Below are 57,671 nucleotides of genomic sequence, written 5' to 3'. Positions count from 1 at the left end.
AATAAAAATATAGTGCAACAACGAATCATCAGTAATAAAATTCTAATGTGACATTTATTAATTTACGCTGGCAGGGGAAACAACATCTCATCTAAATGCATAAAACGCACAAAAATGCACCACTGATTATTGTTTGGCTATCTGTGTCAAAAACTCAGATATCAGAAAAATCTCACAGCAGTAGGGTTATAAAATTTGAGTTTTTTCCTACAAGGGATGCCATTACTCTTCGTTGTAGGCTCAATTAATTAAAAGCATAACACATTGAAAACAAATGCATTTTTATCTTTAATGACCTTGGTCGTATTGGTTAAGTATTTATTGAATTGATTAACTACCTGGTTTATTGATGTTTTCATATATTTTTACATACCAATTTATACACAATGGTTCAAGGCAGCATGGTCAAAAGATAAATCTCTTACTCTTTTTACTAAAAATTTTTGTGGCTTCCCCTCTGCCAGAAAGAAGTTTCCTCTATATAAGTCAAAACTATAGAGGTCACCACCTACACAAATCGACATTCCCTTACAAACTGTATTTGTAAAATTAAAATTTTATATTTAATCAAAAATAAATACCTATGGACTATGGCAAATCCCCCCTTCTGTGCTAACAAACATCCTCCGTGCAGCCGCAGGAACTTACGCCACGAAAAATTAAAACAACCGGGATTATTCTGAAATTTCATTAATATTTATTTTCAGTTGAATTTTTTTTATAAAGATTTTTAATTGAGGATAAAAAAATTGTTTTGAGAGATGCAGCCTTAGTTATACCAGTTAAATAAAATTACAGTTTATTCATATAAATCAATCTATTATATTAAGTTAACAATGATACCTCTGACTTTAAGACCCTATAGTTTACTCGGGTTAGCATTGCAGAGAACTTGAACAGACTGAGGGAAATGCACCGAATACCACTAAAACTCCGCCTACCACTCATAATCGACAATTACAAACCATTTTTAACCACTAAAAATGGCATGTTGAATACATAGATTGCTATTGATAATCCTGCATTCATCAGGGGGTTATTAGTACATTAATAGGCATTCCGGCCATAGAATGGCCTGTATACGTAAACCTGGACCTCGACCATATTAGGACTAAGTAATGAGCCTACGAACCCGTCCTTCTTCTCGCTTACTTATTCTAAACAACAGCGGCGCTGTACTGTTGTTTCGCTTCTCTCATCGTGATGATGCTCTTGCAGGAAGAGCTTTCGCATGCAGGCTGGAGTGAGAACGAAAAGCACGTGATAAGCGAGCAGAAATGGTGGTCACAGGCAGAACTGCTTGAAACAAACGAGGTGATATTCCCGGAAGGGTTAGCGGCATTATTGGCACATATTGAGAGCGGTGGAGAATCAGGCGGGCATTAAAACAAAAGTGGGCAACGTTTGAGTTTGCCCACCAGAGAACTATTTCTTCTTATTCAGCATCGACTTTAAATCCGCGAACGGGTTGTACTTCGCTTCGCCGACATCTTTTTGCGCATCTTCACCAGCAACCACGGTTGAACCGTATTGGTCGGCCTCAGTGTATTTCGAGTGCTCGTGATCGTGGCAATACAGGCACAGCAGCTCCCAGTTGCTGCCGTCTTCCGGGTTGTTGGTGTGGTCGTGATCCATATGGTGGACGGTCAGCTCACGTAGATTCGAATAGACGAACTCGCGAGAACAGCGCCCACACACCCATGGGAAGAGTTTCAGTGCTTTTTCACGGTAGCCGCTTTCCAGCCGCGTGTAGTTTTTCGGGATAAGTGCCATGGTAGATACCTGGTAGAAAATATAGAGTTATAACTAGTTTATATCCCCTCTTTGTCAATCCCCAAACGCTTCATGCGCGAAAGCAGCGTAGTGCGCTTCAACCCCAGGCGTTGAGCCGCGCCGCGCGGGCCTGCAACCACACCATTGGTTTCTTTCAACACGCGCAAAATCCTCTGGGCTTCATCTTCACCCTCGCGAATTTCTTCGCAAGACAGCAACTGCATCGGTTTTTCTTCCGGCTGGTTGTAATCCATTTCTGGCAAAGAAAGATGCAGTACGTTGCCGCGTGTTAGCAACACCGCACGCTCAATCACGTTTTCCAGCTCACGTACGTTACCCGGCCAATCCATACGGCTTAGGGCGCGCAGGGTTTCAGCCGGAATGCTGTCGATGTTGCGGTTCATACGATGGGCGATTTTAAAGGTGAAGGATTTCACCAGTAACGGAATATCTTCCGGACGTTCGCGCAGCGGGGGCAGCATTATCGGGAACACGTTCAAGCGGTAATAGAGATCGCTACGGAATTCACGCTCGGTCACCATCTCTTTGAGATTGCGGTTAGTGGCCGCAATTAAGCGCACATCCACCTGCTGAACTTTGTTGCTACCGAGGCGTTCAAACTCCTGCTCCTGTAGCACACGCAGCAGTTTGGGTTGCAGCTCCAGCGGCATATCACCCACTTCATCAAGAAACAGTGAGCTTTTATCCGCCAGTTCAAAACGCCCGATGCGCTGGGTGTTCGCTCCGGTAAACGCACCGCGTTCATGGCCGAACAGGTCGCTTTCCAGTAATCCGGCAGGCATCGCCGCGCAGTTAATTTTCACCATGCGGCGGTTGTTGCGCTCACTCAAGTTGTGAATTGCGCGTGCAATAAGCTCTTTACCGGTGCCGGTTTCACCGAGGATCAGCACCGTACTGTCGCTTTTTGCCACCATCTCGACTTGTTTAAGCACGTTCGACATCACGTCGCTGCGGCCAATAATCTCGCCAAAATCACTGGCAACATTATTGATTTGCTCGGTGAGATAGAGGTTTTCATTGACCAGGTTTTCTTTCAGGCGGTTAATTTCCTGATACGCCAGCGCGTTATCCACCGCAATGGCAATACGTTCCGCAATCTGGCGTAATAATTTGAGGTTTGCCGGGGTAAATACACCCGCTTCACATTGTGCCAGTTTCAGCACGCCCAGCATGTTATTGCCAAAGGTGAGCGGCAGCAGGCACAACGTCTGAATTTGGTTGCCCCACATTTCAAACAACATACGTTCATAGGGTGCGAGTTGGTCACCGTGGTGCAGATTTAGCAGCAGCATCTCCCCGCTTTTAAATACCCGTTCAGAAAGCGTACCCGCATGTGCCACATCGCTTTGATCGTGAATGGGTGATTGCTCTTTTACAAAATGGGTAGAGTGAACGGTAAGACGGTCTTTGCGGTTTCCGCGCAGCACAATGCTGATGGAATCTATCGAGAAATAGTGATGGATTTCGTTGGCAATTTCACTGACCAGTTCATCGAGATCGAGCTTTGACAGCACCGCATTGGTCACAGCCACCAGAATGCGGAAGTCATCGCGCTCGCGGCACAAAAGGTTGTAGTCCTGATTAGAGCTCAGGCGATTCTGGATTTGCTCAGCCACCAACCCTACAACCTGCACCAGCGTGTGCAGACGGTCTAGCTCTTTGTCAGTCCAGGTCACGTCGGAATTACGGATAAACTCACAACCGCCAAAGATCTTGCCTTCGGCCGCCAGCGGCAGTAGGCAATAGCGACCAAATGGCGCGTAAAGTTCAAGGTTCATCACCTGCGGCCAGGTGTCTTTGAATTCTTCCTGGCTGCAAATCAGCGCTTCCGGACGCGATAAAACCCGGCGCACCGGGCCATTCGCCAGCACCATCTCGTCTTCGTAATGCAAACCTTTGCCGTGTTTATCCATACCATAAAACCCCACACGCTGATGCAGCGGGTGGTAAAGCAGCACATTAGCCCGATCTGCCAGCGCGCCCTGCTTTACAATTTGCGTCAGACAGTAAGCGAGAGCCGGAAGATCAGGCTGCTGTAACAGGGTACGCGTAATATCAAATAGACCCTGCTGCCCGAGATCGCTCATCGGTGTGTATGGCATTTTGCTTATCCAAAAAAGAGACCCGGTGAATCACCGGGTAAGGAATGTATTTGTCATATGAATAGCGTCAAAGTGTAGCCCGAGCAGCGTGGAACGTTCCTGCCTCAGGTCAACAAATGCGCGGCAGTGGCTCAGAGTGCGGCAAATCTAACGACCGTTTTACACCATAAAGCCCGGCAACTCGCACGCCTTTACGCTCGACAACATCGCCAATAATAGCCGCACTTTTACCTAATGGATGCGCCTGCAACGCTGCAAGCACCGCGTCGGCAGCATCGCGCTGTACTGCGAGAACCAATTTTCCTTCGTTGGCAAAATTAAGCGCATCAAGACCAAGCAATTCACAAACGCCACGCACCGCCGGATTCAGCGGCAGCTGGCTTTCCGTCACTTCCATACCGCAACCGCACGATGCCGCGAACTCATGCAGCACCGCATTTACCCCGCCACGCGTCGCATCACGCAGCGCTTTGACACCGGTAATCTTCAGCAATGGCGCAATTAATGGGGCCAGCACCGCGCAGTCACTGACCAGTGCACCTTCCAGACCCAGTGATTCTCGCAGGTTAAGGATAGTCGCACCGTGGTCACCCAGCGTTCCGCTGACGATTAACACATCGCCAGCACTAATTTGTTGCGCGCCCCAATTCAAACCCGCAGGAATCGCACCAATCCCCGCCGTGTTGATAAACAGTTTGTCCGCTGCCCCTCGCTGCACTACTTTAGTATCACCAGTCACCACCGTGACCCCAGCCGCTTTTGCGGTAGCCGCCATACTAGTGACAACGCGTTCTAACGTTTCAAGCGGCAAGCCTTCTTCAAGGATAAATCCGCACGATAACCAACGCGGCGTCGCACCACTGACTGCAACATCGTTCGCAGTTCCGCAAATGGCTAACTTGCCGATATCACCACCGGGGAAAAATAGTGGGTCGATAACGTAGCTGTCTGTTGAGAATGCTAAGCGGTCGCCGCTGGCGGTGAGTTCAGCCAGCGGTAATCGTGCCTGGTCTTCTTGCACTGCCAGCCATGGATTATCAAACGCTTGCACAAACAAATCTGCTACCAACTGTTGCATCGCCTGGCCGCCACTGCCGTGGGCTAATTCTATCGTTTTCATGCTTCGCTCTCCTGACCACGATATTGATACCAGGCGGCACAAGCCCCTTCGGAAGACACCATTAATGCGCCAAAGGCATTTTGCGGATTACAGGCTTTACCAAACATCGGGCACTGATGCGGTTTACAACGCCCGGTGAGCACATCACCGCAGCGTGCCAGCGGGTCGTCGTACACCTGCTGCGGTGCCGGTTTGAAATGATCTTCGGCATCATACTGGCGATAGTCATCGGTGAGCTGCACGCCAGAATCGCTGATGGTGCCAAGCCCACGCCATTCAGCATCGCCGCGCACGGCAAAGACTTCTGCAATGGCCTGCTGCGCAAGGTTATTGCCTGCGTCCGGCACCACACGTTTGTATTGGTTTTCGACAAGACTGTGTTGATGGATTTTTTGCTCCACCAGCATTACCACGCCCTGCAATAAATCCAGCGGTTCAAAGCCTGCCACCACCAGCGGGCGCTGATGGTGGGTAGCGATAAAATTATAGGCTGCTGTGCCAATCACCATGCTGACATGGCCTGGTGCCAGGAAAGCATCAATGCCGTTATCAGGCTGCTCCAGCAAACTGCGCAGCGTTGGGATCAACGTAATGTGCTGACAGAAAAAGTAAAAATTCTTGATGTTCTGCGCTTTCGCCTGTTGCAGCATGATGGCTGTTGTCGGCATTGTCGTTTCGAAACCGAGGCCGAAAAAGACCACTTTGCTATCCGGATTTTGGTTCGCCAGCGCCAGTGCGTCCATCGGTGAGTAAACCACTCGCACATCGGCACCCCGTGCTTTGGCCTGCATCAGCGAGCCATTTTTGCCCGGCACACGCATGGCATCACCGAAGGTGCAAAAGATAACATCTGTATGGCTGGCAATTTCGATACAGGCGTCGATGCGCCCCATCGGCAACACGCACACCGGGCAACCAGGGCCGTGTATAAACTCAATATTTTCCGGCAAAAGTTGATCGAGCCCGAATTTGAAAATCGCATGGGTGTGGCCGCCACAGACTTCCATAATGCGCAGCGGGCGTTCCGCTGTATAAGTCAGTTTTGGAGCACGTTCGCGCAGCACATCAATAAGCTGCATGACTTTTTCCGGTGCGCGGTATTCATCGACAAAATGCATCATCCGCGCTCCTCCCCATACAGCAGGCCACCGACATCGGGTTCCACTTCAAACATGTTTTGCAGTGCGTCTAACGTGTCGCGTGCTTCGGCTTCATCAATAATGCTCATGGCAAAACCAACGTGAACCAGCACCCATTGGCCAATTTGCGCATTTTCTACCAGCATCAGGTTTACATCACGCTTGATGCCGCAAACATCCACTTTGGCGCTGCCGTCTGGCAGTTTTTCAACTATTTGACCAGGAATGCCTATGCACATCGCTGCGTCTCCAACCAGTTCAACCATTCATCCATGCCTTCGCCGCTGGTTGCAGAAACCAGCAGGATTTCAATATCCGGATTCACCTGGCGGGCATAATCGAGGCATTTTTCTACGTCGAACTGCAAATACGGCAGCAGGTCGATTTTGTTGAGCAGCATTAATGAAGAAGCGGCAAACATATGCGGATATTTCAGCGGTTTGTCTTCGCCTTCAGTCACGGAAAGCACCGCCACTTTATGGCGTTCACCCAAGTCAAAACTCGCCGGGCAAACCAGGTTGCCGACGTTTTCGATAAACAGAATACCGTTGCGGTCCAACGGCAAACGCTGCATGGCATCGCGGATCATCTGCGCGTCAAGGTGACAACCTTTACCGGTATTAACCTGAATCGCTGGCGTACCGGTGGCACGAATACGTGCGGCATCGTTCACGGTTTGCTGGTCGCCTTCAATCACGGCGCAAGGCATTCGCCCATGCAGGCGTTTTAAGCTTTCGGTCAGCAACGTAGTTTTACCAGAGCCCGGGCTTGAAACCAGGTTCAGCACCAGTTGTTCCTGTTTGGCGAACTGTTCACGGTTATACACTGCAAGCTGGTTGTTTTTATCCAGCACGTTGAGTTCGATTTCCAGCATACGGCGCTGAGTCATACCCGGTGCGTGAGTGCCCGCAGCACCGTGACCATAATGCAGATCGCCTTGTTCATCAGCGGTTGGAGCAAATTTCACCCCGGTGATTTGCATTGTTCCCCGCGCGGCTGGCGCGAAAGGTGCGCTGCGAAAACCGGAATGCGGGTTACGTTCGTCGCCTTCTATATACACGTTGCCTTCAGCGCAACCACAAGTACTACACATGATTCGTCTCCTCTACTTCCAGACGCTTAATCTGCACGCCATCATCTGCCACGATGCGTAAATTGCTGCCTTCACACAGCGGGCAACGCCGCACCAACTGAGTTAATAAGGTGATGTGTTGCTGGCAGTCGTAGCACCAGCACTCCGCTTCTTGTTGATGGATATGAAGCTGGCAGCCTTCGGCCAGTGTGTCGCGGCACACTAATTCGAAACAGAACTCCAGTGCGCTTTGCTCAACACATGAGAAAGCGCCCACTTCCAGCCAGACACCGGTCACGCGTGTAGCGCCATGTTGGCGAGCTTGAGCTTCAATGAGTTCCAGTGCGCGTTGGCAGAGGGTGATTTCGTGCATAGTGCCTCCGGGGATATCTGGAAGAGGTAATGCAAGGATGATGCCAGTTAGTAATCCAGGGTGGGTGACGCCATCAATGTCAAAGATGACGAAATGACATGTCATTACTGTGGCTTTTTATGCTTTATTAATACAAAACTAAATACTTTCAATTAGATACAATATTGGCACGAAAAGTGCTCTGTACTCGCAACAGCAGAAACAGAGTGATTTCATAATGAACATATGGGAATTGAGCGAAAAAGCCGAATACATTGCCGACAAGCACCAGCGCTTGCTCGCGCAGTGGCAACACTACTGCAATACCCTGATTCAGGGCATTACCCTTTCTAAAGCGAAACTGCATCACGCCGTAGGATGCAATCCTGATGATTCCCTGCGCTTCTTCTTGTTCGACCATTTCGTCATCCACGTAACGCTGGCAGAAGGCTTCAACAGTCACACCATCGAGTACTACGTTGAGAAACGTAATGGTGAAGATAGGGTGTTGATTGCAAAAGCAATCATTGATGACGAAGGCCGTGTGGACAGTAGCATCAGCAACCGTAACCGCGAAAACGTGCTTGAGCATTACCTCGAAAAAATTCACCCGGTATACGAAAGCCTGTACAGCGCAGTCCACACCGATACACCTGTATCAATGGGGCTGTTGCAACAAAGCGCCCAGGCCTGATAGCCATGTTGGGTGTCGAAAACTGTCGAAACGGCAGACTTCGGCACAGTTTCGTCAAAAATGATGACAACGATGAATTACCCTAAATAATTCGAATTACAGGAAGGCGGCAAGGGAGCGAGTCCCCCGGAGCTTACTTAAGTAAGTGACTGGGGTGAGTGATTGCAGCCAACACACCTGTAAATCGAAGTATGACGGGCAATCTAAGGAAGACCTGGTGAATCGCTTTATTATCGCCGACTCCAAACTTTGTATGGGTTGCCATACCTGTGAGGCGGCCTGCTCCGAAACGCACCGCCTGCATGGCCTGCAGTCCATGCCGCGCCTGAAAGTCATGCGTGATGCTAATGATTCCGCGCCGCAGATGTGCCACCACTGCGAAGATGCGCCTTGCGCGGGCGTTTGCCCAGCCAATGCCATTACCCGCATCGATGGAGCCGTACAACTCAACGAGAGTCTGTGCGTAAGCTGCAAACTATGCGGCATCGCCTGCCCATTTGGTTCTATTGAATTCTCCGGCAGCCGCCCGATTCATATCCCTGCTAATGCCAACAGCCCGAAAGCGCCCCCTGCGCCACCTGCACCTGCACGTGTTAGTTCGCTGCTCGACTGGGTACCAGGCGTTCGCGCCATCGCCGTGAAGTGCGATTTGTGCAGCTTCGATGAAGATGGCCCAGCGTGTGTACGCACCTGCCCAACGAAAGCGCTGCGTGTGGTTGATAACAACGACATGGCTAAATCCAGCAAACGTAAACGTGAATTGACCCTGAGCACAACGCTTGGCGATCTCACCTTGTTTACCCGGCCTGAGGTGAAAAAATGAGTGCTTTTATCCTGATTCATTGGGCAATGATGGGCTTTCTGCTAAGCGCAGTACTGGCAGGTATCACGGCATTTAATAAACCACTGAGTGGTTTTATTGCCGGGATTGGTGGGGCAATCAGTTCGGTACTGGTGCTGATGGCAGGCTACCAGGCGCTAACCGGCTTTAGCGGCATGGCGCAAATTTGGCATCTGCATCTCCAGCTCAATGCTTTTAACGGCGTATGGCTGGTGACGCTCGGCCTGCCGGGTCTGTTTATCTCTCTGTTTAATATCGACTGGCATCGTCATGAAGCCGTAAAAGCCAATGGTCTGCTGGTGAACCTGGTGATGGCAGCAGCGGTTGCGGCACTGGTTGCTGATAACCTCGGTATGTTGGTGGCGCTGGCTGAAATCGTCGCTTTGAGCGGCTACTTCCTGACGGGCTGCCAGAAGTCCGGACAGTTATGGTTTGCGCTGGGCCGCCTCGGCACCGTGCTACTGGCTGTTGCCTGTTGGTTATTGTGGAACCAGTACGGCACGCTGAGTTATGCCGAATTACACCTGCTCACCAATGGCACACCGATTAGCTCTGTTGTCTGGCTGCTGAGTCTGCTCGGTTTCGGTTTGCTCGCAGGTATTATTCCGCTGCACGGTTGGGTGCCTCAGGCACATGCCAACGCTTCTGCTCCGGCAGCCGCGCTGTTTTCCGCTGTAGTGCTGAAAATTGGTCTGTACGGCATCATGAGCTTCTCGCTTATCAGCAACGCAATGCCGTTGTGGTGGGGCGTTCTGGTTGTCGTTCTGGGGATGATTACTGCGTTTATTGGCGGCCTGTACGCGCTGATGGAACATAACATCAACCGCCTGCTGGCTTACCACTCCCTGGAAAACATCGGCATTATTCTGCTCGGCCTGGGCGTTGGCCTGATGGGCCTGGCGCTGAACGAATCCACGCTGATTGCGCTGGGCATGATCGGTGGCCTGTATCATCTGTTTAACCATAGCGTGTTCAAAACTACGCTGTTCCTCGGCGCAGGTGCGGTGTGGTTCCGCACCGGTCATCTGGACATTGAAAAGCTGGGTGGGATTGGCAAGCGTATGCCGCTGATTTCTATCGCCATGCTGGTTGGTTTGATGGCGATGGCAGCACTGCCGCCGCTAAACGGCTTTGCAGGCGAATGGGTTATTTACCAGTCGTTCTTCCATCTTGGCACCTTGCCGCTGTTTATCGCTCGCTTCCTGGGGCCATTGCTGGCCGTTGGTCTGGCAATCACTGGCGCGCTGGCTGTGATGTGTATGGCAAAAGTGTATGGCGTCACGTTCCTGGGTGCGCCTCGCACACCTGAAGCTGAAAACGCAACGTCTGCACCGTGGTTGATGAATCTGAGTGTGGTAGCACTCGCAGCATGTTGTGTGATTGCGGGCGTCGCCGCACCCTGGCTGATTCCCCTGTTGCAGAACGCAATTCCTCTGCCGTTGCAAACGGCTAACACCACCGTTTCACAACCGATGATCACCCTACTGCTGATTGCCAGTCCGCTGCTGCCATTCATTTTGATGGTGATTTTCCGTGGCGAACGTCTGCCAAACCGCACACGCGGTTCGGCCTGGGTCTGCGGTTACGACCATGAACAAGCGATGGTTATTACTGCGGGCGGCTTTGCGCAGCCTGTGAAAGCGGCGTTCGCGCCACTGCTGAAACTGCGCAAAACCCTTAACCCAGTGAAATGGATACCGGGCTGGCAGTGCGACCGCCTCGCCGGTACGTTCCATCGCCTGGCAATTTGCGAACTGGCTGTGTTGCTGGTTGCGGTTTGCGCTTAAGGAACCTGAGATGAATACCCTTTTCTTTCCCCTGATTCAGGCGCTGGTGTTGTTTGCCGCGGCGCCGCTGTTGTCCGGTATTACCCGCGTCACTCGCGCCCGTATGCACAACCGCCGTGGGCCTGGCGTGTTGCAGGAATACCGTGACTTATTCAAATTACTGGGCCGCCAGAGTGTGGCTCCGGCCGCATCCGGCTGGGTGTTTCGCCTGATGCCTTTTGTGATGGTCGGCGTAATGCTGACGATTGCAACAGCGCTACCGGTGGTCACGCTCTATTCGCCGCTGCCGTCGCTGGGTGATTTGATAACGCTCATCTACCTGTTCGCCATTGCCCGTTTCTTCTTTGCGATTGCAGGGCTGGACACTGGTAGTCCGTTTACCGCCATCGGTGCGAGCCGGGAAGCCATGTTGGGCGTATTAGTTGAACCGATTCTAATTCTGGGCCTGTGGGTTGCAGCACAAGTGGCTGGCAGCACACACATCAGCAATATCGCTTTCACAATCTACCACTGGCCAACCGCTCAGAGTTTAACGCTGATTCTGGCATTCGCCGCCTGTGCATTCGCCACGTTTATCGAAATGGGCAAACTGCCATTCGACCTCGCAGAAGCCGAGCAGGAATTGCAGGAAGGCCCGTTGACCGAATACAGCGGCGCGGGTTTTGCAGTGTTGAAATGGGGGATTTCCCTCAAGCAACTGGTTGTGCTGCAAATGTTCGTCGGCGTGTTCCTGCCATGGGGCCAGATGAGCGAATTTAGCTGGGGCGGCTTAGGTTTAGCGCTGATTCTGGCGGCAGTAAAACTGGTGCTTGGCGTGCTGATTATCGCACTGTTTGAGAACAGCATGGCGCGCTTGCGGATGCTGGAAACCTCAACGGTTACCTGGGCCGGTTTTGGCTTTGCCTTTTTAGCCTTCGTCTCCTTGCTGGCGGCGTGATTTAAGAGAATTTATCTATGTCTGAAGAAAAGATTGGTCAACATTATATCGCCGCACTGCATAAGCAATTTCCTCATGCCGTTATCGACGAAGCCTGGCAGACCAAAGACCAAATCACCGTCAACGTGAAGCTCAATATGCTGCCAGAAGTGGTGGAGTGGCTTTACTACCAGCAAGGTGGCTGGTTATCCGTATTGTTCGGTAACGATGAGCGCCAACTGTGCGGCAACTACGCCGTTTATTACGTGCTTTCCATGGAAAGCGGCGTGAAATGCTGGATTACCGTACGCGTTGAAGTCGATGCTGATAAACCAGAATTCCCGTCCGTCACACCACGCGTGCCTGCCGCCGTTTGGGGTGAGCGTGAAGTGCGGGACATGTACGGCCTGCAACCTGTCGGTCTGCCAGATGAACGCCGTTTAGTACTCCCCGATGATTGGCCTGATGACCTGTATCCGCTGCGTAAAGACAGCATGGATTATCGCCAGCGCCCGGCCCCCACCAGCGATCAGGAAACTTACGAGTTCATCAACGAACTGGGCAGCAAGAAGAACAACGTGGTGCCGATTGGCCCGCTGCACGTTACCAGTGATGAACCAGGCCACTTCCGCCTGTTCGTGGATGGCGAAAACATTATTGATGCCGACTACCGCCTGTTCTACGTCCACCGTGGCATGGAAAAACTGGCTGAAACTCGCATGGGTTACAACGAAGTCACCTTCTTGTCTGACCGCGTTTGCGGCATCTGTGGCTTCGCCCACAGCACCGCGTATACCACGTCGGTTGAGAACGCGATGGGCATCGTGGTGCCTGAACGCGCCCAGATGATCCGCGCGATTTTGTTGGAAGTTGAACGTCTGCACAGCCATCTGCTGAACCTCGGCCTGGCCTGCCACTTTGTGGGCTTTGACTCCGGTTTTATGCAGTTCTTCCGCGTGCGTGAGATGTCCATGAAAATGGCGGAAATTCTCACCGGCGCGCGTAAGACTTACGGCTTGAATTTGATCGGCGGGATTCGTCGCGATCTGCTGAAAGACGACATGATCCAGACTCGCCAGCTTGCACAGCAAATGCGCCGCGAAGTGAAAGACCTGGTCGATATTCTGATGAGCACGCCAAACATCGAGCAGCGTACCGTTGGTATTGGTCGTCTCGACCCGCAAATCGCCCGCGATTTCAGTAACGTCGGCCCAATGGTTCGCGCCAGCGGTCACGCCCGCGACACCCGTACCGATCACCCGTTTGTCGGTTACGGTTTGTTGCCAATGGAAGTTCACAGCGAAACAGGCTGTGATGTGCTGTCACGCCTGAAAGTGCGTATCAACGAAGTTTATACCGCGCTGAACATGATTGACTTCGGCCTGGATAACTTGCCTGGTGGCCCGCTTGCGGTCGACGGTTTCACCTACATTCCAAATCGTTTTGCGCTCGGTTTCTCTGAAGCACCGCGTGGCGATGATATTCACTGGTCAATGACCGGCGACAACCAGAAATTGTACCGCTGGCGCTGCCGTGCGGCGACCTACGCCAACTGGCCGACACTGCGCTACATGCTGCGTGGCAACACCGTTTCTGATGCGCCATTGATCATCGGCAGCCTTGATCCTTGCTACTCCTGTACCGACCGCATGACGGTGGTTGATGTACGCAAGCGCAAAACGAAAGTGGTGCCTTACAAAGAGTTGGAGCGCTACAGCATTGAACGCACGAATTCGCCGCTGAAATAAGCCGGAGTCATCATGTTTAATTTCATCAAAAAAGCCATTAAAGGCGGCGTGGCCACTGAGTCGTACCCGCTACAACCGATTGCTGTGGATCCTAATTTCCGTGGCAAACCGGAACACAATCCGCAGCAATGCATCGGTTGTGCAGCCTGCGTGAACGCTTGCCCGTCGAACGCGCTATCGGTGGAAACTGATCTGGTCGCGGGGCAACTGGCCTGGACCTTCAATCTGGGGCGCTGCATTTTCTGCGCGCGCTGTGAAGAAGTCTGCCCAACCGCCGCCATCAAGCTTTCTCAGGAATATGAGTTGGCCGTGTGGAACAAGGCGGATTTCCTGCAACAGGCACGTTTTGATTTGTGCAATTGCCGCCAGTGCAGCAAGCCTTTTGCTGTACAGAAAGAGATTGATTACGCCATTGCCTTGCTTGAGCACAACGGCGACAAACTGGCCGAATCTCATCGCACCTCGTTTGAAACTTGCCCGGAATGTAAACGCCAGCAAAGCCTGGTAGCTTCCGACCAAATCGACCTTAGCCGCCAGATAAGTGAGGTACGCTCATGAGCAACTTACTCGGCCCACGCGACCACAACGGCATGCCAGTGCCGATGACGGTGGATGAATCCATCGCCAGTATGAAAGCGTCGCTACTCAAGAAAATTAAACGTTCTGCGTATGTTTATCGCGTGGACTGCGGTGGCTGCAACGGTTGCGAAATTGAAATTTTCGCTACCCTTTCACCACTTTTCGATGCAGAACGCTTCGGAATTAAAGTGGTTCCATCACCACGCCATGCAGATATTTTATTATTTACCGGTGCGGTGACTCGTGCAATGCGCTCGCCTGCGCTACGTGCCTGGGAATCAGCACCCGATCCTAAAATCTGCATCTCCTACGGCGCGTGCGGTAACAGCGGCGGTATCTTCCACGATCTGTATTGCGTCTGGGGTGGCACTGACAAAATCGTACCGGTGGATGTGTATATTCCGGGTTGCCCACCAACACCTGCGGCTACGCTGTACGGTTTTGCCATGGCACTTGGCCTACTGGAACAGAAAATCCATGCCCGCGAACCTGGTGAGATTGACGCTCAACCTGCGCATATTCTGCATCCGGATATGGTTCAACCATTGCGTGTGCGTATTGATCGCGAAGCGCGTCGTCTGGCCGGTTATCGCTATGGCCGCCAGATTGCCGACAGCTACATGAACAATCTCGCCACCGGAGGAGACAGCGTTCAGCAATGGCTGGCTCACGAGAACGATCCGCGTCTGACCGAGATAGTCTCTCACCTTGAAGCCGTAGTGATGCAGGAGCGCGTGTAATGAGCGAGTCGGTGGTGTTTTGCCAGCTTAGCCGTAAGTTTGTTGATGAAAACGACAACACTCCGAGTGATGCGCAACAGGTGGTTTATTACAGCCTGGCAATCGGCCACCATCTCGGCGTTATCGACTGCCTGAAAGAGAATTTGGTTTGTTCGTTTGAGTCTTATCGAGCGTGGATTGCTACGCTCGAAGAGGGCAGCGAAGCGCGGCGCAAAATGGAAGGTGTGCCACGTTATGGCGAAATCGTTATCGACCAAAGCCATGTCGTCTTATTGGCTAAAGCGTTTGATGCCGCAAAACCAACACAAACTGAACAGCAACAACAGTGGAGCCAGGAATTGCTCGACATGCTGCAAGCCATTCAACAAGAACCCGCCATTTATTTGATGGTTCGGAGACGTTACGACCTCGACCAAAATAATTCGAGTTGCAGCAAGGCAGCAACTGAGGAAGTCCCCGGGAGCATAGATAACTATGCGACCGGGGCGAGCGAAGGCAGCCAACGCGGCTGCGGATCGAAGAATGAAGGTCGTAGTGTATTACTTTGCGTCGGCAACCCCATGATGGGCGATGACGGCGCAGGCCCAATGCTTGCCGAAAAATGCCTGGCCGCCCCACAAGGTGACTGGGTGGTTATCGACGGCGGCACCGCACCTGAAAATGATGTGGTAGCGATTCGCGAACTGCGTCCAGAACGTTTGCTGTTGGTCGATGCCACCGATATGGGCCTGGCTCCGGGTGAAATCCGCATTATTGATCCGGACGACATCGCCGAAATGTTCATGATGACGACACATAATATGCCGCTTAATTATCTGATTGATCAGATTAAAGAAGATGTTGGTGAAGTCATTTTTCTCGGCATCCAACCGGATATCGTCGGGTTTTATTATCCAATGACTGACGCGATAAAAGCCGCCGTTGAGACGGTGTATCAACGCCTTGCTGGCTGGGAAGGGAAAGGTGGTTTTGCGGAGCTCGAAGCGCCGGAGTACGAATAATTTTTGGTGGATGTCGCTGTCGCTAATCCCCCCTACAGGTTTGTAGGTCGGGTTAGCGCCAGCGACACCCGACGATAAATTCCCCACTGTCATCTGCCCAAATGACATCGTCAAATGTGTCGAAGTCAGTGTCATCCCGCCCTTGATCAATACACAACGCCTTGAATCACGCTAGCTTCAAAGTTGGCACACTTTATGTATGTCTATCGCCGACTTATAAAAACAGGAGTTTATGATGAACCGCTTCATCATTGCTGATTCGAGCAAATGTATTGGCTGTCGCACTTGCGAAGTGGCCTGTGTCGTCTCCCACCAGGAAGCGCAGGATTGTGCGGCATTAACACCGCAAACCTTCCTTCCACGTATTCATGTGGTTAAAGGCGTGAACGTTTCTACCGCGACGATGTGCCGCCAGTGCGAAGACGCACCTTGTGCCAACGTCTGCCCGAACGGTGCGATTAGCCGCGAGCATGGCTTTGTGAATGTGATGCAAGAACGTTGCATCGGCTGCAAAACCTGCGTGGTTGCCTGCCCATATGGCGCGATGGAAGTCGTTGTTCGTCCGGTTGTGCGCAATAGCGGCGCAGGTCTTAATGTGATGGCAGAAAAAGCCGAAGCGAACAAGTGCGACCTTTGCCACACCCGCGCAGAAGGCCCGGCGTGCATAGAATCTTGCCCAACCAACGCCATTATCTGCGTTGACCGCAACATGCTTGAACAAATGAGTGCCGAGAAACGCCGCCGTGCTGCGTTTGACTCCACTTCATCTCTGATTTTCTAATGCATCCCCAAATAATTGGAGTTGCATCAAGGCGGCAAATGAGCCAATCCCGACGAGCTTACTCAAGTAAGTGATTCGGGTTGGTGACTGCAGCCAACACAGATGCAGCTTCAAGAATGAAGGGGATTGAATTTTCACTTTTAACAGGTCTGTTACCGATGAAAAAAATTACCAGCGTTTGCCCGTACTGCGGTGCGGGTTGCAAACTGAAACTGGTTGTTGAGAAGAACAAAATTATCCGTGCCGAAGCGGCTGATGGCGTGACGAACCAAAATGAACTCTGCCTGAAAGGCTATTACGGCTGGGATTTTCTCAACGACACTAAGCTGCTCACACCGCGTCTGACGCAGCCAATGATTCGTTACGAAAAAGGCGACAAACTCCAGCCAGTTAGCTGGGAAGAAGCCATCAGCTATACCGCGAAACGCCTGAAAGCGATTAAAGAGCAATATGGCCCGCGTTCCATTATGACGACGGGTTCGTCACGCGGTACGGGTAACGAAACCAACTATGTGATGCAAAAATTTGCGCGTGGCGTGCTGCATACCAACAACGTTGACTGCTGTGCGCGTGTTTGCCACGGGCCGTCCGTTGCCGGTTTGCAGGTGACGCTAGGTAACGGCGCGATGAGTAACTCCATCGGCGATATCGAAAATTCAAAATGCCTGCTGGTGTTTGGTTATAACTGTGCCGATTCGCACCCTATCGTTGCGCGTCGTGTGATTAAAGCGAAAGAAAATGGTGCGAAAATCATTGTTTGCGATCCCCGACGCATCGAAACCGCGCGTATTGCCGATCAGCATTTGCAACTGAAAAACGGCTGCAATATGGCGCTGGTTAATGCCTTTGGCTACGTGCTGCTCGAAGAGAATCTTTACGATACAGAGTACGTTGCGAAATTCACCGAAGGGTTGGACGCTTACCGCGAAGTTGTTAAAGGCTACGCGCCAGAAGACGTCGAGCATCTGACGGGGGTTCCGGCACAACAAGTGCGCAAGGCAATGCGTACTTTTGCAGCGGCACCTTCGGCTACCATCATGTGGGGTATGGGTGTGACGCAATTTGGCCAGGCTGTTGACGTGGTAAAAGGGCTTTCAAGCCTTGCTCTACTGACTGGCAATCTGGGCCGTGAAAACGTAGGCGTTGGTCCGGTTCGCGGACAAAACAACGTGCAGGGCGCATGCGACATGGGCGTGCTGCCAAACCAGTTCCCTGGCTATCAGGATGTGGATGACCCGGAAGTGCGTGCCAAATTCGCCAAAGCCTGGGGCATCAACGTTGATGATATGGACGATAAAGTCGGCGTGCGTATCACCGAAGTGCCACATATGGCTATCGAAGGCGAGATGAAAGCCTACTACATCATGGGTGAAGATCCGTTGCAGACCGAAGCCGACCTTGGCCTGGTGCGCAAAGGTTTTGAAGCGCTTGATTTTGTGGTGGTGCAAGACATCTTCATGACCAAAACCGCCGAAGTGGCGGATGTCATTTTGCCAGCAACGTCCTGGGGTGAGCACGGTGGTGTATTTACCTGTGCAGACCGTGGCTTCCAGCGTTTTGAAAAGGCCATCGAGCCGAAATACAACGTCAAACGTGACTGGGAAATTATCAGCCTGCTCGCCACCGAGATGGGCTACCCAATGCACTACGACAACAACCAGCAAATCTGGGACGAGATGCGTGAACTCTGCCCGCTGTTCTACGGCGTAACGTACGAGAAAATGGGTGATATGGGCCACGTGCAATGGCCATGTCCGACGCTGGATCACCCTGGTACACCGTATCTGTATAAAGGCAGTAAGTTCGATACTCCAACCGGTAAAGGCCAGTTGTTTGCAGCGCAGTGGCGCGCACCGGCGGAAACCCCGGATGCTGAATATCCGCTGGTGCTGTGTACCGTGCGTGAGGTCGGCCACTACTCCTGCCGTTCAATGACAGGAAATTGTGCCGCACTGCAAACTCTGGCTGACGAACCAGGATTTGTGCAGATGCACCCGGCAGATGCGCAGCAGCTTGGTATCAAAGACAAACAACTGGTGTGGGTCAGCTCACGCCGCGGCAAAGTTATCAGCCGTGCCGAAGTGAATGAGCGCATCAATCTGGGTTCGGTATACATGACCTATCAATGGTGGATTGGAGCTTGTAACGAGCTGACTCAGGACAACCTTGACCCGATTTCCAAAACACCGGAAACCAAGTATTGCGCGGTTAACGTCAGCAATATTGCTGACCAGGCCTGGGCGGAAAACTACGCACAGACAACGTATAGCGATATGAAGGCAAGGTTGCGTCAGGCTGTAGAGGTTTAAAAAAATGGTGGATGGCGCTTCGCTTATCCACCCTACTAGTTTCTTAAAATTTGGTACTGATTGTGAATCTTAACGGCGTGATGCTTCGCATTCGCGGCAAAGTACAGGGCGTGGGCTTTCGGCCTTTCGTCTGGCAACTGGCACAACAACTCCAACTGACCGGCGATGTCTGTAATGACGGTGCGGGTGTGTTAGTGCGCCTGACTTCAACTGCCGATGCGTTTATCACCCAGCTTCACGCCTATTGCCCGCCACTGGCGCGTATTGATAGCGTTGAGCAAGCCACCATGCAGTGGGAAACATTGCCGCAAGATTTCACTATTCATCACAGTGACAGCAGCACTATGGACACACAAATCGCCCCCGATGCGGCAACGTGCCCAGATTGTCTGCGTGAACTTAATGATGCCAACGATCGTCGTTATCGTTATCCGTTTATCAATTGCACCCATTGCGGCCCCCGTTTCACGATTATTCATGCAATGCCGTATGACCGCCCTAATACGGTGATGGCCGCATTTCCACTTTGCCCGGCATGTGAAACAGAGTATCGCAACCCGATGGAAAGGCGTTTCCATGCCCAGCCGGTTGCCTGCCCCGATTGCGGACCGCAAATATCCTGGCAATGTGGTGAGTTTTCTTTAGAACGTGAAGAAGCTCTACAGGCTGCCGTTACGGCATTAAAAGCCGGAAAGATCGTGGCAATAAAAGGGCTGGGCGGATTCCATCTGGCTGTCGATGCCCGTAATGATACCGCTGTCTCCCGTTTGCGCCACCGTAAGCATCGCCCGGCAAAACCGCTCGCCGTAATGCTGCCGAACCCGCTCGGATTGCCTGCGAACGTCGTCGCACAACTTACTACCCCAGTGGCACCGATTGTCCTAATGGCGAAGTCGGCTTTACGCGGATTAAGTACGCTTATCGCTCCTCACTTGAGCGAAGTCGGTGTGATGTTGCCCGCCAACCCGCTCCAACACCTTTTGATGCAGGATTTTGGTGGGCCGCTGGTGATGACCTCCGGCAATTCAAATGGCAAACCTCCTGCTATCACCAATCAACAAGCGCTCGAAGAACTCGCCGATATCGCAGACGGTTGGCTGCTACATAACCGCGACATTGTTCAGCGCATGGATGATTCAGTAATCCGCAGCAGCGGTGAAGTGCTGCGCCGCGCCAGAGGATTTGTGCCCGATGCCCTACCGCTGCCGCCAGGGTTTGAGACGCTGCCACCCATTCTGGCTGTGGGTGCTGACCTTAAAAACACCTTCTGTTTGTTACGCGACAACCAGGCTGTACTCAGCCAGCATCTTGGTGATTTGTCTGAGGACGGTGTGGAACAACAATGGCAAAAGGCACGCACATTGATGTGCGAAGCCTATGATTTTACACCGCAGCATATTGCGCTAGATGCGCACCCCGGTTACCACAGCGCCCGCCTTGGGCGTGAAATGAATTTGCCCGTGAGCGAAGTTTTGCATCATCACGCTCACGCCGCTGCGTGTCTTGCTGAACACGGTTGGCCACTCGATGGTGGTGATGTGATTGCAATAACTCTCGATGGCATCGGTTATGGCGAGAACGACCAATTGTGGGGCGGTGAGTGCCTGCGGGTTAATTATCGTCACAGTGAACATCTCGGCGGTTTACCGGCAGTCGCATTACCGGGCGGTGATCTCGCGGCTCGCCAGCCGTGGCGTAACTTGCTTGCCCATTGCCAGGCTTTTGTTCCGCAATGGCAACAACACCCTGAAACAGCGGTGATACGTGCACAAAACTGGCCGCTGCTGGCGACGGCAATTGAGCGTGGAATTAACGCACCGGTTGCCTCCTCTGCGGGCCGTTTATTTGATGCAGCCGCCGCCGCGCTGAACTGCGCGCCACTGCAACAAAGTTATGAAGGGGAAGCGGCTTGTCGGTTAGAAGCCCTTGCGTCACAAAGCGGCGAATGCCGCCATCCGGTCGCGCTGCCGGTTATCGCGGGCAAATTCGACATGGCGACATTCTGGCAACAGTGGTTGAGCTGGCATGACTGTGCTCCTGCACGCGCCTGGGTGTTTCATGATGCGCTGGCAAAAGGTTTTGCTGATTTAGCCCGAGCCCATGCGCACCAGCATTCAATTAAGACTCTCGTATTCAGCGGTGGAGTTATTCATAACCAGCTGATGCAAAAACGGTTTTCGTACCATCTCGCAGATTTCAATCTGCTCTTCCCGACACAGTTACCTGCGGGTGACGGTGCTCTTGCATTGGGTCAGGCCCTTGTTGCTGCTGCCCGCCTCACCACTCCTTCACAAGGATAAAATGATGTTATTGCGTGTTCTTCGTGGCAATCCACGTGCCGCAGTTTTACTTGCTGCTTTGGTTGCAGCCAATCTTATCGCCTGGGCATGGGCGCTGGTTTCTTTCCACCACAGCACCGCGCTGATGGCAGCGAGCTTACTGGCCTGGTGCTACGGTCTGCGCCACGCAGTCGATGCCGACCACATTGCAGCAATTGATAACGTCACACGAAAAATGATGCAGCAGGGAAACCGCCCGTTCGGGATTGGAGCCTGGTTCTCGCTCGGCCACTCCAGCATTGTGGTGCTGGCTTCCGTGGCAATCGCTGCGACAGCGGCCGCATTCCAAAGTGATATGGACTGGTTTCATGATGTTGGTGGTGTAATCGGTACCGCAGTTTCGGCGTGTTTCTTGCTGGCAATGGCGTTGGTCAACCTGGTGATTTTACACGGCGTGTGGCGCAATTTCCGTCAGCTAAAACGTGGTGAGTCGCTGTCTGCCGAGGAGATAGACTTTAACGGTGGCGGTATGATGAGCTGGCTTTTCCGCTCCACATTTAAACTTATCAACAAAAGCTGGCACATGTATCTGGTCGGTTTTTTATTCGGCCTGGGCTTTGATACTGCAACGGAAATTGGCGTATTGGGCATTTCTGCCGCCAGTGCTTCAAGCGGGATGTCGATGTGGTCCATTCTGGTGTTTCCGGCACTGTTTGCCAGCGGCATGGCACTGATTGATACTCTCGACAACGTGATTATGGTCGGCGCGTACGGCTGGGCGTTTAGCAAGCCACAGCGCAAGCTCTATTACAATATGACCATCACCGGCACATCCGTTGTTGTTGCGCTGTTTATTGGCGGAATGGAGGCGTTAGGGTTGCTGGCTGATAAATTCGACCTGCATAACGGCTTGTGGAAATGGGTTGATGCGTTGAATGAAAATCTCGGCAATGCGGGCTTTATCGTCGTCGGGCTGTTTATTGTTTGCTGGATTGTGTCGATGCTGAACTACCGCTGGAAAGGGTACGATTCTTTGGTCATCCGCTAAGCGGATAAAGCCTTCTCCTTTCAGAGAAGGCTTTTAATTTTTTACTTCGCTTCAGCCCACGCGCGTTCAATTTCTTCGGCAAGAATCTTCACACCCGCTTCGATTTTGTCAGGCTCTGGCACATAGTTCATGCGCATGCACTGATGCGTGTGCGGCCAGGGTTTATCAAGACCTGGGAAGAAGTAGTCACCCGGCACCATCAATACACCGCGTTTTTTCAGGCGCTGGTAGAGAAGTTCGGTCGAAATCGGCAAATCTTTAAACCAAAGCCAGAGGAAAATCGCACCTTCCGGTTTGTGGATTAGGCAACGTTCAGGCGACAAATAGCGGCGAATGATCGCGATAGTGTCCTGAACACGCTGGTAATAGAACGGTTTGATTACCGTTTCAGACAAACGCAGCAAGTCGTTACGCTTAATCATCTCGCAGGCCATTGCCGGGCCAATGCCACCAGGTGCCAGGCTGATAATCCCGTTCATATTGCTGATAGCAGAGATGATTTTTTCATTCGCGATGATGATGCCGCAGCGGCTACCCGGCAAACCCAGTTTTGACAAGCTCATGCACAGAATGATGTTCGGGTTCCACAGCGGGCGCGCTTCGCTGAAAATAATGCCGGGGAACGGGACGCCATATGCGTTATCAATCACCAGTGGGATGCCGTGCTGATGCGCCAGCGCATCAAGCTTTATCAGCTCCTCATCAGTGATGACGTTGCCGGTCGGGTTGGTTGGGCGCGATACGCAAATCATCCCGGTGTCTGGGCCAATATGCAGATGTTCAAAATCTACGTGGTACTTAAACTGGCCTTCTGGCAGCAGCTCAATATTCGGGCGCGTCGAGACAAACAAGTCTTCTTCAAGGCCTGAATCCGCATAACCGATGTATTCTGGAGCTAGCGGGAATAACACTTTTTTAGTGCTGCCATCCGCGTAACGGCCTGCGAACAGGTTAAACAAGTAGAAAAATGCACTCTGACTGCCATTTGTCAGTGCAATATTCTGCGGGGCAATATCCCAACCTAATTCTGTGCGCAGCATATCCGCAAGCGCATCGAGTAACTCACTTTTCCCCTGCGGGCCATCGTAATTGCACAGGGCATCGGTCATTTTCCCGTTTGCCAGCATGTCTGCCAGCAGTTCCTGGAAGTAGTCGTTCATCGCAGGAATTTGTGCAGGATTACCGCCACCGAGCATGATTGCTCCAGGTGTGCGTAGGCCGTCGTTAAGATCCTCCATCAGGCGTGTGATGCCTGCATGGCGGGTAAATTTGTCGCCGAAAAGTGAAAACGTCATAACCTAAATCTGTCTTTGACTATCAAAAGAGGCTAACCATAACGCCGGAGAAGACGTGGTGCAAACGCATTAAGGATAGCCTCTATTCGGTAATATGCTGTGTATTTACGGTTAAGCAGCACATCATGTCGTTGAAAATTTCAACCCTCTCTCTGGTGAAAGAGCCAGGGTGAGGGTCTACTGATTACCTGCCCACACCACCATCACTTTGTCATCGCCTGATGCCCGGCTAAAACCATAGCCTTGCTTCATGTTCAGCGTGTTCTGTTGACCCGCGCCGATTGCCTGATGGCGGGCGCGGAACTGGCTAATTTTCTGCCAGTGCGAAAGAGTTGCCAGGTTTTGCCCCCAATTCATATCGGAACGCGTTCCCTGAAGCGGGTCAGAACCGGTCGGGCCAAACGGGCGCTCAGTCTCATCGCCATAGAAAATCTGTACGGCACCAGGTGCGAGTAATAACAGCTCCGCTGCACGTTGGCCGCCTTCGCGGAACAAGCGAGTATCGTGCGAGGAAAGATAGCTAAGAACGTTAAAATCCTGCAACCTGGTCGACATTTGCTGCCAGGTGAGATCCATATCAGCCAGGCAATTAACCGCTTTTGCTGCCTGCTCCTGGTAATCAAAATTGATCATCGCGTCAAAGCCGCTGGTGTAGTAGTCACTTTTCATCACGCCGTGACCCCAGGATTCACCAGTCATCCAGAATGGTGCGTCATCTAACTTCTTCTGTGGGTTAGCTTTTTTCCATTCGGCCAGCGCGCTAACAGACTGCTCTTTAAGCTGTTGCCAACCCGCTTTCTCGACATGTTTTGCCGTGTCCACCCGGAAACCGTCAATACCGTAATCGCGAACCCACTGGCTGAGCCAGTGAGTCAGATAATCTCTTACGGTGTAATCCGCAATCTCTTTGGCGTGGGTATCAGGTTTATGACGATAAAAAATCGGCAACTCCGCAGGTTGCGTGGACTCCGTTTTTAAGTCTGGCAGGAAGGCGAGCGACATCGTTAAATCATCAAAACTAGGGCTGTCGTAGTTGCCAATATCGGTACGGATCCAATTTTTCCCCCACCAATTTTGCCAGGCAGCGCTGTCACTGAAGTTAATGTAATCATTGAAGGTGTGCCAGCTTTGGCCGGGACCTGGCTTCCAATCAGTCCAGTGCTTACCGAGCGTTTTTGTTAATTCATCGCCTTTGAGGTACAACGCACCAAACTGATATTCCTGCATGTCAGCAAGCGTTGCATAACCCGTATGGTTCATCACAATGTCGAACAAAATGCGAATACCGCGTTTGTGGGCTTCATCCACAAGCTGGCGCAGTTCATCCTCGGTGCCCATATTGGCGTCGAGTTTTGTCCAGTCCATCGTGTAGTAACCGTGGTAAGCGTAATGCGGGAAATCCCCTTTCGTACCACCGCCAACCCAACCGTGGATTTGTTCCAACGGCGAGCTAATCCACAGTGCATTCACGCCCAGTTGCTGAAGATAATCGAGTTTGTGGGTTAAACCGGCCAGGTCGCCGCCGTGGAATGTCCCAATTTCCTGCATACCATCTTTGTGGCGGCCATAGCTGTTATCGTTTTTCGGGTCGCCATTTTCAAAACGGTCAGTCAGCACAAAATAGACAGTGGCGTTATGCCAGCTAAACGGCGCTGCCTGTTTAGTCGTGGCTGATTCCAGAAGTAGCAGGCCGTTGCTGTTCGCCGCAGGCATCAGGGTAATCTGGCCTTGTTTTACCGTTGCCGTCGCACCGCTGTAGAAATCGCGCACCTCGCGACCTTCAGGGAAGGTTTTGCTGACATCTACCGTAAGTGGTTTGCCATCCCATTTTGGGCACTGCCGAGTCACATCAACCGGTGCTGCTTGTGCCTCGCTGTGCACACTTAGGCTAAGAGTAGGGGTGCCACTGCGCGTATCAATGTGTATCTGATATTCACCTTCACGAAACAAGCGCCAGACAGGAGCTTCTCCCTCACAAGGTTTCAGCGAAAGTGCCTGATTGAGCTTGATGGATTCTGCGGGTTGCCAACAGGCCTGGTCGAGTTTTAGGGTCAACGGCAGCGTACCTTTCGCAAGTTTTGCGTGGCTCACAAATAGACCTGGATTTTGCTCTTTAAACGCCGGTAAGCCGGATAATGACCAGGCTGCCTGCACAAGACCAGGGAACAAAAGAAATAGCAGAGGTAGTGTTTTCATAGGGTTAAGCCCGTGATTATCTTTTATACAGTGTGCCACTGTTTTATATCGCGGAGTTCATCCCAAAGCGGGTTATACGGGGAGGAGATAATAGGGTGAGTGATGGCGTTATCAGTTTGCTCAAATATGAGATAACTATCGCATATTACGACATTTTTTATCGTCATAAGAAGATCGTACGTGACTTCATTTAGGAATCGGATTATTTCTTTTGGTGCTCTGGAAGGTTATTTTTGATAGTATTCGCCTTTACTTCATTCGATTACTTTTGACAATTAAGGCATAAGAGACATATCGATTCGACCAGGAGATCCAATGATATCAACCCCAATCCGACGATTTGGGGCCGCGATACTCATGTTACTGACCTTCAGTTTTTCAGCTGGGGTATTAGCAAGTAAACATGAGCCAAAATCGCATAAAGCCCATTTAGTTACGACAAAAAATACAGCAACAAAAAGCACGACGACACAAAGTAAGAAACTGGCAAGTAGTAAGAAAGAGTATTCTCGCAATAGTGAAATTGCATCGCTCCCTGATTTGCGAAAATACCCTTCCGGAACACCTAGAAAAAAAGCGTTTCTCCGGACGGTCATGCCATATATTACTACTCAAAATGCAGCGATCACCGCAGACCGTAACTGGTTGGTTTCTAAGCAATATGAGAAACGCTGGTCACCGTCAGAGCGTACGCGTATGAAGGATATTACTAAACGCTATAAAATTGCGTGGAATGGTAATACGAATCGCGTGCCGTGGAACCAATTGATGGAAAAAGTCGACATCATTCCTACCAATATGGTGGCAACGATGGCCGCAGCCGAAAGTGGCTGGGGTACGTCTAAACTTGCACGTAGTAATAACAACTTGTTTGGTATGAAGTGTAGCAAGCGGCATTGCAACAGCGAACCAGGCAAAGTTAAAGGCTATTTGCATTACGATTCAGTTAATGAAGGCGTTAACGCTTACGTTACAAATCTGAATACGCATCCAGCCTATAAATCTTTCCGTAAATCACGCGCTCAATTGCGTAAAGCGGATCAAGAAGTGACAGCCAGCAATATGATTCATAAGCTGAAAGGGTATTCCACGAGGGGAAGTAGCTATAACAACTTCCTATTTGCGATGTACCAATCCAATCAGCGTTTTATGGCACCGAACTAATTAATTAAAATAGAATGTTAATAATAAGTAATAATTCACGCCTTCAATTAGAAGGCGTTTTTTTATCAAAAATTCAGTCGTTACACCAGTATTTCACTGTGCCTCTCACGATGTTCCTTCGGCGTTGCGTCATACTCCTTTTTGAACACCGAATAGAAATATTGTAGCGAAGGGTAACCGCACATCTGCGATATTTCATTGATAGACAAAGACGTAGACACCAGCAGGCTGCGCGCTTTTTCTAGCTTTTCGGCATGAATCATCGCATGAATTGTTTCGCCGACTTCCTCTTTAAAACGCTTCTCAAGATTCGAGCGAGAAATCCCCACCGCATCCAACACTTGTTCAACTTTAATGCCTTTACAAGCATGGTTGCGTATGTAGTGCATCGCCTGAATGACCGCGGGATCATGCAAAGAGCGATAATCTGTTGAACGTCTTTCGACCACTCGCACCGGTGGAACCAGAACGCGCTGTAAGGCCAGGGGTTCATTGTCCATTAAACGGTGCAACAGTTTGGCAGCCTGATAACCCATCTGCCTGGTCCCCTGCGCCACCGACGAAAGTGCGACCCGAGACAGATATCGGGTCAATTCTTCGTTATCAATCCCAATCACGCAGAGCTTTTCCGGCACTGGAATATGCAGATGTTCGCAAACTTGCAGCAGATGCCGTGCACGGGCATCTGTTACAGCAATAATCCCGGTTTGTGGAGGCAATGTTTGCACCCAGTCCGCCAGCCGGTTTTGCGAGTGTTGCCAGTTTTCTGGCGCTGTCTCTATCCCCTGATAAACCACGCCACGATACTTTTCTTTCACCACGAGTTGGTTAAAAGCATATTCGCGTTCCATAGCCCAGCGCTTGCCGCTTGAGTTTGGTAACCCGTAGAAGGCAAAACGCTGAACGCCTTTCTCCTTGAGATGCAAAAATGCGCTTTCCACCAATGCGTGGTTATCAGTCGCAATGTAATGCACTGGCGGATAATGCTCAGGTAAGTGATATGAGCCACCGATACCGACAATCGGCACGTCTGCTCCCGCTAGCAGGCGCTGGATTTCTGCATCATCAAAATCGGCAATCACACCATCACCCAACCACTCCTTGATGTTGTCGATGCGGGCACGAAAATCTTCTTCAATAAAAATATCCCACTCAGATTGAGACGCCTGCAAATATTCGCCAACCCCTTCCACTACCTGGCGGTCGTAGGCTTTATTGGCATTGAATAACAACGTAATGCGATGACGTTTCTCAAACATGTTTGTTTCCTGATAACAAAACCTTAAATGCAATATCACAACCGTAGCAATGCCGGGAAAACAAACCCCGGCATTGTGATCATTTGCACATTCTTATGCTCTGCGTTTCGTTGCCGAATCCATCCATACCGCCAGTAATAAAATTGCCCCTTTTACGATGTACTGCCAAAACGTGGGCACGTCCATCATGCTCATTCCGTTATCCAGCGAGGCCATGATAAATGCGCCCATCACCGCACCAGCAACACTCCCAATGCCGCCAGCGAGGCTCGTTCCACCAATCACACATGCAGCAATTGCATCAAGTTCGGCAATGTTTCCGGCAGACGGAGAACCGGCTCCCAGACGCGAGCTGAGAATCAAACCTGCAATGGCAACCATCAGGCCATTTATGGCAAATACTGCCAGTTTGGTGCGCTCAACATTAATACCAGAAAGGCGTGCTGCTTCGATATTGCCGCCAATCGCATAAATGCGCCGCCCAAACGCGGTGCGGGTCGCCATAAACATTCCCGCCAGCAGTAATAACGTGAGGATCAGCACCGGCGTTGGCACACCACGATAGTCATTAAGTAACCAGATAGCGCCAAGCACGATAACTGCCGTGATAGCCTGCCGCCCTACTGCACCTGTAGATGCAGGCGTTGCCAACCCAAGCGCCTGGCGACGAGTGCGCATCCGCCATTGCCACGCAACAAACATGACAAGGCCTAACGTACCAATCCCAAATCCGATACCGTCTGGCAGGTAGCTTTGTCCGATTTGCGACATTGCGGCACTGGTTGGCGAAACAGTGGTGCCGTTGGTAATACCTATCAACACGCCGCGAAACGCCAACATTCCAGCAAGTGTGACGATAAACGACGGTACTTTTCGGTATGCCACCCACCAACCATTCCACGCGCCCAGCAGCAACCCGAGGACGAGCGTTACGGCAATCGTGAGTGGCAATGGCCAACCTAACCAAACATCAAAAATTGCTGCTACACCGCCCAGTAAACCCATCATCGAGCCGACTGAAAGATCAATTTCTGCTGAGATAATGACGAACACCATGCCCACTGCCAATATTCCGGTAATCGCGGTTTGGCGCAGCAGGTTAGACACATTTCGGGCACTAAGATAAGCGCCTTCAGTCGTCCAGGTGAAAAACAGCATGATCACGACAATGGCTGCAATCATGACAAAAACCTGCAAATTGAGCGCCCGTAAGCCTGCAAAAGGTGAAGCTGTGGGTGCCGTTAGTTTCATTTCAGACTGATTGCTTTTCGACATGCTTTTCACTCCTCAGTGCGGCTTCCATGACTTGCTCCTGGGTCAGGTTGTGGTTAATCAGGTCAGCTTTGATTCGCCCCTCATGCATCACCAGCACTCTGTCGCTCAGACCGAGTACTTCTGGCAATTCTGATGAGATGACAATGACTGCAATTCCTTGCTGAACCAATTGATTGATAAGTTTGTAGATTTCATACTTCGCGCCAATATCAATGCCGCGAGTTGGTTCATCCAGAATCAGGATGCGCGGATTGAGCAGCAAGCAACGCGCAAGAATCGCTTTTTGCTGATTACCGCCACTCAAGCGGCCAATCGCCAGCTCTGGCGACGAGGTTTTTACTTTCAGCCGTTGAAGTGATTGCAGGATGCAGTTTTGTTCGGCGGCGTCATCAAGGTGAGTCAGCGCGCCTGAAAATTGGCTTAATGCGGCAAGCGTAATATTTTGCCCCACAGCCATTACCGGTACGATGCCATCTTTTTTACGATCTTCGGGTACCATCGCAATACCATGAGCAATAGCTTGCTGGCAGTTACGGATAGCAACCTGCTTGTTTTCAATGAAAATACGGCCTTCGGATTTCCCAGGCCAGACGCCAAACAAACACTGCACCGCTTCAGTTCTCCCTGCGCCAACCAGCCCTGCAATCCCCAGAATTTCGCCTTTATGCAGTGAAAACGAAATATCGTTCACTCGTTTGATATTCCGGTTAACCGGATGCCAGGCGGTGAGATGCTCAACACGCAGAATTTCATCGCCCATCTGGTGTGGCTCATTGGGATAGAGCGCTGTTAGCTCACGCCCCACCATCATGGTGATAATGTCTTCTTCACGCATTAATTCGGCATCGCGGGTGCCAATTGGCTGCCCGTCGCGGATAACACAGATGGTATTGGAAATGGCTTTAACTTCATTGAGCTTGTGGGAGATATAAATACAGGCGATGCCATGGGCTTGCAGATCACGAATAATCGCTAACAGTACCGCCGTTTCTTGCTCGGTGAGCGAGGCTGTGGGTTCATCCAGAATCAGCAAGCGCACCTGTTTATTCAGTGCCTTGGCAATTTCGACAAGCTGTTGCTGCCCAAGCCCCAGTGAACCGACACGGGTATCTGGCGAAATATTTAAGCTCACCTGTGCCAGCAGCTTTTGGCAACGGAGCGTCATGCTGTCGTAATCCAATACACCATATTGGGATAACTCAGCACCAAGGAAAATATTCTCAAGCACCGTCAGATGCTTAACTAACGCTAGCTCCTGGTGAATGATTGCAATGCCTTTGCGTTCGGTGTCGCGGATATGGCTCGCCTGGAGTTTTTCACCGGCAAACCAAATTTCACCTTCGTAACTACCGTAAGGATAAATGCCGCACAGCACTTTCATCAGCGTGGATTTGCCCGAACCATTTTCCCCGCAAAGTGACATCACTTCACCGGTATCAACAGCCAGACTGACGTTATCTACGGCCTTCACGACGCCAAAGGCCTTGGTGATATTTTTCATTTCCAGTAAATAAGGCATAGCCCCTCCTTTACCTGTTAAGGGTGGGTTTCGCCCGTGGCAAAGCACGGGCGCAGTGGGCTATAGCTCGTTCTTTTTGTGGAAACCGTCAGCCACGACGGTGCTATCGATATTGGTTTTATCTACTTCGATTGGCGTCAACAGCCGTGAAGGGACATCTTTCATACCATTATTTAATACGGCATCCGAAGCAGGTTTTTTACCCTCACCTAATTCCACGGCTATTTCAGCAGCCGTATTCGCAAGCTTGGTGATTGGCTTGTATACCGTCATGGTTTGCGTGCCAGCAATAATACGTTTCACCCCGGCTAAATCCGCATCCTGCCCGGAAATCGCGACTTTCCCCGCTAAACCTTGCGCGCTTAATGCCTGAATAGCACCTCCAGCCGTCGCATCGTTTGATGCTACAACAGCATCAATTTTGTTATTGTTAGCCGTCAGCGCATTTTCCATAATTTTCAAAGCGTTTTCAGGTAACCAACCATCGGCCCATTGATCACCGACGACTTTTATTTTCCCGCTATCAATATAAGGTTTTAATACCTTCATCTGCCCTTCGCGGAATAATTTGGCATTATTATCAACAGGAGAACCTCCCATTAAGAAATAATTACCAGAAGGTACTTTATTAACAATACTTTGCGCCTGAAGCTCGCCCACCTTTTCATTATCAAAAGAGATGTAATAATCAATATCAGCATTATTAATCATGCGATCGTAAGCTAATACTTTTATCCCTTCTCTTTTCGCTTCTGCAATCACATTGCTTAATACCTGGCCGTTGTAAGGAATAATGACTAACACATCGACGCCGCGGTTAATCATGTTTTCGATTTGCGACATTTGCGTTTCTTCGTTGCCGTTGGCGGATTGCACAAACACTTTCGCGCCCAATGACTCTGCTTTTTTAACAAAAATATCGCGATCTTTTTGCCAGCGTTCGAGGCGCAAATCATCAATCGCCATGCCGATTTTTACTTCTTTGGCGATACCGCTGATGCTGGTTAGGACAAGTGAGGCGCACAACGTTAGTAAGAGGTTCTTAATCTTCATTTTTATACCTGTAGGGTGGGGATTAATCGGATTAAAAATTATTAACATCTGTTGACCAAGGGCAATTGTTATCTGCGAATAGCATTCCAGCAATTACAGATTTTTATCTTCCCATTACGTTTTTTTGTTTAATTGTTAATTTATGATGGCGATCGAATTTTAAATTAACAATCTCACTCGTTGCGTTATTTATTGGAATAACGCTCGGTATCTTTATTTTATTAATTTCAGCATTTTTGCGAGGCGGCGCACATTTGAGCATTCTCTTAATCGCAGTGTGAAATAACGTAATTGAGCAATGGCCGAGGAAAATACAGGATGGTTGCAGAATCGCTTACTTGCCGTTCCCCTGATTATGGAGTCAATTATGCAAGCCTATTTCGACCAACTTGACCGTGTCCGTTTTGAAGGCACTAAAACTACCAATCCACTGGCATTCCGCCACTATAACCCGGACGAAATCGTTCTGGGCAAACGTATGGAAGAACACCTGCGTTTTGCGGCATGTTACTGGCATAACTTCTGCTGGAACGGTGCAGATATGTTCGGTGCCGGTTCTTTTGAACGCCCATGGCAGCAAGCAGGTGATGCATTAGGCCTGGCAAAACTTAAAGCCGATGTGGCCTTCGAATTCTTCCAGAAGCTCAACGTACCGTACTACTGCTTCCACGATGTGGATGTTTCACCAGAAGGGTCATCGCTGAAAGAGTATCTGAATAACTTCGCGCAAATGACTGACGTGCTGGCACAAAAACAGCAAGAAAGTGGTGTTAAGTTACTGTGGGGTACCGCCAACTGCTTTACCCATCCTCGCTACGGTGCGGGTGCTGCGACAAATCCAGATCCAGAAGTTTTCTCCTGGGCGGCAACTCAGGTCGCCACTGCGATGAATGCCACTCACAAACTGGGTGGTGAAAACTACGTGTTGTGGGGTGGCCGTGAAGGTTATGAATCCCTGCTCAATACAGACCTGCGTCAGGAACGCGAGCAAATTGGCCGCTTCTTGCAGATGGTAGTTGAGCACAAACACAAAATTGGTTTCCGTGGCACGCTGCTTATTGAACCAAAACCGCAAGAACCTACCAAGCATCAGTACGATTACGATGTCGCCACGGTTTATGGCTTCCTGAAACAGTTTGGTCTGGAAAAAGAGATCAAAGTAAATATTGAAGCCAACCACGCAACGCTTGCAGGCCACTCGTTCCATCATGAAATTGCCAGCGCGATTGCTCTGGGTATCTTCGGCTCAGTCGATGCCAACCGTGGTGATCCGCAATTGGGTTGGGATACCGACCAGTTCCCAAACAGCGTTGAAGAAAACTCACTGGTGATGTACGAAATCCTGAAAGCGGGTGGATTCACCACTGGTGGCCTGAACTTTGATGCCAAAGTTCGTCGCCAGAGCACCGATAAGTACGATCTGTTCTATGGTCATATTGGTGCGATGGATGTTATGGCGCTGTCACTGAAAATTGCTGCACGCATGATTGAAGACGGTGAGCTGGATAAGCGCGTCGCAAAACGTTATGCCGGTTGGAATGGTGAAGTAGGCCAGCAAATTCTGAAAGGGCAAATGTCGCTGGCTCAAGTTGCGCAGTACGCTGAACAACATAACCTGGCACCGCAGCATCAAAGCGGACATCAGGAGTTGCTGGAAAATCTGGTCAACCATTACCTGTTTGATAAATAAATTATCTGTACGGTAAATAGTCATCCCAGCGCCACGTTTATCGTGGCGTTGTTATAAGGAGCGCTCAGTATGTATATCGGAATCGACCTCGGAACATCGGGTGTGAAGGCTATTTTGCTTGGAGAGCAAGGCGAAGTGCTGGCTTCACAAACTGAAACGCTGGCAGTGTCACGTCCACACCCTTTGTGGTCAGAGCAAGATCCAGATCACTGGTGGCAAGCCACTGACCGGGCGATGAAAGCACTCGGTGAGCAGCATTCCCTGCAAGATGTGAAAGGGCTAGGGATTGCTGGGCAGATGCACGGCGCCACACTGCTTGATAACCAGCAGCAGGTTTTACGCCCGGCTATTTTATGGAACGACGGCCGCTGTGGTGAAGAGTGCGCGCTGCTCGAAGCAAGCGTTGCCGATTCACGCAAAATTACTGGCAACCTGATGATGCCAGGTTTCACTGCACCAAAACTACTGTGGGTGAAACGCCACGAACCCGAAGTTTTCGCGCAAATAGACAAGGTTCTGTTGCCAAAAGATTACCTGCGTTTGCGTATGACCGGTGTTTTTGCAAGCGATATGTCCGATGCCGCAGGAACCATGTGGCTGGATGTCGCGAAGCGAGACTGGAGCGACAAAATGCTCGATGCCTGTCAGTTAAGCCGCCAGCAAATGCCTGATTTATACGAAGGCAGTGAAATTACTGGCACGCTAAAAGCTGTAGTCGCACAAGCATGGAACATGCCCGCAGTCCCCGTGGTTGCAGGCGGTGGTGACAACGCAGCAGGTGCCGTTGGCGTGGGTATGATGGACGTTGGGCAAGCGATGCTATCGCTTGGCACATCTGGCGTATATTTCGCCGTCAGTGATGGCTTCCGTAGTCAGCCAGAGAGCGCCGTTCATAGCTTTTGCCACGCATTGCCGAACCGCTGGCATTTGATGTCCGTGATGCTGAGCGCCGCATCGTGCCTGAGCTGGGCTGCGACACTTACCGGGTTGGGTACAGTTCCTGCGTTGCTAGCCGCCGCCGAAAAAGCCAATAAAGATGCCGGAGATGTCTGGTTCCTGCCCTATCTTTCTGGTGAGCGCACACCACACAATAATCCGCAGGCAAAAGGTGTTTTCTTCGGTCTGACTCATCAGCATGGCCCCGCAGAACTTGCCCGCGCAGTGCTCGAAGGTGTGGGGTATGCCCTGGCAGATGGCATGGACGTGGTGCATTCCTGCGGCGTCACACCGCAAAGTGTCACGCTAATTGGTGGCGGAGCCCGAAGCCCTTACTGGCGACAAATGCTGGCGGATATCAGTGGGCAAACGCTGGATTATCGCACTGGTGGTGATGTTGGCCCGGCTCTCGGTGCAGCACGGCTCGCGCAAATCGCCATGTCTCCCGAGAAGCCTTTGCAGTCACTTCTTCCGCAGTTACCGCTTGAGCAACAACATAAGCCAGATATGGCACACCATGAACGTTACAAAGCGCGCCGCAAAGTGTTTCACCAGATTTATCAGCAACTGTTGCCGTTGATGTCTTGATGGTTTTCCCTCTCTCTTCACGGAGAGAGGGAAAGTTAGTCCCAATTCACCCTCACCTTGTCCGTTTTTGGTATTAGCAACAATGCAAACCCTTGTCACAATGGATTCATACCCACTGATGAGGAGTCCGAAAATGTCCCGTTCCGCATTGATTAATATCGACACGCAGCAATCGTTTTTTCATCGTGATTACTGGCAAGAAGACGATTTTCCAGCATTCCAACAGGCCATTTCACGGCTAATTTCCGGCTGCCAGGACTTGCAAATTCCGGTGGTGGATATCTTCCATGTTGACGATCAAGGCCCATTTTCAATGGCTTCCGGCTACGTTAAAGCAATGCCTTTCTTACAGCATCAAGCTGATATGACGTTTCATAAACACGTTCATAATGCGTTTACTGATACTGGACTCGATTTGTGGCTGCGCCAGCGCGACATTAATCATCTGATTATCTGCGGGATTCGGACTGAACAATGTTGCGAAACTACCACGCGAGTCGCGTCCGATTTAGGTTATCGTGTTTCATTTGTAAGCGAGGCGATGCTCACCTTCCCGATGAGTTGGAAAGGCGTTACGCTGGATACTGCAACCCTACGCCATCGTACTGAAACGGTGCTGGCAGGGCGTTTTGCGGAAGTTCAAACCGTTGCTGAATGCCTGGAGTCAAAATAGTGAGTATTGGGGTCTGGTTCGTTGTATTACCTGGTGTGTTGTCTCTCGACCTGACTGGCCCGGCGGAAACACTGGTGCTAGCAGGAGACGCATTCCATTTGCATTTTATCGGCCCGGACCCACAAGTAACCACTTCAATCGGGCTTAACTTTTCTGGCATCGAACCGCTGCCAGAAAGTTTCCCTGCCGGCAGTCTGTTGGTGCTGCCTGGCGTTTGCGATTCAAACCGCTTTTTTGATACTCCACAGGCTGAGTTAGTACGACGTTGGCTGACACGCCTGCAACCGCAAATCCACAGCCAACAACTCAATTTAATGTGCGTCTGCTCCGGTTCGCTGCTGGCCGCAAAAGCCGGACTAATGAACGGTATGCAATGCACTACGCATCACGATGTTCTGGAAAGACTACGTGCCGCAGCGCCCACCGCGCAGGTAAAAGACAATCGAATTTTTGTTGAAGACCGAGGCGTCTGGACGAGCGCAGGCATTACATCTGGCATCGATTTGTCGCTGCATCTTATCAACCGTTACTGCGGGCCAAAAGCCGCGTTGGATGTCGCTCGCGAGATGGTGGTGTGGTTTCGTCGTTCCGGTGATGACCCGCAATTATCGCCGTGGCTGCGCTATCGCAACCACATTCATCCCGCGGTACATCGCGCTCAAGATTTACTCTCAGCCATGCCTGAATCAGCGTGGAATGTGCAAGATATTGCCGACAAAGTTCACGTCAGTTCACGCCATTTATCGCGGCTTTTTCAGCAACACTTAGGGATTTCAGTGCGGGATTATCTGGAGCAATTACGCCTGGCGGTAGCCGAACAGCGTTTATTACAAGGCCAACGCATGGAGCAGGCGGCGGTTGCTGCGGGGTTTTCTTCCCCGCGCCAATTACACCGCGCTCGGGCTCGTAACGCTTAACTCACCATTTTCCGGGTATCGATGCGCTGCAAAGCCATTGAAAGCAGTAAACTTCCTGCAAGCGTGGCACCGAAAATCCACAAAATATCCAGTACGGGCGAGCGGGTTATCTGGTAACCATGGGTGCGCAAGAAGTGGATAATCAGCGCGTGAAAGCCGTAAATGCCCAGTGAATGCTGTGAAATTAATGTCAGCCCCGGCAATGGGCGACCATTCAGGCAATTTTTTACTAATACCAACAAGCTAATCGCGGCGATAAATACCAGCGGCCCACAATAAACATAAAAGGTATCGGCAAAATTACCGTTCACTTCTAGTTGATGACGCGTGCCAGTCGAAATAGAAAAAATACACAGTGCGAATAAACCCACAGCCAGCCCGCTAATCCAGCGCTTATCCGTTTCCAGCATACCAATTGCACGACCCAGTAAGCCGTAGAGCACGTAATAAAACGTATCGCCGCGAATATATAAATTGATCGGTAGCCATTTCACGCCGTCTAACGTTTGCGGCACAGTATTGGGATTGGCAACCACGCCGAGCAACACCATCAACCCCAAAATCACCGTCGCATTCACCTTCTTAACCTGAATCAGTGGCGAAAGCAGGTAAATAACCATGATCGCGAAGAAAAACCACAGGTGATAAAACACTGGTTTTTGTAGGATGTAGCGCAGCGAAAGACCGGCGTTGATGGGGGTCAGTAACTTGATATAGATGAGCGCAATCACGCTATAAAACAGCAAGCATGTAACGATACGCAAAAAGTGGCGCTGCTGCGCGCTGCGCTCGCCAAAAAACAGATAACCTGAAATCATGAAAAAGAGCGGGACGCTCACACGAGAAGCCGAGTTCAGCACGTTCGACAAGTCCCAACTAAATGGAGTGACAATATTCGCGTTGGTGATGTACCAGGTCGTGGTGTGGATCATCACTACCATCAGGCACGCAATTCCACGCAAATTATCAATCCAGTTAATTTTCTGCTGCATTCGTTCCTCTGAGGTTTTGAACGGGTATTAATCTGAGTTTGCATTTGCCCTCTTGCCAGGTACAGACTGGGTTTGCAGAATGCGAAATACCTGTTAATGATTGAATTAACCCTAAATAATTCGAGTTGTGGGTAGGCGGCCAAGGAGCTTATCCCCAGGAGCTTACTTTAGTAAGTGACTAGGGTAAGTGAGTGCAGCCAACACCCCCACAACTTGAAGTATGACGGGTATAACAATAACGATTTTAACGTACAGACAACTAATGATGATGCCAAAGATAAAAAATAGCCGCTGGGTTCTGGTGAGTGCCGCCCTCTTATTAAGTGCCTGTAGTTCGCACGAGCAACAACCACAGTACGCGCAAGTCGCCCAGCATCCTGCGATTGAGGGCGAAGCGATGATAGAAACCTGCAAGCAAGAAGCAGCTCATCGCTACAATACGCGCGCTCAGCGCATCAGCGTTGTTGATTTTAAACAGTATCAAGGAAGCTACGAGATTCTAGGCAGCACGACTCGCCGGGAAGGATTCACCTGCTCTTTCGACGAAAACGGCCAATTTTTACACCTTTCGACGGCATAAAGCCGCAACACAAAGCAAACGCACGCGGATTCGGGCTGTTTATCTTGCACTCAACAGGTATACTGACCGCTTCCCTTTTTAACCCTCTCGAACGCGTGCGAAATCAACATGCAAAAGTTTGATACCAAGACCTTTCAAGGCCTGATCCTGACTTTACAGGACTACTGGGCTCGCCAGGGCTGCACCATTGTTCAACCTTTGGACATGGAAGTCGGCGCCGGCACCTCTCACCCAATGACCTGCCTACGGGCTTTAGGGCCAGAGCCGATGGCGACTGCTTATGTGCAGCCATCTCGCCGCCCTACCGATGGCCGTTACGGTGAAAACCCAAACCGCTTACAGCACTACTATCAGTTCCAGGTGGTGATCAAGCCTTCTCCTGACAACATTCAGGAGCTGTATCTTGGGTCGCTAAAAGAGCTGGGTATGGACCCAACTATTCATGACATTCGCTTCGTAGAAGACAACTGGGAAAACCCAACGCTGGGTGCCTGGGGTCTGGGTTGGGAAGTGTGGCTTAACGGCATGGAAGTGACACAGTTCACTTACTTCCAGCAAGTTGGCGGCATGGAATGTAAGCCTGTTACCGGTGAAATCACTTACGGCTTAGAGCGTCTGGCGATGTACATCCAGGGCGTAGACAGCGTTTACGATCTGGTATGGAACGACGGTCCGCTGGGTAAAACCACTTATGGCGACGTGTTCCATCAGAACGAAGTTGAGCAATCAACCTACAACTTCGAACACGCCGATGTGGATTTCCTGTTCTCCTGCTTCGAGCAGTATGAGAAAGAAGCACAGCATCTGCTGGCGCTGGAAAACCCACTGCCGCTACCTGCTTACGAACGCATTCTGAAAGCCGCGCACAGCTTTAACCTGCTTGATGCTCGTAAGGCCATCTCGGTTACCGAACGTCAGCGCTACATTCTGCGTATTCGTACTCTGACGAAAGCTGTGGCTGAAGCCTATTACGCTTCTCGTGAAGCGCTTGGCTTCCCGATGTGCAATAAGAACAAATAAGAGGCTGCCATGTCTGAAAAAACTTTTCTGGTGGAGATTGGCACTGAAGAGCTGCCACCAAAAGCCCTGCGCAGCCTGGCGGAATCCTTTGCTGCGAACGTCACTGCAGAACTGGATGCGGCAAACCTCGCTCACGGCGAAGTAAAATGGTTTGCGGCTCCACGTCGTCTGGCACTGAAAATTTCTAACCTGGCTGATTCGCAGCCAGACCGTGAAGTTGAAAAACGTGGCCCAGCAATTTCTGCCGCATTTGACGCAGAAGGCAAGCCAAGCAAAGCCGCTGAAGGTTGGGCTCGTGGCTGTGGCATCACGGTTGACCAAGCTGAACGTCTGGCAACAGACAAAGGCGAATGGTTGATGTACCGCGCTCACGTTAAAGGTGAAAGTGCGCACGCACTGCTGCCTGCAATGATCGCGACAGCGTTGACCAAGCTGCCAATTCCAAAATTGATGCGCTGGGGTGCAAACGACACGCACTTTGTGCGACCGGTTCACACTGTAACCCTGCTGCTGGGCGACGAAGTCATTCCGGCAACCATTTTGGGGATTCAGTCCGACCGTGTTATTCGCGGTCACCGCTTTATGGGCGAGCCAGAATTCACTATCGATAATGCCGATCAGTACCCTGAAATTCTGCTGGAACGCGGCAAAGTTGTTGCTGACTACGAGCAGCGTAAAGCGGTAATCAAAGAAGGCGCTGAAGAAGCGGCTCGCAAAATTGGTGGTAACGCCGATCTGAGCGAAAGTCTACTGGAAGAAGTGACTTCTCTGGTGGAGTGGCCGGTGGTTCTGACTGCGAAATTCGAAGATAAATTCCTTGCCGTTCCTGCGGAAGCGCTGGTTCACACCATGAAAGGTGACCAGAAATACTTCCCAGTTTATGGCAACGACGGCAAACTGCTGCCGAACTTTATCTTTGTCGCCAACATTGAGTCAAAAGACCCAATTCAGATTATCTCTGGTAACGAAAAAGTTGTGCGTCCACGTCTGGCGGATGCCGAGTTCTTCTTCAATACCGACCGCAAAAAGCGCCTGGAAGATAATCTGCCGCGTCTGGAAACCGTTCTGTTCCAACAACAGCTCGGTACGCTACGCGACAAAACCAACCGCATCGAAGCTCTTTCAGGCTGGATTGCCGGTCAGATTGGCGCAGATGTAAACCACGCAACGCGTGCAGGTTTGCTGTCCAAATGCGACCTGATGACCAACATGGTGTTCGAGTTTACGGACACTCAAGGCGTGATGGGCATGCACTATGCACGTCACGACGGCGAAGCCGAAGACGTAGCTGTTGCGCTGAACGAGCAATATCAGCCACGTTTTGCGGGCGATGAACTGCCGTCTAACCTGGTTGCTTGCGCCGTGGCTATTGCCGATAAGATGGATACCCTCGCGGGCATCTTTGGTATCGGTCAGCATCCGAAAGGCGACAAAGACCCGTTTGCTCTGCGTCGTGCAGCGCTCGGTGTTCTGCGCATTATCGTTGAGAAAAACCTGCCGCTAGACTTGCAAACGCTGACCGAAGAGGCCGTGCGCCTTTACGGCAGCAAGCTGACCAACCAGAAGGTTGTCGACGAAGTCATCGACTTTATGCTGGGCCGTTTCCGCGCCTGGTATCAGGAAGAAGGTCACAGTGTGGATACCATCCAGGCCGTGCTGGCTCGTCGTCCAACCAAACCAGCAGATTTCGATGCTCGTATGAAAGCGGTTTCCCACTTCCGTACGCTAGAATCCTCATCTGCACTGGCGGCTGCTAACAAGCGTGTTTCCAACATTCTGGCGAAGTCAGACGTAACGTTGAACGACCACGTTCATGCCTCCGTTCTGAAAGAACCTGAGGAAATCCGTCTGGCAACTCACATGGTTGTGCTGCGCGATAAGCTGGAACCATTCTTTGCTGAAGGCCGCTACCAGGAAGCGCTTGAAGAATTAGCTAACCTGCGCGAGCCGGTAGATGCGTTCTTCGATAAGGTGATGGTTAACGCAGAAGAGACAGAGCTGCGCATCAACCGCCTGACGCTGCTGTCCAAACTGCGTGAGCTGTTCTTGCAGGTTGCAGATATTTCTCTGCTGCAATAAGTTCGCTGCTGTTATCTAAAACCCGCTACGGCGGGTTTTTTTTCGCCAACTATTTACTCTGCGTTATCAATGTACTAACCGCTAACCCGTGCCTGGGTGATTAAAGTAAAAATTTACAAACCCGATAATAACTAAAAGAAAACTCATTCCTACAGGCGCGCCGCACACCATGAAAAATATCAAAGTTATAACGGGGATCATCATCACTCTGAGCATTTTCAGCGTGTTATTGCTGGTTACCGGCTCGCTGTATTACTCCTCTGTCAGTAACGACAGGCAAAACTTCCAACACACAGGGCAATTGAACTATCAACAGCAACAGCTCGGTGGCAGCTTCCAGACGCTGGTGCAAACCCGCGTCACCATCAACCGTGTAGCCATTCGTATGCTGAAGAATCAGCGCGATCCCGCAGCCCTGGAAGCAATGAACAAACTGCTGGCGAACGCGACAACATCGCTTGGTGAGGCAGAAAAATACTTCACTAACTATAAAGAGTCGCCACACGTTGATGGCCAGGATGAAGCCATCGATGATCAGGCCGCAGTGCATTACCAGAAGATGCACGACGTGTTACAGCAATCCATCGCGTTCCTGCGTGCGGATAACTATGAAGCCTATGGCAACCTGGATGCTCAGCAGGCGCAAGACGACATGAAAGCGATTTACGACCAGTGGCTGACACATAACACCGCGTTGCTACAGACAGCCAGTGAAGAAAACCAGCGAAGCTTTACCAGCATGCAATGGACATTGGGTGCGATTCTGCTGATTGTCATTGCGGTGATAGTCCTTATCTGGCTCGGATTACAGCGTGTGTTGCTGCGCCCGTTGCAGAATGTGATGGAGCACATTGGCGCTATTGCTGAAGGCGACCTTACCCGACGCATTGATACCGAAGGGCGCAGTGAAATGAGTAAACTCGCCGCAGGCCTGAACGTGATGCAGCAATCCCTGGTGCGCACCGTCAGCACCGTACGCGACAACGCTGATTCTATCTACACCGGGGCAAGTGAAATCTCTGCCGGGAGCAGCGACCTTTCTTCGCGTACCGAACAGCAAGCCGCCTCGCTGGAAGAGACTGCCGCCAGCATGGAACAACTCACCGCCACAGTGAAACAGAATACCGACAACGCACGCCAGGCCACGCATCTTGCGAAGAACGCCTCGGATACCGCGTTAAAAGGTGGCCGTGTAGTAGATAGCGTGGTCAGCACCATGAACGAAATTGCCGAAAGCTCAGAGAAGATTGTTGATATCACAAGCGTTATTGACGGAATCGCGTTCCAGACTAATATTCTGGCGCTGAACGCCGCGGTGGAAGCTGCACGTGCGGGTGAGCAAGGGCGTGGTTTTGCCGTCGTAGCCGGGGAAGTGCGAACGCTGGCTAGCCGTAGCGCTCAGGCTGCGAAAGAAATTAAAGTGCTGATTGAAAACTCAGTTTCCCGTATTGACACTGGTTCAAATCAGGTTCGCGAGGCGGGCGATACCATGAAAGAGATTGTTTCTGCCGTCACACGCGTCACAGACATTATGAGCGAAATTTCATCGGCGTCTGATGAGCAGAGTAAAGGCATCGAACAGGTTGCGCAGGCGGTTTCAGAAATGGACAGCGTCACACAGCAAAACGCCTCTTTAGTTGAAGAATCTGCGGCAGCAGCAGCGGCACTTGAAGACCAGGCCAGCCAGTTACGTCTGGCTGTTGCCGTGTTCCGAATCGAGCACAAGACAAAACAGGAAATTGCGCCTCCAGCCCAGAAATCGCGTGTAAAACCGGCATCGTTGAAGCAGCAGCCCGTGGCTTCTGATACAAACTGGGAAACGTTCTAGCAAATGATAACCCCGCTTCATCTGAGCGGGGTTTTTTCTAACCTTTAACTACTCAACGTACAACCAACACCGAACATTTTGCATGACGAACCACGGCTGCAGCGTTTGAACCAAGCAGATAGGTAGACATGCTCGGTCTGTGGGAAGCAAGAATAATCACATCCGCATCAATATCTTCTGCCAGTTGCAAGATATGATCTTTCGGCGTGCCGCTTAACACATGCTTTTCAACCCGATCGCCAGGAAGATTAAACTTAGCGACAATTGCGCTCAGTGTTTCCATGGCAGCGGCTTCCCTTTCTCTGGCATCCGGTGCAATCGAAGCATAACCCAGGCCATAAGAGGCAAAATAGGTATAGTCAGGAATAACCGCGAGGAAGTGAATAGTGGCGTCGGTCTGCTTTGCATAGCCTTCCACATGGGGGATAACTTGTTCTGTCAGTTCCATTTCGGAAATATCGATAGGAACCAGGATTTTCTTAGACATACAATCTCCTTTTGCTTTGTGTGTTAATAACCCTCTCTAAGTTATGGATTAAATCTGCAGTTTCGGGAGTGACACAGGTCAGGTTTTCGGACATTACCGCTTCGTTTCATACTATTTACTTAGCGTTCAGAAACGACAAACCCCGCATCTGAGCGGGGTTCTGGTTCAAGCAATAAGAGTACAAAGTACAAAATCATTCCATCAACTGCTTACTGAGTGTTGGATTCGCTTGCATTAAGCGCATCAACTTCAGCTCGGTATTGGAGGGTCTGAGTCGTTTTGATTCCCACTCCTGTACCATATTAACGCTAACGCCCATCGCACGGGCAAAGTCATCAATTTTAAGCCCGGTACTTTTTCTCAGCTGTTCAAATTCAGAAAATGCATTGGGCTTATCGTTAAGAGCCATCGTTTGCTGTTTATCTTTAAAAACGATCTGTTCAAGGTTGCTGAGTAGCTCAAACATTGGGTCTTTATATTCCATCGAAAACTCCTCATAAATCACACATTGACCTCGTGAACGGTAAGAAGCCTATTAAGAGTAGTTCGAAAAAAAGCGTGCCGATGGTTTCGAGACTAACTATTTTCCGGTGGGATAAGGCTTATGCGTTTCAGCAAAAAAACTAAGCGGCATAAGGAATTGAAAAGCCTGCGGAGTGCGGAGATGGGTATAAATTTGTAAATGGTTATGCGTTTTATACAAAACGGCGGGACTTACCCGCCGGAACACTTACTGGAACAGCAGATTTACCATCATGCTTTTTGCGTAACTTTATCCAGCTCGTGATTATCTGCGCGTTTTTCACCCGGAGTGCGAAGGTTTGCCCAGGATTTCACCATCAGCGCGGCCGCCGAAATCACCGCTGGAATGGCCAGCAACATGAAAATGGTTTTGAACGACAGTTCGGCTTGCATCAGGAATGCGCCACTAAATGCCCCCAAAATTCCGCCAAAACGCCCAAGACCTAACATCCACGCCACGCCCGTTGCACGCCCCTGAGTTGGGTAGAATCCTGCCGCCAACGCAGGCATGGAAGATTGTGCACCGTTCATGATAGTCCCAGCGATAAACACCATCACACCCATCAGTACAAGGCTTGAGGTTGAGAACCCCACCAAGCAAACGAATAGGCCTGTCAGCAAATATCCCACCGCGACGACTTTGTTCGGATTCAACTTGTCCATTAGCGCGCCAATTATCAGAACGCCAATGCCGCCACCCAGCGGGAACAACGCAGTGATAATCGAGGCTTGGCTCAGCGTTGCGCCCGTTTCACGAATCAACAGCGGCAACCAACTGGTCAGGAGATAGAAAATCAGCAGGCCCATGAAATAGGTCAGACACAGCATTAAGGTTCCCACCAGATAACGCGGCGAGAAAATCACGCCAAGCGCGGTTTTATCTTTCATATGACCGCCCACTTCGTTAAGCACGAAGCGCAGGTTTTCACCTGATGGCAGCGGCGCGATACGGCGCAGAATAGTTGCGATGTCTTTCTGCGGCTTATGCTTCACCACCAGATAACGTGCCGATTCCGGTAACCAAATCATCAGCACGACCGAGAGAATAAGCGGCATCACGCCACCCAGAACCAGAACGCTCTGCCAGCCGTAGTGCGGGATCATCCACGCGGAGACAAAACCGCCCATCGAAGAGCCAATCGGGAAGCCAACAAACATCAGGTTCACCAGCAAAGCACGTTTTCGTTCTGGTGCGTATTCAGACATCAGCGTTGCAGCGTTGGGCATGGCTGCACCAAGGCCAAGGCCGGTCAGGAATCGCAGTAAGGCGAGTGAAGTCAGGCTTGTGGCAAAAGCTGTCAGCAAGCTAAAGCCACCGAACACCAGAATCGACAACACCAGCACCTTTTTACGCCCGATGCGGTCAGCCATCGGCCCTGCAGTTAATGCCCCCACAGCCAGCCCGACAAGTGCCGCGCTCATCACCGGGCCAAGGTCAGATTTCTGTACGCCCCATTCCTGCACCAGGTCAGAGGCGATGAAACCAATGATTGCGGTATCGAATCCATCCAACGCCACGGTGATGAAACAAAGGACGAGGATCATCCACTGGTATTTCGAAAATCGATTATTGTTTATAAATGCCTGAATATCAGTTGTTGTAGTCTTTGTCATAAGGCAAGTCCTGCAAAAGTAGCAAACTGCGACCAGAGTGTAGGGCGGGCCAAAGTTTGTCGGAGTGAACCTGAATTGTTCGATTATCGAACATTAATTCGTTAATCGTTCGTTAAATCAAACCACTCTGTACGCTATTGGGCAATCATCCGGCAGGTGTTAGTGTGCGATTATCGTACGGATCCAGAAGCCGCTATCTATTTGAATTAAATAAAATGTTTAATATTAATAGTTTGAAAGTAATTTAGTGGGGAGTGGTCGTCGTAGGATCTGTGATTGAGTTAACAATCGAGCAACAATCCGCAATGGGTAGCGTAAACAAAAAATAGGGCGGATAAGCAACGCATACCCGCCCGAAGAAAATTAACGGCTCACTAAGCTGCCGTTTCAATCACCATTAGCAATTGTCCGGCATGAACCTGATTCCCCTGCTGCCGCTGGAAGGTGCGAATGACGCCATCTACAGGTGAAGTAATGGGAATCTCCATCTTCATAGACTCCAGAATACCAATGGTCTGCCCGGCCTTTACCTGCTCGCCTGGTTCAACCAGCCATTGCCATACGCTTCCAGCGACCTGGCTTTCCACACCACAGCATGAATCGGGAATGTATTCGTCGTTGCCCGGCGTTTCGTCAAGCGTGCTGTCGAATGTGAACTGCCCCTCGGCGCGCCAACGTGCCAGTTCCTCATCAAAGGCATGCTGGCGTTGCTGCTGGAAGGTATCGATGGTTTCCGATTCTTGTTCAAGCACTTGCTGATAATCATCAAGGCTAAATTCCCCCTCTTCAATTCGCAGCGGGTAGTCGCCCCACGGGAAACGCTCGCGTATTTCCAGCAGTTCTTCAGCGCTCACTTCATAGAAGCGAATCTGGTCGAAGAAACGCAATAACCACGGTTTGGTGAAAACGTCTGTCTGACGGTCGCGGTTCCACATTTGCAATGTGCGCCCAACAAACTGGTATCCACCCGGCCCTTCCATGCCGTAAACGCACATGTAAGCGCCACCAATGCCGACAGAGTTTTCCGCAGTCCAGGTGCGCGCGGGGTTGTATTTAGTGGTGACTAAACGATGACGAGGATCAAGCGGTGTGGCAACAGGCGCGCCAAGGTAGACATCCCCCAGCCCCATCACTAAGTAACTGGCATCAAAAACAATCTTCTTAACCTGTTCAACCGAATCAAGGCCATTAATACGGCGAATAAATTCGATATTACTTGGGCACCACGGCGCACCAGGACGAACTGATTGGGTATAACGCGTGATCGCTTCACGGCAAGCAGCATCGTCCCAGCTCAGCGGGAGCCAGACAGTGCGCGACGGGACTTTTGTGTGCCGTAAATCGCCAAGTGCTTGATCTGCGGCGACTATCGTTTCCAGCAGTTGCTGGCGAGGGCAAAGATGGTTATCAAAATGAATTTGTAGCGAACGAATACCGGGCGTCAGTTCAAGACGCCCTGCCTGCGGATAGGCTTCCAGTTGCTGCATTAGCGCATGGACGCGGAAACGCAGAGCAATATCCAGCATTTGTTCACCGTACTCCACCAGCAAAAAGCGATCGCCCGCCGCGCGAATGGTCACAGACGGCATGCCGTTGTTGGCCGGGTCGTGGTGCATGATTGGGGAGATTATTTGGCGTGGGTCGCTCTCACACTCCAGACTCACCGCCACAAACTCAATCGTATCACCCGCTTTAAGCTGTCCTAGCTTCCACAAATCGTCGCTAATCACTGTTGCCGGGCAAACAAAACCACCAAGTGATGGGCCATCCGGCCCCAGAATCACCGGCATATCACCGGTAAAATCTACGGTGCCAAAAGCGTAGGCGTTGTCGTGAATATTGGAAGGATGCATACCTGCTTCGCCGCCGTCGTTGCGTGCCCAGATTGGTTTTGGGCCAATCAAACGAATACCGGTGCGGCTCGAGTTATAATGCACCTGCCAGCGGGCGGCAAAAAAGGCCTGAATATCTTGTTCGGTGAAGAACTCCGGTGCGCCGTGCGGCCCGTAGACCACGTGGATTTGCCAGTTATTGCTGAGTTGCGGATAAAGTTGCGAGTAACCCTGCCCCGTTAATGCAGCCGTAGGTCGATGTTCTGGCGCAGCAAGATGCAGCACATCTCCGGCACGCAATGATCGCCCCGCGTGGCCACCAAATTTACCCAGCGTAAAGGTGCTGCGACTGCCGAGATATTGCGGGCAGTTTAGTCCTCCCGCCAGCAGCAAATAACTACGGCAACCCGCACCGGTAATATCGCCCAGCGTCAGGGTTTGACCGGCATTCGCGTTTATCACCACACCCGTGGCTACTGTTTCGTCATCCATTTTCGCAGCAATTTCTGCACCGGTTAGCACAAAAGCACACGGTTGATTAAAGCGTAGCGTCGGGCCACGTAAGGTAATTTCCAGCCCTGCGGCCTGCGCATCGTTGCCTAAAAGCTGGTTGCCCACAGTAAAGGCTCGGCTATCGAATGGGCCGGAAGGCGGCACACCAACGTGCCAGTAGCCGCTGCGACCTGGAACATCCTGAATGGTGGTCATCGTGCCACCCGTCAGCACATCAAGCGTAGTCGGTTGCCAGTTCACGCTGCCAAGCGTTGCCGTGATAACTCGGCCTTCTTGTACCTCAGGCAAAGTTAGCAAATATTGCAGCCACTTGAGGTTGGTTTCGATGCCATATAGCGACGTTTGCTGCAAAGCTTGTGCAAGGGAAACCAACGCCTGTTCGCGACAATCAGCATGAACAATCACTTTTGCCAGCATCGGGTCGTAAAACGGCGAGACTTCGCAGCCTGTTGCCAGCCAGTGGTCAATACGCAGTGTTGCGCCGTCCACCGCCTGCGGGAATATCACTTCGCTCAACAGCCCGGCGACTGGCTGGAAGTTTTTCGCCGGATCTTCGGCATAGACGCGCACCTGAATGGCATGACCGTGCGACGTGGTGCGCAATGTTTCCAGTTCTGGCAGCGCTTTTGCACCCAGCGCAACCATCCAGCTCACAATATCTACGCCGTAAACCATTTCGGTAACGCCGTGCTCTACCTGCAATCTTGTGTTCACTTCCAGGAACCAAAACTGCTCGCTAACATCGTCATAAACATATTCAACCGTTCCGGCGCTGCGATAATTCACCGCTTTGCAAAGCTCTACAGCCGTACGGTGTAAGGCGTTGCGAGTGGCATCCGACAGGCGCGGTGCGGGGGTTTCTTCGATAACTTTCTGGTTCCGGCGTTGCGCCGAGCAATCTCGTTCGCCCAGCGCGATAACGTTCCCCGCGCCATCACCAAATACCTGCACTTCGATATGGCGGGCACGAGCGATAAATTTCTCTAAAAAGACGCCATCGTCGGAGAAGTTATTACCTGCAAGGCGTTTTACGCGCGTAAAGGCGTCTTTCAATGTGGTGGCGCAATCGCAACATTGCATCCCAATGCCACCGCCACCAGCCGTGCTTTTTAGCATTACCGGATAACCGATGCGTTCTGCCTCGCTTAACGCAACATCCAGTGAGGTCAGCAGACCGCTACCTGAAAGCAAGGGCACCTGGTTAAGCTCTGCCAGTTCGCGAGCGCGATGTTTAAGGCCGAATGCCGCCATCTGCTCAACGGTGGGGCCAAGGAATACAACATTTTCTGCGTCGCAGCGTTCGACAAAACTGGCATTTTCACTCAAGAAACCGTAACCCGGATGAACCGCTTCGGCGTCACTCTCCTTGATAATCGCGAATAATTTTTCCTGATTCAAATAGGTTTCACGCACGTTCCCATCGCCAAGGGAAAACGCACAATCGGCCAGACGGACATGCTGTGAATGTTTGTCGGCTTCGGCATAAACCGCAATCGCGGTGATGCCCATTTGCTGCAATGTACGGATGATGCGCACTGCAATAGCGCCACGGTTGGCAATCAAGACTCGTTTAAACATAATCGGTTCTCTGGCTGGCAGGTCGTCCTGCATGGCATTCGGGCGCTTGATTGCGGGCCGTCCCGCTGCGCTTAAAGAATTACCAGACGGCGATTTCGATCGGCGTTGGGTTGTAACCGTTGCAAGGGTTATTAAGCTGCGGGCAGTTGGAAATCATCACCAGAACGTTCATTTTCGCGACCAGTTCGACGTATTTCCCTGGTGCTGAAATACCATCGGCAAACTGGAGCCCACCTTCTTTGGTCACTGGAACATTCATAAAGAAATTGATGTTGTGCGTGATATCGCGACGCGTCAGGCCATATTCCGGGTGCTGCGCGACGGCAAGCAGCCAACTGTCACGGCAGGCGTGCATATGACGTTTTTCCAGTGAGTAACGCACGGTGTTGCTTTCGGTGGCACAGGCACCGCCGAGGGTGTCGTGGCGACCGCAGGTATCGGCAACAATCTCCAGCATCGGGCGGTCTTCGTTAGAGCGCAGCACACTGCCACTGCTGAGGAATACGTTACATTGACCGCGCAAGGTGTCTGTCACGCTGTAGCGTTCTGCGGTGTCGTCGGCGTTGTAAAACAACGTATCCGCCGCCTGATTACCTTCCAGATCGGTTATCCGCAAAGTCTGGCCTTCTTCAAGGCGATACAGCCAATAATCTCCGGCATTTACCGTTGCTCGCAGCTGCGCATTTTCTGTGTGGCGTGGGCTTTCAGTCAGCATCCGCAGGCTCCTTCAGTCAGAATATAAAGTTCGTTGTTATGCAGCCCGCGGCGGTTTTCTTCACGTTGCAGGCAGATTTCTGGCAGCGGCTGGCGCTGAGCATCAAGCGTGATACCGAGCGGCTGGCGCGGATATTCCCCGGCAGGGTTAAGTGGGTGCGGGCACGTATGGAGCACCACTAAGGTGTCCATGGCAAAACGCAGCGTGACAGATGCACCCGCACAGCCTTGTTGTTCGAGCTGTAAATGGCCTTCATCACTGGCGGTCACTTTGGAAAAGAAGTTGATGTTCGCTGCCATATCGCGCTTCCCAAGGCCGTATTTTGCCAGTTCGATCAGGAAGCTGTCATAGCCATTCTGGTGCCGTTCATTGCGGGCTTGCTGGTAGTCCAGTGCGCCAAATTGTTCGGTTATCTGCAAAGCATTGCTGCTGCCACACACCGTTTCGTGCCAGCCAAAGCTGTCTTGTTCAATGCCGCAGAAAATACGGCCCATATCTGAATACAGACAATGCCCGGCAGTGAGCCGAAAAGTGTGCTGGCATTTCAGGGTGTCCGGAGCGTTATAACGTTCCAGCAGATTTTCTGGGTTGTAGAACAGGGCAGCGGCATTGACGCCACCCTGGATGTCGGTGAGCGTTAAAGCGGTGCCCTTGCGCATGACGAGCGACCAGTGGCTGCCAGCGGGAAGTTCGGTTTGATAAGTCATGTTGGCTCCTTGGTGGGTATTGGATGTTATGCCCTCACTCTGGCTGTCTTTTATACAGACTTCACTGACCCCACCCGGCTTCTCCCCCTGGCAAGTGAGGGAGCAGAGGGGTGCCTTTAGCTCTTCCCCCTGGCAAGGAGGAGGCTGGGAGGGGGTCATTTACAGAGTGAATGTCATCCGCAGAAAGAGCCGGAGTGAGCACTGTTTTCCCCGCGGGTTTACGGTCAAGCGGAATGTCGTAAGTAATACTCGCACCCCAGCGATCCGGCGCTTGCGGGTCATGACGTACTTTGTCGAAAACCCACAACCTTGAGCCGAGTGAAAAACCTTCTTTCAGATCGTGTGTAATCATGAAAATGGTCAGGCGATGGCGTGCCCACAAATCGCTTATCAGCAAGTGCATTTCGTTGCGGATACCCGGGTCTAGCGCGCCAAACGGCTCATCAAGCAGCAAAATACGCGGCTGTTTCATCAGAGCCTGAGCCAATGCCAGACGCTGCTGCATGCCACCGGAAAGCTGATGTGGATATTTGTTTTGCGCAGGCAATAAACCGACTTGATCAAGCATTGCGCGGGCGCGTTCACGAATCGCAGCCCGCTTCTGGCCCCACACGCGCCCCAGCCACCGCGCGGTGCTAAATTCCTCAGCCAGCATCACATTGCCAATCACCGTCAGATGCGGAAATACCGAATAGCGCTGAAAAACCACGCCACGCTGGGCATCCGGCTCTTGTGAGATAGGCTCGCCATCCAGTAAAAACTCACCTTTGGTGGCCGTTTCAGTACCGAGCAGCATTTTCAGAAAAGTAGTTTTCCCGCACCCCGAAGCACCTACAATCGAAACAAACTCACCTTCTTCGACGCTCACGTTCAGCCTTTCCAGTACCACCTGGTCACCATAGTGCTTTTCGATATTTTTAAGTTCGAGCAACGCCATAGCGCCTCCTTATTTTGCGTAGTACCACGGGAAGCAGCGACGGTTGATCACGCGCAGCAGCAGGTCGAGGGTGAAAGCCAGTAACGTAATCCATGCCACGTACGGCAAAATCACGTCCATCGCCATATAGCGGCGCATCAGAAAGATGCGGTAGCCGAGCCCTTCGGTGGCGGCAATGGCTTCGGCAGCAATCAGGAATAGCCATGCAGAGCACAGAGACAGGCGCACGGCATCAATCAGGCGGGGTAACAATTGCGGCAGAACCACGCGCCAAAGGATTTGCGCGCTATGGCCGCCAAGCGTCTGGGCTTTCACCATTTGTTCATGGGGAATGGTCTGAACCTGCAGCTGTAAATCGCGCACGATAAACGGCGTAATACCGATAATAATCAGCACCACTTTCGAGAGTTCGCCCAATCCAAAGGTGATAAACAGGATGGGCAGAATCGCCAGCGGTGGGATCAGAGCGATCAACGTAATCAACGGTGAAAGCACCGACCGAACCACCGGCAGAGCACCACAAAACAGGCCAAAAATCAGAGCCAGCAGCGCACTGAACCCCACACCAACCAGCAAGCGAAGCAAGCTCGCCGCACTGTCGACCCAGAACAGATATTCCCCGGTACGCGGACTTGGCGTGAATGCCATGCGGTCGATGGCCGACCACATCGCGTCGAACCCCGGAAGCAGTTTGTCGTAACTGTTTGCTGCAAGACGTGCATCAGACGCCACCAGATAAAAGAAGACCACCACAACTAACGGTAAGGCGCCCATCAGCACACGAGACATTGGATGGGGTTGATAGTTAATGATTTTGCGCATTGGGCACCTCCGGTTTTACAACTGTTGCTTTACGGCGAGGAGAATAAATTCGTCGCTAAAGCGCAGTTTGGTGTTGTTGGTGTCACCCCAGTTACCCGCAGGTGTCACCACGCCTACCACGTCGGCTGATTGAGCCGCTTCACCCAATAAACCGTGCTTAAAGGAGAACTCTGCAACCATCTGCATGGTGGCTTTCAGCTGTGGGCTGTCGGTGAAATCCAGCGCCAGTTTTGGATCGCTGAAAAGGTGGGTCGCGGCGAGTTGGGCGTCGAATCCAGCTAAATCTGTACCCGCAGCCTGGCCCATTTGGGTACGAGCGGCTTTGGCAGTCGTGGACTCTCCCTGCATAACCTTCAGCGTTTCAAACCATGCGCCGGTCAGCGCCTTCCCTAATTCTGGGTGCGCTTTGAGGGTTTCGGTATTTACCACCAACAGGTCAAGGATTTCCCCAGGGATTTGTGCGGACGAGAAAAGTAATTTTGCGTTCGGCTGTTTTTGCGCTTCGGCCAACAGTGGGTTCCAGGTGACGATGGACTTCACTTCTGGCGTGGTAAACGCCGCGACAAGATCCGCATCAGCCGTGTTGACCACTTTCACATCGCGTTCACTCAGGCCTGATTTTTCCAGGGCGCGGGCGAGTAAATAATGAGAAACCGAAAGCTCAACCAGGTTAACTGGCTGCCCTTTAAGCTCGGCAATGGATTTTGCGGATTTCGAGAGAATGCCGTCGTTACCGTTGGAGTAATCGCCAATAATCAATGCGGTACTGTCAACGCCACCGGCTGCGGGGATGGTCAGCGCGTCCATGTTCGTCATGGTGCAACCGTCAAACCCTCCGGCGGTATATTGGTTCACCGATTCGATATAATCGTTCACCTGCACAAACTGAATGTCGATCCCGTATTTGTCTGCCCATTTTTTGACGATGCCGCTTTGCTGGGCGTAATCCCAGGGCATCCAGCCTGCATAAATAGACCAGCAGAGTTTAAAGGTGGGTTTTGCTGCAAAGGCGCTAACGCTAAATAGCGCGAGTGCGGCAAACAAGATTCCACGGTGGCAAGCTTTAAGCATGGCGATTCCTCTGACAGTTGCGGAAAAAGATGCAGGAGGGGGCGGCACTCAATGGTCGCTTATCCTCCCGGGCTTTTATCCCGCCGTGTAACCGCCAGAGGGCGGTCGATCACTCTCGGACCAGCGTCTTTCGACCGGAACCCTAGTGATCCATTACCAAATTGTCTGGCGACACCGGTTGCCCGCATCACCCCTGCATCCAGATATCAGCAAAATGAATGCCAGGTCTGAAAATTTCATACTTTATCTATTTATTACAACCAATTAACCTCACAAGAGGGTTATGCACAGATGATGGGCAATGTTCCAGCAAGGTGCAGAACAGCGGTTGAAAATGCACCATTGCAGCGCAAATTTGCCTTAAAGAGATTGTTGCGAAAGGGTATCTTGCAAAGTCAGGTTGGACTATCCTTAGCACCATTATTGGGTGCGCATTTGCGTATTTGAATTGAATGGTGAGGAGTAGAAAAGATGGCGACAGGTAAGTCCTGGTCACGCTGGTTTGCGCCGCTTGCGGCAATTTTAATGGTGGTGAGCCTTAGCGGTTGTTTTGATAAAGAAGGCGATCAACGCAAAGCGTTCGTCGATTTCCTACAAAATACAGCGATGCGCAGCGGCGAACGTTTGCCGACATTAACAGCCGATCAGAAAAAACAATTTGGTCCGCTGGTTTCTGATTACGCGATTATCTACGGCTTTGCTCAACAGGTAAATCAGGCAATGGACGATGGCATGAAACCCGTTGTTGATAGCGTAAACAGCATTCGTGTACCGCAAGATTACATGACGCAGCGCGATGCTCTGCGCAATGCGAATGGCTCATTGAACGTGTTAGGCCAACAAGTACAGAATGCCAAAATGCAGGCTGACAGTGCTCGCGCCACGCTGAAACAGCCAGATGACCTGAAAACCGTATACGATCAGATTTATCAGAAAGTAGTTACGGCTCCGGCTGACGCTATGGCTCCGCTTATCCCTGCCGCGCAAACTTTCACAGCTCAACTGGTGCAAGTGGGTGATTTCATCCAACAGCAAGGAACTCAGGTTGGTTTCACTGCGGGTGGTATTCAGTTCCCAACTTCACAGCAAGCAAGTCAGTACAACTCACTGATGGCTCCGCTGGCATCACAGCATCAGGCGTTTATGCAGGCTTATTCAACTGCACAAAGCTCCATGCAATAAGTGTGATTTTCCCCGTCGAAAGGCGGGGAATCCCGCGGCTGGCTTGAGCTCTAGACCTGCGGATGGCTAAAATAAACCTTGCCATTCACATGCTGAATATGTGTTAATACATCCATCGGTTTGAAGCACAGACCTTTAAGCAGTTTAGTAACGCAGTCCTCAAAGAGTTATCATAGATACCCTTCGACGTGATCTACCTTCCTTTATCGCTTTAAAAAATCTGTAAAACATTCCAATTGCGCCGGAAGGCAAATTTAATTTAAAAGGTAATATCTATGTCTAACAAAATGACTGGTCTCGTAAAATGGTTCAACTCTGACAAAGGCTTCGGCTTCATCACTCCAGACGATGGCTCAAAAGACGTGTTCGTACACTTCTCTGCTATCCAGATTGATGGCTACAAGTCTCTGGACGAAGGCCAGAAAGTGTCTTTCACCATCGAAAGTGGTGCTAAAGGCCCAGCTGCTGGTAACGTAACTAACCTGTAAGGTTAACGTTAGCAAAGCTAAGAATTAAAAAAACCCGCTTCGGCGGGTTTTTTCGTTTCTGGTATTCATGCGAAACAGGTATGCACTTTGTGGCTATCCGTACCTATTTACCGCAACAGGTTTCTTTTAAAAAGTAGAGTTGTTATAACGAAGGTACTGGAAGTACGTTCACATAATTACAAAATAACCCTACGTATAAATAAAGGAACAGCTATGTCTGGAATACGGCAACGTACTCTGGAGAGTATGCAAAAATTCTCCCGAGCCATGATCGGCGCAGTATTGTTTTTGCCAGTAATAGGTTTAATTCTGGCACTGAGTTCAGTATTAACAAATCCTACTCTTATTTCTGAAACTAGCATTCTACATAATATCGGCCAATTATTAGGTGATACCTTCTGGCCACTATTTGGAAACTTAGGTTTGCTCTTTTGTGTTGGCATCAGCTATGGCCTGGCAAAAGATAAAAAAACGGAAGTCGCATTGGTTTCTGTAATGTGCTTTATTATGTTTCTTGGTGCCAACCACTCCTGGCTTGAATATACTCATGGGGTCGCCGATAAAATAAATGGTGAGTATTACGGAACAGGCCAGACACAACTATTAGGTTTTGTTGTTGTTGATATGGGCATTTTCCTCGGCATTATTCTCGGTTGCACCATTGCCTGGGTACATAATAAGGTTTCACAGATTGATTTACCGGGCGCTCTGTCGATGTATGGCGGTGCTAAATTAACCCTAATTGCCATGACACCCGTCGTCATTATTTATGCGATGGCGTTCACCTGGATATGGCCGTTTATGACCCACGGCATCACCGCATTAACCGGCTTTATGAAGAACGCAGGTGTCGCAGGCGTCTTTGTTTACGGCTTCTTCGAAAAATTCCTCATCCCTACCGGGCTGCACCACTTTGTGTGGTCGCCATTCCAGTTAACACAAATCGGCGGTACGTTAACCGTGGATGGGCAAACTGTCTCGGGTACTCAGGCTATTTTCCTGGCATACATGCGCCACCCTGATCTCTCGCCAGTTATGAACGATGCGTTGCGTTTTTCACAGCAGGGCATGACGACCATCTTCGGTCTGTCAGGTGCGGCGTTGGCGTTCTACCACACGGCAAAGCCTGAAAAGAAAATGATGGCCAAAGCTATTCTACTGCCCGCCATTATCACGTCGATTTTGACGGGTATCACCGAACCAATTGAATTCACTTTTTTGTTTATCTCGCCGTTGTTGTGGGTGATTCATGCAACTCTGACCGCTGCATCACAGGCACTGTGCGATGTTTTCTCGGTTCGCCCGTGGGGTGCATCAGGGCTAATCGAATTCCTGATATACAATCTGCCGCTTCCAGTCTCGTTAACTCGCTGGCCAGCGTATGTTCTCATCGGTCTGGGGCAATTCGCCGCTTACTATGTGATTTTCCGCACCCTGGTGGTGAAGCTGAAACTTAAAACACCAGGTCGTGAAGATGATGATGAAGTCAGACTATATAATAAAAAAGATTATCAGGAAAAAACTAAACAGCGCGCAGGCACCCTTAATTCTGGAATAGATGAAATCATTAAAGGGCTGGGTGGGAAAGAAAATATTATCTCAGTAGATAACTGTTTTACTCGCCTGCGCGTAGCTATTCACAACCCGGATATTGTTGACGATGCCATTCTTAAATCCACCGGAGCGAATGGCGTGGTAAGAAATCGAAATGAAGTTCAAGTTATATATGGTATTAAAGTAGGGCAGGTACGCTCTAAAGTAGACACCTGGCTGGCAGATAATTAATTCTGGAGTAGTTATGAAATTAACCGTATTAGGCGGCGGCGGTGTTCGCTCT

General features: G+C 51.0%; 48 protein-coding genes, 2 pseudogenes and 1 riboswitch (1 of these 51 only partly in view). Of the genes and pseudogenes, 27 read left to right on the top strand and 23 right to left on the bottom strand.

Annotated elements, in window-relative coordinates; translation table 11 throughout:
- Window positions 1-1,200: 1,200 nt before the first annotated feature.
- A complete protein-coding gene (locus FH968_RS07375; protein WP_370451483.1) occupies window positions 1,201-1,386 on the top strand; it encodes a hypothetical protein in 186 nt (61 codons plus the stop codon).
- A 39-nt stretch (window positions 1,387-1,425) separates the two neighbouring features.
- Here FH968_RS07375 and yajD read toward each other — a convergent pair whose 3' ends face one another.
- The 7 genes from yajD to hypA form a co-directional block, all read right to left on the bottom strand.
- Complete coding sequence (gene yajD / locus FH968_RS07370) at window positions 1,426-1,773, bottom strand: HNH nuclease YajD (protein WP_139878489.1); 348 nt, start codon at window positions 1,771-1,773, stop codon at window positions 1,426-1,428.
- 38 nt (window positions 1,774-1,811) lie between these two features.
- Window positions 1,812-3,896 carry a formate hydrogenlyase transcriptional activator FlhA gene (gene flhA, locus FH968_RS07365; RefSeq protein WP_139878488.1) on the bottom strand — a complete coding sequence of 695 codons (2,085 nt, stop codon included), beginning with the start codon at window positions 3,894-3,896 and terminating at the stop codon, window positions 1,812-1,814.
- Window positions 3,897-4,005: 109 nt separating this feature from the next.
- On the bottom strand, window positions 4,006-5,016 hold the full coding sequence (hypE, locus tag FH968_RS07360) for a hydrogenase expression/formation protein HypE (protein WP_139878487.1): 1,011 nt from the start codon (window positions 5,014-5,016) through the stop codon (window positions 4,006-4,008).
- Entirely contained in the window at window positions 5,013-6,134 is a 1,122-nt protein-coding gene (gene hypD / locus FH968_RS07355; protein ID WP_139878587.1) for a hydrogenase formation protein HypD, read from the bottom strand. Before hypD ends, hypE begins: the two co-directional genes overlap by 4 nt.
- Window positions 6,134-6,394 carry a HypC/HybG/HupF family hydrogenase formation chaperone gene (locus FH968_RS07350; RefSeq protein ID WP_139878586.1) on the bottom strand — a complete coding sequence of 87 codons (261 nt, stop codon included), beginning with the start codon at window positions 6,392-6,394 and terminating at the stop codon, window positions 6,134-6,136. The genes hypD and FH968_RS07350 overlap by 1 nt, the downstream gene beginning before the upstream one ends.
- Window positions 6,385-7,248 (bottom strand): hydrogenase nickel incorporation protein HypB, encoded by an 864-nt coding sequence (hypB, locus tag FH968_RS07345; RefSeq protein ID WP_139878486.1) that lies wholly within the window; start codon window positions 7,246-7,248, stop codon window positions 6,385-6,387. The genes FH968_RS07350 and hypB overlap by 10 nt, the downstream gene beginning before the upstream one ends.
- Complete coding sequence (gene hypA / locus FH968_RS07340) at window positions 7,241-7,600, bottom strand: hydrogenase maturation nickel metallochaperone HypA (protein ID WP_139878485.1); 360 nt, start codon at window positions 7,598-7,600, stop codon at window positions 7,241-7,243. The genes hypB and hypA overlap by 8 nt, the downstream gene beginning before the upstream one ends.
- A gap of 217 nt (window positions 7,601-7,817) precedes the next feature.
- On the opposite strand from hypA, the gene hycA reads away from it, so the two are divergent.
- The 13 genes and pseudogenes from hycA (at window position 7,818) to FH968_RS07280 (ending at window position 22,302) form a co-directional block, all read left to right on the top strand.
- Window positions 7,818-8,273 (top strand): formate hydrogenlyase regulator HycA, encoded by a 456-nt coding sequence (gene hycA, locus FH968_RS07335; RefSeq protein WP_139878484.1) that lies wholly within the window; start codon window positions 7,818-7,820, stop codon window positions 8,271-8,273.
- A 217-nt stretch (window positions 8,274-8,490) separates the two neighbouring features.
- Complete coding sequence (locus FH968_RS07330) at window positions 8,491-9,096, top strand: 4Fe-4S dicluster domain-containing protein (RefSeq protein WP_139878483.1); 606 nt, start codon at window positions 8,491-8,493, stop codon at window positions 9,094-9,096.
- On the top strand, window positions 9,093-10,901 hold the full coding sequence (gene hycC, locus FH968_RS07325; RefSeq protein WP_139878482.1) for a formate hydrogenlyase subunit 3: 1,809 nt from the start codon (window positions 9,093-9,095) through the stop codon (window positions 10,899-10,901). Before FH968_RS07330 ends, hycC begins: the two co-directional genes overlap by 4 nt.
- 10 nt (window positions 10,902-10,911) lie before the next feature.
- Complete coding sequence (locus tag FH968_RS07320) at window positions 10,912-11,838, top strand: respiratory chain complex I subunit 1 family protein (protein ID WP_139878481.1); 927 nt, start codon at window positions 10,912-10,914, stop codon at window positions 11,836-11,838.
- A gap of 17 nt (window positions 11,839-11,855) precedes the next feature.
- The gene (locus tag FH968_RS07315; protein WP_139878480.1) at window positions 11,856-13,565 is read left to right on the top strand and encodes an NADH-quinone oxidoreductase subunit C; all 1,710 of its coding nucleotides are present in this window, start codon (window positions 11,856-11,858) and stop codon (window positions 13,563-13,565) included.
- A 12-nt stretch (window positions 13,566-13,577) separates the two neighbouring features.
- Window positions 13,578-14,123: a formate hydrogenlyase complex iron-sulfur subunit gene (locus tag FH968_RS07310; RefSeq protein ID WP_139878479.1), complete on the top strand. Its 546-nt coding sequence runs from the start codon at window positions 13,578-13,580 to the stop codon at window positions 14,121-14,123.
- Window positions 14,120-14,884 (top strand): NADH-quinone oxidoreductase subunit B family protein, encoded by a 765-nt coding sequence (locus tag FH968_RS07305; RefSeq protein WP_139878478.1) that lies wholly within the window; start codon window positions 14,120-14,122, stop codon window positions 14,882-14,884. The genes FH968_RS07310 and FH968_RS07305 overlap by 4 nt, the downstream gene beginning before the upstream one ends.
- A pseudogene (locus FH968_RS23845) lies at window positions 14,884-15,273 on the top strand (formate hydrogenlyase maturation HycH family protein); the annotation flags it as partial. The gene FH968_RS07305 and the pseudogene FH968_RS23845, both read left to right, overlap by 1 nt.
- Before the next feature lie 147 nt (window positions 15,274-15,420).
- Window positions 15,421-15,885: pseudogene (gene hycI, locus FH968_RS23840) on the top strand (hydrogenase maturation peptidase HycI); the annotation flags it as partial.
- A gap of 235 nt (window positions 15,886-16,120) precedes the next feature.
- Entirely contained in the window at window positions 16,121-16,666 is a 546-nt protein-coding gene (gene hydN, locus FH968_RS07295) for an electron transport protein HydN (protein WP_139878585.1), read from the top strand.
- Window positions 16,667-16,824: 158 nt separating this feature from the next.
- Window positions 16,825-18,975 (top strand): formate dehydrogenase subunit alpha, encoded by a 2,151-nt coding sequence (gene fdhF / locus FH968_RS07290; protein WP_139878476.1) that lies wholly within the window; start codon window positions 16,825-16,827, stop codon window positions 18,973-18,975.
- A gap of 80 nt (window positions 18,976-19,055) precedes the next feature.
- Window positions 19,056-21,275: a carbamoyltransferase HypF gene (gene hypF / locus FH968_RS07285; protein ID WP_139878584.1), complete on the top strand. Its 2,220-nt coding sequence runs from the start codon at window positions 19,056-19,058 to the stop codon at window positions 21,273-21,275.
- Between the two features lie 4 nt (window positions 21,276-21,279).
- On the top strand, window positions 21,280-22,302 hold the full coding sequence (locus FH968_RS07280) for a HoxN/HupN/NixA family nickel/cobalt transporter (RefSeq protein ID WP_139878583.1): 1,023 nt from the start codon (window positions 21,280-21,282) through the stop codon (window positions 22,300-22,302).
- A gap of 41 nt (window positions 22,303-22,343) precedes the next feature.
- Here FH968_RS07280 and avtA read toward each other — a convergent pair whose 3' ends face one another.
- Both avtA and FH968_RS07270 read right to left on the bottom strand, forming a co-directional pair.
- Complete coding sequence (gene avtA / locus FH968_RS07275; protein ID WP_139878475.1) at window positions 22,344-23,597, bottom strand: valine--pyruvate transaminase; 1,254 nt, start codon at window positions 23,595-23,597, stop codon at window positions 22,344-22,346.
- Between the two features lie 177 nt (window positions 23,598-23,774).
- Window positions 23,775-25,793, bottom strand: coding sequence for an alpha-amylase (locus FH968_RS07270; protein WP_139878474.1), 2,019 nt, complete (start codon window positions 25,791-25,793; stop codon window positions 23,775-23,777).
- 315 nt (window positions 25,794-26,108) lie between these two features.
- On the opposite strand from FH968_RS07270, the gene FH968_RS07265 reads away from it, so the two are divergent.
- A complete protein-coding gene (locus FH968_RS07265; RefSeq protein ID WP_139878473.1) occupies window positions 26,109-26,957 on the top strand; it encodes a protein bax in 849 nt (282 codons plus the stop codon).
- An 80-nt stretch (window positions 26,958-27,037) separates the two neighbouring features.
- On the opposite strand, the gene xylR is transcribed toward FH968_RS07265, so the two are convergent.
- The 4 genes from xylR to xylF all read right to left on the bottom strand — a co-directional run bounded on the left by xylR (window position 27,038) and on the right by xylF (window position 32,063).
- Entirely contained in the window at window positions 27,038-28,216 is a 1,179-nt protein-coding gene (gene xylR, locus FH968_RS07260) for a D-xylose utilization transcriptional activator XylR (protein ID WP_139878472.1), read from the bottom strand.
- A gap of 93 nt (window positions 28,217-28,309) precedes the next feature.
- Window positions 28,310-29,491, bottom strand: coding sequence for a xylose ABC transporter permease XylH (gene xylH / locus FH968_RS07255; RefSeq protein WP_139878471.1), 1,182 nt, complete (start codon window positions 29,489-29,491; stop codon window positions 28,310-28,312).
- Entirely contained in the window at window positions 29,469-31,010 is a 1,542-nt protein-coding gene (locus FH968_RS07250) for a xylose ABC transporter ATP-binding protein (protein WP_139878470.1), read from the bottom strand. The genes xylH and FH968_RS07250 overlap by 23 nt, the downstream gene beginning before the upstream one ends.
- Window positions 31,011-31,070: 60 nt before the next feature.
- Window positions 31,071-32,063: a D-xylose ABC transporter substrate-binding protein gene (gene xylF / locus FH968_RS07245; protein WP_139878582.1), complete on the bottom strand. Its 993-nt coding sequence runs from the start codon at window positions 32,061-32,063 to the stop codon at window positions 31,071-31,073.
- A gap of 367 nt (window positions 32,064-32,430) precedes the next feature.
- Between xylF and xylA the strand changes: the two genes are divergently transcribed.
- The 4 genes from xylA to FH968_RS07225 all read left to right on the top strand — a co-directional run bounded on the left by xylA (window position 32,431) and on the right by FH968_RS07225 (window position 36,867).
- Window positions 32,431-33,753: a xylose isomerase gene (gene xylA / locus FH968_RS07240; protein ID WP_139878469.1), complete on the top strand. Its 1,323-nt coding sequence runs from the start codon at window positions 32,431-32,433 to the stop codon at window positions 33,751-33,753.
- A 69-nt stretch (window positions 33,754-33,822) separates the two neighbouring features.
- Window positions 33,823-35,277, top strand: a complete 1,455-nt coding sequence (gene xylB / locus FH968_RS07235) for a xylulokinase (protein ID WP_139878468.1) — start codon at window positions 33,823-33,825, stop codon at window positions 35,275-35,277.
- 133 nt (window positions 35,278-35,410) lie between these two features.
- Window positions 35,411-35,950, top strand: coding sequence for a cysteine hydrolase family protein (locus FH968_RS07230; protein ID WP_139878467.1), 540 nt, complete (start codon window positions 35,411-35,413; stop codon window positions 35,948-35,950).
- Window positions 35,950-36,867 (top strand): GlxA family transcriptional regulator, encoded by a 918-nt coding sequence (locus FH968_RS07225; RefSeq protein ID WP_139878466.1) that lies wholly within the window; start codon window positions 35,950-35,952, stop codon window positions 36,865-36,867. The genes FH968_RS07230 and FH968_RS07225 overlap by 1 nt, the downstream gene beginning before the upstream one ends.
- On the opposite strand, the gene FH968_RS07220 is transcribed toward FH968_RS07225, so the two are convergent.
- Complete coding sequence (locus tag FH968_RS07220; RefSeq protein WP_139878465.1) at window positions 36,864-37,859, bottom strand: acyltransferase; 996 nt, start codon at window positions 37,857-37,859, stop codon at window positions 36,864-36,866. The two genes, FH968_RS07225 and FH968_RS07220, sit on opposite strands and share 4 nt — an antisense overlap.
- Before the next feature lie 262 nt (window positions 37,860-38,121).
- Between FH968_RS07220 and FH968_RS07215 the strand changes: the two genes are divergently transcribed.
- From FH968_RS07215 to FH968_RS07200, 4 genes are all read left to right on the top strand, one after another.
- Entirely contained in the window at window positions 38,122-38,439 is a 318-nt protein-coding gene (locus FH968_RS07215; protein WP_370451482.1) for a YsaB family lipoprotein, read from the top strand.
- 108 nt (window positions 38,440-38,547) lie between these two features.
- Window positions 38,548-39,459, top strand: a complete 912-nt coding sequence (gene glyQ / locus FH968_RS07210) for a glycine--tRNA ligase subunit alpha (protein WP_139878464.1) — start codon at window positions 38,548-38,550, stop codon at window positions 39,457-39,459.
- A gap of 9 nt (window positions 39,460-39,468) precedes the next feature.
- Window positions 39,469-41,538, top strand: coding sequence for a glycine--tRNA ligase subunit beta (gene glyS / locus FH968_RS07205; protein ID WP_139878463.1), 2,070 nt, complete (start codon window positions 39,469-39,471; stop codon window positions 41,536-41,538).
- A 169-nt stretch (window positions 41,539-41,707) separates the two neighbouring features.
- Window positions 41,708-43,366, top strand: a complete 1,659-nt coding sequence (locus tag FH968_RS07200) for a methyl-accepting chemotaxis protein (protein WP_139878462.1) — start codon at window positions 41,708-41,710, stop codon at window positions 43,364-43,366.
- Between the two features lie 52 nt (window positions 43,367-43,418).
- Here the strand turns inward: FH968_RS07200 and uspF are convergent, their stop codons facing one another.
- The 9 genes from uspF to FH968_RS07155 form a co-directional block, all read right to left on the bottom strand.
- The gene (gene uspF, locus FH968_RS07195) at window positions 43,419-43,853 is read right to left on the bottom strand and encodes a universal stress protein UspF (RefSeq protein ID WP_139878461.1); all 435 of its coding nucleotides are present in this window, start codon (window positions 43,851-43,853) and stop codon (window positions 43,419-43,421) included.
- 193 nt (window positions 43,854-44,046) lie between these two features.
- Window positions 44,047-44,337: an HTH-type transcriptional regulator gene (locus FH968_RS07190; RefSeq protein WP_139878460.1), complete on the bottom strand. Its 291-nt coding sequence runs from the start codon at window positions 44,335-44,337 to the stop codon at window positions 44,047-44,049.
- A 269-nt stretch (window positions 44,338-44,606) separates the two neighbouring features.
- On the bottom strand, window positions 44,607-45,989 hold the full coding sequence (locus FH968_RS07185; RefSeq protein ID WP_139878459.1) for an MFS transporter: 1,383 nt from the start codon (window positions 45,987-45,989) through the stop codon (window positions 44,607-44,609).
- 374 nt (window positions 45,990-46,363) lie between these two features.
- Complete coding sequence (uca, locus tag FH968_RS07180; protein WP_139878458.1) at window positions 46,364-49,912, bottom strand: urea carboxylase; 3,549 nt, start codon at window positions 49,910-49,912, stop codon at window positions 46,364-46,366.
- 79 nt (window positions 49,913-49,991) lie between these two features.
- Window positions 49,992-50,627 carry an urea amidolyase associated protein UAAP2 gene (locus FH968_RS07175; RefSeq protein WP_139878457.1) on the bottom strand — a complete coding sequence of 212 codons (636 nt, stop codon included), beginning with the start codon at window positions 50,625-50,627 and terminating at the stop codon, window positions 49,992-49,994.
- Window positions 50,621-51,334, bottom strand: coding sequence for an urea amidolyase associated protein UAAP1 (locus FH968_RS07170; protein ID WP_139878456.1), 714 nt, complete (start codon window positions 51,332-51,334; stop codon window positions 50,621-50,623). Before FH968_RS07170 ends, FH968_RS07175 begins: the two co-directional genes overlap by 7 nt.
- A gap of 61 nt (window positions 51,335-51,395) precedes the next feature.
- Window positions 51,396-52,271, bottom strand: a complete 876-nt coding sequence (locus FH968_RS07165) for an ATP-binding cassette domain-containing protein (protein ID WP_139878455.1) — start codon at window positions 52,269-52,271, stop codon at window positions 51,396-51,398.
- Window positions 52,272-52,280: 9 nt separating this feature from the next.
- The gene (locus tag FH968_RS07160) at window positions 52,281-53,093 is read right to left on the bottom strand and encodes an ABC transporter permease (protein ID WP_139878454.1); all 813 of its coding nucleotides are present in this window, start codon (window positions 53,091-53,093) and stop codon (window positions 52,281-52,283) included.
- A 15-nt stretch (window positions 53,094-53,108) separates the two neighbouring features.
- Window positions 53,109-54,164 carry a putative urea ABC transporter substrate-binding protein gene (locus FH968_RS07155; RefSeq protein WP_139878453.1) on the bottom strand — a complete coding sequence of 352 codons (1,056 nt, stop codon included), beginning with the start codon at window positions 54,162-54,164 and terminating at the stop codon, window positions 53,109-53,111.
- A 62-nt stretch (window positions 54,165-54,226) separates the two neighbouring features.
- A riboswitch (guanidine-I (ykkC/yxkD leader) is annotated at window positions 54,227-54,321 on the bottom strand.
- A gap of 314 nt (window positions 54,322-54,635) precedes the next feature.
- On the opposite strand from FH968_RS07155, the gene FH968_RS07150 reads away from it, so the two are divergent.
- The 4 genes from FH968_RS07150 to FH968_RS07135 all read left to right on the top strand — a co-directional run.
- The gene (locus FH968_RS07150; RefSeq protein ID WP_139878452.1) at window positions 54,636-55,346 is read left to right on the top strand and encodes a DUF3053 domain-containing protein; all 711 of its coding nucleotides are present in this window, start codon (window positions 54,636-54,638) and stop codon (window positions 55,344-55,346) included.
- Window positions 55,347-55,621: 275 nt separating this feature from the next.
- A complete protein-coding gene (cspA, locus tag FH968_RS07145; protein ID WP_034460397.1) occupies window positions 55,622-55,834 on the top strand; it encodes an RNA chaperone/antiterminator CspA in 213 nt (70 codons plus the stop codon).
- Between the two features lie 213 nt (window positions 55,835-56,047).
- The gene (locus FH968_RS07140; RefSeq protein WP_139878451.1) at window positions 56,048-57,619 is read left to right on the top strand and encodes a PTS transporter subunit EIIC; all 1,572 of its coding nucleotides are present in this window, start codon (window positions 56,048-56,050) and stop codon (window positions 57,617-57,619) included.
- A gap of 13 nt (window positions 57,620-57,632) precedes the next feature.
- A protein-coding gene (locus FH968_RS07135; protein WP_139878450.1) for a glycoside hydrolase crosses the window boundary here: on the top strand, window positions 57,633-57,671 show its 5' portion. Its footprint extends 1,317 nt past the window's final position; only the first 39 of its 1,356 coding nucleotides appear in the window; its start codon is at window positions 57,633-57,635; its stop codon lies off the right edge, out of view.

Origin of the sequence: Buttiauxella sp. B2, from assembly GCF_006376615.1 — a bacterium.
Classification (GTDB): Bacteria; Pseudomonadota; Gammaproteobacteria; order Enterobacterales; family Enterobacteriaceae; genus Buttiauxella.
The sequence above is the reverse complement of the archived record's forward strand: the minus strand, read 5'-3'. Positions and strand labels throughout refer to the sequence as shown.

Excerpts from the sequence above, each read along its gene's own strand:
- hydN (WP_139878585.1), top strand. The coding sequence starts at position 16,121 with ATGAACCGCTTCATCATTGCTGATTCGAGCAAATGTATTGGCTGTCGC.
- FH968_RS07315 (WP_139878480.1), top strand. The coding sequence starts at position 11,856 with ATGTCTGAAGAAAAGATTGGTCAACATTATATCGCCGCACTGCATAAG.
- xylB (WP_139878468.1), top strand. The coding sequence starts at position 33,823 with ATGTATATCGGAATCGACCTCGGAACATCGGGTGTGAAGGCTATTTTG.
- FH968_RS07350 (WP_139878586.1), bottom strand. The coding sequence starts at position 6,394 with ATGTGCATAGGCATTCCTGGTCAAATAGTTGAAAAACTGCCAGACGGC.
- FH968_RS07165 (WP_139878455.1), bottom strand. The coding sequence starts at position 52,271 with ATGGCGTTGCTCGAACTTAAAAATATCGAAAAGCACTATGGTGACCAG.
- FH968_RS07200 (WP_139878462.1), top strand. The coding sequence starts at position 41,708 with ATGAAAAATATCAAAGTTATAACGGGGATCATCATCACTCTGAGCATT.
- uca (WP_139878458.1), bottom strand. The coding sequence starts at position 49,912 with ATGTTTAAACGAGTCTTGATTGCCAACCGTGGCGCTATTGCAGTGCGC.
- FH968_RS07250 (WP_139878470.1), bottom strand. The coding sequence starts at position 31,010 with ATGCCTTATTTACTGGAAATGAAAAATATCACCAAGGCCTTTGGCGTC.
- xylA (WP_139878469.1), top strand. The coding sequence starts at position 32,431 with ATGCAAGCCTATTTCGACCAACTTGACCGTGTCCGTTTTGAAGGCACT.
- FH968_RS07175 (WP_139878457.1), bottom strand. The coding sequence starts at position 50,627 with ATGCTGACTGAAAGCCCACGCCACACAGAAAATGCGCAGCTGCGAGCA.
- FH968_RS07320 (WP_139878481.1), top strand. The coding sequence starts at position 10,912 with ATGAATACCCTTTTCTTTCCCCTGATTCAGGCGCTGGTGTTGTTTGCC.
- FH968_RS07270 (WP_139878474.1), bottom strand. The coding sequence starts at position 25,793 with ATGAAAACACTACCTCTGCTATTTCTTTTGTTCCCTGGTCTTGTGCAG.
- xylH (WP_139878471.1), bottom strand. The coding sequence starts at position 29,491 with ATGTCGAAAAGCAATCAGTCTGAAATGAAACTAACGGCACCCACAGCT.
- xylF (WP_139878582.1), bottom strand. The coding sequence starts at position 32,063 with ATGAAGATTAAGAACCTCTTACTAACGTTGTGCGCCTCACTTGTCCTA.
- FH968_RS07280 (WP_139878583.1), top strand. The coding sequence starts at position 21,280 with ATGTTATTGCGTGTTCTTCGTGGCAATCCACGTGCCGCAGTTTTACTT.
- FH968_RS07185 (WP_139878459.1), bottom strand. The coding sequence starts at position 45,989 with ATGACAAAGACTACAACAACTGATATTCAGGCATTTATAAACAATAAT.
- FH968_RS07140 (WP_139878451.1), top strand. The coding sequence starts at position 56,048 with ATGTCTGGAATACGGCAACGTACTCTGGAGAGTATGCAAAAATTCTCC.
- avtA (WP_139878475.1), bottom strand. The coding sequence starts at position 23,597 with ATGACGTTTTCACTTTTCGGCGACAAATTTACCCGCCATGCAGGCATC.
- FH968_RS07305 (WP_139878478.1), top strand. The coding sequence starts at position 14,120 with ATGAGCAACTTACTCGGCCCACGCGACCACAACGGCATGCCAGTGCCG.
- FH968_RS07220 (WP_139878465.1), bottom strand. The coding sequence starts at position 37,859 with ATGCAGCAGAAAATTAACTGGATTGATAATTTGCGTGGAATTGCGTGC.
- yajD (WP_139878489.1), bottom strand. The coding sequence starts at position 1,773 with ATGGCACTTATCCCGAAAAACTACACGCGGCTGGAAAGCGGCTACCGT.
- hypB (WP_139878486.1), bottom strand. The coding sequence starts at position 7,248 with ATGTGTAGTACTTGTGGTTGCGCTGAAGGCAACGTGTATATAGAAGGC.
- cspA (WP_034460397.1), top strand. The coding sequence starts at position 55,622 with ATGTCTAACAAAATGACTGGTCTCGTAAAATGGTTCAACTCTGACAAA.
- FH968_RS07215 (WP_370451482.1), top strand. The coding sequence starts at position 38,122 with ATGATGATGCCAAAGATAAAAAATAGCCGCTGGGTTCTGGTGAGTGCC.
- FH968_RS07230 (WP_139878467.1), top strand. The coding sequence starts at position 35,411 with ATGTCCCGTTCCGCATTGATTAATATCGACACGCAGCAATCGTTTTTT.
- glyQ (WP_139878464.1), top strand. The coding sequence starts at position 38,548 with ATGCAAAAGTTTGATACCAAGACCTTTCAAGGCCTGATCCTGACTTTA.
- hypA (WP_139878485.1), bottom strand. The coding sequence starts at position 7,600 with ATGCACGAAATCACCCTCTGCCAACGCGCACTGGAACTCATTGAAGCT.
- FH968_RS07160 (WP_139878454.1), bottom strand. The coding sequence starts at position 53,093 with ATGCGCAAAATCATTAACTATCAACCCCATCCAATGTCTCGTGTGCTG.
- fdhF (WP_139878476.1), top strand. The coding sequence starts at position 16,825 with ATGAAAAAAATTACCAGCGTTTGCCCGTACTGCGGTGCGGGTTGCAAA.
- xylR (WP_139878472.1), bottom strand. The coding sequence starts at position 28,216 with ATGTTTGAGAAACGTCATCGCATTACGTTGTTATTCAATGCCAATAAA.
- FH968_RS07170 (WP_139878456.1), bottom strand. The coding sequence starts at position 51,334 with ATGACTTATCAAACCGAACTTCCCGCTGGCAGCCACTGGTCGCTCGTC.
- FH968_RS07155 (WP_139878453.1), bottom strand. The coding sequence starts at position 54,164 with ATGCTTAAAGCTTGCCACCGTGGAATCTTGTTTGCCGCACTCGCGCTA.
- FH968_RS07190 (WP_139878460.1), bottom strand. The coding sequence starts at position 44,337 with ATGGAATATAAAGACCCAATGTTTGAGCTACTCAGCAACCTTGAACAG.
- uspF (WP_139878461.1), bottom strand. The coding sequence starts at position 43,853 with ATGTCTAAGAAAATCCTGGTTCCTATCGATATTTCCGAAATGGAACTG.
- hypD (WP_139878587.1), bottom strand. The coding sequence starts at position 6,134 with ATGCATTTTGTCGATGAATACCGCGCACCGGAAAAAGTCATGCAGCTT.
- flhA (WP_139878488.1), bottom strand. The coding sequence starts at position 3,896 with ATGCCATACACACCGATGAGCGATCTCGGGCAGCAGGGTCTATTTGAT.
- glyS (WP_139878463.1), top strand. The coding sequence starts at position 39,469 with ATGTCTGAAAAAACTTTTCTGGTGGAGATTGGCACTGAAGAGCTGCCA.
- FH968_RS07150 (WP_139878452.1), top strand. The coding sequence starts at position 54,636 with ATGGCGACAGGTAAGTCCTGGTCACGCTGGTTTGCGCCGCTTGCGGCA.
- hycC (WP_139878482.1), top strand. The coding sequence starts at position 9,093 with ATGAGTGCTTTTATCCTGATTCATTGGGCAATGATGGGCTTTCTGCTA.
- hypE (WP_139878487.1), bottom strand. The coding sequence starts at position 5,016 with ATGAAAACGATAGAATTAGCCCACGGCAGTGGCGGCCAGGCGATGCAA.
- hycA (WP_139878484.1), top strand. The coding sequence starts at position 7,818 with ATGAACATATGGGAATTGAGCGAAAAAGCCGAATACATTGCCGACAAG.
- FH968_RS07265 (WP_139878473.1), top strand. The coding sequence starts at position 26,109 with ATGATATCAACCCCAATCCGACGATTTGGGGCCGCGATACTCATGTTA.
- FH968_RS07310 (WP_139878479.1), top strand. The coding sequence starts at position 13,578 with ATGTTTAATTTCATCAAAAAAGCCATTAAAGGCGGCGTGGCCACTGAG.
- hypF (WP_139878584.1), top strand. The coding sequence starts at position 19,056 with ATGCTTCGCATTCGCGGCAAAGTACAGGGCGTGGGCTTTCGGCCTTTC.